Here is a 57,671-nt window from a genome sequence, read left to right on the forward strand (position 1 = left end):
TTGGGCCGGGAACTGGGTGAGATTCATTATGAACAGATCCGGATGAACCTGGAGCGGGACGAGACGGGTCGGCTTGCGGTGGAGCGACTTCAACTCCAGGGTCCGGATATCAAGTTGGCAGGCGAGGGATGGATTGAATCCTCGGGGTGGGCGGATTACGCCGATGCGCCGATGGCCCTGACCTTTCGGATGGGCGCCAAGGGAACCCTGGCCGACCTGCTCGGGATGGTCGGGTTGACGGAACTGGGCCGGATCGACGCCGAAGGCTACCGGCTGATGACGGGTTCCTTCAAGGTGAGGGGATCGCCGGCCCGGCCGGATGTCTCCGAACTGTGGGGAATCCTCAGGCAGGCAGCCACGGATACTTTCTTCGGTGGCGGGCGGTGATCGCGGCGCGGACCCGGCCAGGCGCGGCTGCGCCGAGGAAGGCAAACCGCACCGCCGGATTCGAGTCATCCGCTTCGCCCGGGCAGAAATCACGGAATCGAGCATTACAGTCTTAAGGTGAGCTGCGCACTTGCCATGCGGGGTCGAGGGAGTTTACTAGTGCGTTGTCAGCGCTGTCTGTGCCGGACCCTGGGCGCCGGTTGATAAATTCTTCGGGACAATTGTTTTTCAGGGCTAGATGGAGCATTCGGTAGTTGTTGATGCGGTCAGCAAGTCGCTGGGAGGACAGCAGGTCGTGCGGGGAGTCTCGCTATCGGTCAGGACCGGTGAGTTCTTCTCCCTGCTTGGACCCAGCGGTTGTGGCAAGTCGACCACACTCCGATTGATTGCGGGTTTCGAGAAACCCAATGAGGGCCGGATCCTGATCAACGGATCTTTGCCGAACGGAACTCCGGCCTTTGTCCGTGATGTGAACCTGGTCTTCCAAAACTACGCCCTGTTCCCTCATATGACGGTCTGGGAGAACGTGGCCTTCGGCCTGCAGATGATGAAGAAGCCCCGGTCGGTCATTGAGACGGACGTGGCCCGGATGCTCGAACGGGTCCGCCTGACCGGTTATGAGGCCCGCTATCCGGGTCAGCTTTCCGGAGGTCAGCAGCAGCGGGTGGCTCTGGCCCGGGCCCTGGTGACCGAGCCCTCGGTCGTCCTGCTCGACGAACCACTGGGAGCCCTCGACCTCAAGTTGCGCAAGGAGATGCAGTTCGAGCTCAAGCATCTTCAGCGCAGTCTTGGGCACACCTTCATCTACGTGACCCATGACCAGGAGGAGGCTCTTGCCATGTCGGACCGGATCGCGGTCATGCACGAAGGGCGGGTCCTGCAGGTCGGCACCCCGGAGGAGATCTACGAAACGCCGGCCACCCGCTTCGTGGCCGATTTCATCGGGGAGACCAATCTGCTTCCCGCCCGGGTGACCGGGCAGTCCGGAGAGAACATGCTGGTCGAATCGGGCGGCCTGCACTTTGAAGCGGGGCGGGGAACGCCGGGTCCGCCCGATGAGGATGTCTATTTGAGTATTCGGCCGGAGAAGATCCGCATGGGAGGAACGGATTCGGTCGCGCCCAACCGATTCCCGGGGACGGTGGAGCATTCGGCCTATTTCGGGTCGGCCCGACTGATCCATATCCGCCTGACTCCGGCCACCTTGGTCTGCCTGCGTCAGCCCAACGGCGAAGGGCCCGCTCCGCAACCGGGTGAACGTGTCCACGTCGATTTCCCGATCGAGGCATTGTCGGTCCTGCGAGCGGAGAGTTGAGAACGATGAGACGGCGCACGACCTGGCTGCTCCTTGGACCCTGTCTGGTCTGGCTGGCCGTCCTCTTCGTGGTTCCCCTTCTCATCATCGTGGTGGTGAGCTTTCTCGGGAAGGGATCGCCGATCGAGTGGCGTATGGACGGCTCGGCCTATGCCCGGCTTTTCAATCCGGTTTATTGGGGCATTCTGATGCGATCGATCGAGGTGGGACTCGTCACGACGGTTTCCTGCCTGATCCTCGGCTTTCCGCTCGCTTATTTCCTGGTCCGACAGCCGCCTCGGCGGCGGCAGTTTCTCTACGTCCTGGTATTGATCCCGATGGCGGCGAATTCGCTCGTGCTGATCTATGCCTGGATCACCCTCCTGCGTCCCACCGGGCTGCTCGAGCAGTTCCTTGTCTTTCTCGGTCTGCACGAGAGCGGGCCGCTCGGGATTCTCTACACCCCTGCCGCGGTGGCGATCGGGCTGCTCTACTGGTACCTGCCTTTCAGGGTCTATCCGCTCTACAACAGCCTGGAGCGGTTCGATTTCCGGCTCCTGGAGGCGTCGGCCGATCTCGGGGCCGGCGGGCTGCAGACGTTCTTCCGCGTGCTGCTTCCCCAGGTCGTGCCGGGGCTGGCCACCGGGTGTCTGCTGGTCTTTGTCCAGGCATTCTGTTCCTTTGTCGTTCCCGACCTGCTGGGCGGAGCGAAGACACTGATGGCGGGCAATCTGATCCAGCAGCGTTTCCTATCACTTCCCCAGGATTGGCCGCTGGGTTCGGCCCTCGCCTTGCTCATCATGGTCATTCTCGGATTGACCGTTTACGTGGGCCTTCGCAACCAGAGGGAGGGGGCATGACGGTCGCGTTTTCGGAATCGAAGCCCCAGGTGGAGACGACGACCCGGCCGGCAGGCCGGGGGCTCGGCCTCTACCTGAGGTTCAATGCCGTCGCCGTCTACGCATTCCTTTATCTCCCGATTGCCCTGCTGGTGCTCTACAGCTTCAGCGGCAGCCGCTACAGCTCGGTCTGGGGCGGGTTTTCCCTGAAATGGTACGGTCGCCTTTTCCAGAACGAGAATCTGCTTCAGGCCCTGCAGGTCACGCTGACTCTGGCAATATCCGCGACCCTGATTGCGACGGTCCTCGGGACGATGGCGGCCCTTGGGCTGAAGCGTCTGCAGCCACGGTGGCGAAGGATTCTGGAGACGTTTTTCTATCTCCCGATCGTGGTGCCGGACATCGTCCTGGCAATCGCGCTGCTCATGTTCTTTGTCCTGGTTGCGGGGCTGCAGCTCGGCTTGACCACCATGGTCCTGGCCCACGTCGTTTTCTGCTGCTGTTACGTCACGGCGGTGGTCAGCGCGCGCTTGCGGGGGTTTGACCATCGTCTGGAGGAAGCGGCCCGCGATCTCGGGGCGTCCTCCTGGCAGACCTTTCGGAAGATCAAGCTGCCGTTGATCTGGCCGGGCATCCTCGGGGGCGCCCTGCTGTCGCTGGCCCTGTCACTCGATGAATTTGTCATATCCTTTTTCGTGACGGGTCCCGGAGCCTCCACTCTCCCGATCGAGATCTTCTCGATGGTCAAACGCGGGGTCACTCCGGAGATCAATGCTCTCGCCACCCTGATGCTCCTGGCCTCGATCTTGCTGGCGACCCTCAGTCTTCTCGTTCAGAAACAGTCCGATCACCGTTGAATCAAAAAATCCTCCCATGAACCGAATCTGCATCGTCCCGCTGCTCGCACTCTCCGCCCTGATCCTCTCCGGTTGTGGCCGGAAAGGTGATGATTCCGCCAAGGTCATCAATCTCTTCATCTGGGAAGAGTACATGGACCCGGACGTTCTGGCCGAGTTTGAGGCGGAGACGGGTATCCGCGTGGTCGAGTCGAACTACGCCAGTAACGAGGATCTCCTGGCCAAGCTCCAGGTGGGCGGGGGCGGCTATGATGTCATCGTGCCGTCCGATTACATGATTCAGATCATGACCAAGGCCGGTCTTCTGGCTCCGCTCGACCGGGCGAAGTTGCCGAATCTGAGCCACCTGGCGGCGCGTTTCGCCGCTCCGGAATACGATCGGGCGCTGGCTCATTCAGTGCCCTATCTCTGGGGGACCACGGGTATTGCCTACAATGAGGTTGACGTTCCCAATCCGCCCACGAGCTGGAAGGAATTCATGGACCCGGCGGTCATCGGACCCCACAAGGGACGGATCAGCCTGCTCAATGATGCCCGGGAAACGCTGGCGGCCGCGCTCCTCTCGCTCGGTTATCCGGTCAACACCACGGATCCCGCGAAGATCGACGAAGCCCGCGACGTTCTGATGAAGATCAAGCCCCTTGTGGCCAAGTTCGACAGCGAATCGTTCGAGGATTCCCTGGCCGCCGGAGAAACCGTTCTGGCCCAGGCTTGGAGTGGAGACACCGCCATTGCCCAGGATGAGAATGACAACGTGAAGTACCTGATTCCGGCGGAGGGGTCGCTCATGTTTGTGGACGCCATGGCCATCCCGGCGAAGTCCAGGCATGTGGAGGAGGCCCATCAGCTGATCGATTTCCTGACCCGCCCCGAGATCGCGGCCCGCATCGCCGAATTCACCTATTACGCGACCCCCAACAAGGACGCTCTTCCGCTGATCAGTGAAGAGATCCGGGCGATGGCGCCGTTCACCGTGCCCGAGGAGGCCACTCTTTTTTACCTTCAGGATCTGGGGGACGACAACGAGCTCTTCAACAAGGCCTGGATGGAGATCAAGGCGGACTGAGTCGGGAACTATGGCGTTTCCCTCCCCTGCCTTCCCGGGGAGGGGTGGCGACACAGCCTTCTTGCCAGACAGCGTGGTTGCCGGCAGGATGGGAACGATCTGCCCATGATTGCCTCCATTGAATTCCGCTCGTTCCGCGTACTGGGTAAAACGTCCCTTCCTCTGGGTCGGTTCAACCTGATCCTGGGGCCGAACGGGAGCGGGAAGAGCACGGCGGTCAAGGCGCTCCTTGCCCTGCGCGGTCTGGTGGAGGACCGCTCAAGAGCAGGTGGGGGGGCGAACCCACCGCGGCCGGGGGAAGCCTGCGAGGCGCATCTGGCACTGTCCTTTTCCGATCCGTTTTCTGGATACACGGCCTCGGTTGATTGTGTCCAGGGCGAGCGGTGGCGGGCGTTGGAGTTCTTTCGGGATGGGGAGAGGGTCGAGGCGGTCCCGGAAGCGCTTCTGGCCGGTTTGTCCGGGGTCCGGAGCCTTGCCCTTGAGGCGGCGGCGCTTTCACGGCCCTGTCCGCCCGGTTCCGGCTGGGCCATGGGGGCGGACGGCGCCGGGTTTCCCGCTTTGCTCGGTCGCCTTTCCGAGGAGGATCCGATGCGATGGGCGCAGCTGGTGGAGGCCTTTTCGCAGCTTATGCCCGAGTTCGCGGCTTTGACGACGAGTCGGCCGGACCATGGCGACTGGAGCTTCACTGCGACGACGGCGGACGGTCTGGAATTGGCGGCGGGCGATCTTTCCCAGGGGACTCTGGTGGCGCTGGCCCTGCATGCCCTGGCCTTCCTGCCGGAACGGCCGAGTCTGCTTTGCCTGGAGGAACTGGAAAGGGGCATCCATCCGCGTCTGCTTCGGGAGGTGCGTGATTCCCTCTACCGGCTCTGTTATCCGGAAGACAGCGGAGACGAAGCGGAACCTGTGCAGATTGTGGCGACGACCCATTCGCCTTATCTGCTGGACCTTTTCGCAGATCATCCGGAGGAAGTCGTCCTGACCGTGAAGGAGGGTGGATCGGCCTCCTTCAAGCGATTGATCGACCTGCCGGACCTTGCGGAACTGCTGGAGACCGGAAACCTGGGCGATCTCTGGTACAGCGGTGTGATTGGGGGGGTTCCTTATTGATGGCCGGGGTGGTGGAAGACGGTCCCAATGGGGACGGAGGGTCGGCGACGCGGTGCCCTGAAACGATTGGTTCGGATCAATCGGCACGCTGGACCTGCCGCGTCACAGGATGAAGGTGGGTTTCCTCAGCGAGTCTCCGGCAGATGAGGCGGCCATCTGTATACTGGTCGAGGCGGTACTCGGGCGGCCGATCCGTCGGGTGCATCCTCCTCTCCGGGCGCGGGGATGGCCGAACGTGAAGCAGATCCTGCCGGCGGTTCTCCGTCACCTTCAATTCCGGACCGATGCCCGGGGTCTGGTCGTGGTGGTGGATTCCGATGACTCGCCCATTCATGACGACGATCACGAAGATCCATCCCGATTCTCGCCGGAATGTCGTCTCTGTCAGCTGGAACAGGTCATCCGGCAGACGACCCGGAGGTGGCATTTGCCCAGGGGGATGAAGCCGCTGCTGGTGGCAACCGGCCTGGCGGTTCCGGCGGTGGAGGGATGGTACCTTTGCGGGAGGGATCGGGAGGTTGGCGAGGCGGATTGGCGGGCGCATCTCGGGACCGGAAATGAACCCTATACGCGGAGGGACTTGAAGCACCGCACTTACGGGACAACCCGGCCGTCTTTGCGGAGAGAGACCGATCAGGCCGTCGAAGACGCGAAGCGGTTGGCGCATGAAATCGGACGACTGGAAGCGGATTTCCCGGTGGGTTTCGGCAACCTGGCGAGGGAAGTGGGTTTGTGGCGGGCGATGGTGGACGGGTGAGGTCGGCGATGATCGTCGTGGCGGTAGGAAGGGCAAACGTGATTCGCACCGGAGGTTTCATGGCCTGGTTCGCGATTCCTCCCGCCTTCCTGTCATTCCACCGGTAGGCTGACCGGTTTCCGACCCGAGGGGTTGCCAATCGGGGCCGATGCGATCAGGCTGGTTTCCTCAATCCGCTGAGCCTACTCGATGCCACCGAAAAAACATGATCGAAACCGAAGCCGGCGGCTGGACGGCGACAGGGAAGGGGATCCTTTCGAATTGCTTCGTCAGCGCCTTAAGACGGAGGCGCGGTCGTTTTGCGCCAGACCCGAGCTGGATGCCCACGTGGGAGCGGCTTGTGTGCGGGCGCTTGCGCAGAATGCCGGGCGGGTTGCCATCATCGATCATTCCTCGGGCCGCCGTGAGATCAAGGCGGGCCTGCTGCTGGCCGTGGCCTGGTCTCTGGCAAGGCGCTGGCGCCGCCGGCTGCCGGACTCGCGTATCGGGGTGGTGCTTCCTCCCGGGATCGGAGCGACCGCCGCGAATCTGGCCCTGGTCATTCTTGGTAAGGTGCCGGTCAATCTCAATTTCACGATTGGCCGGAGGGCTGCGGCGGCCTGTATCCAGCGGGCGGGTCTGAAGACAATCATCACGGTCGGCCGACTGAAGGAAAAGTATCCGGATTTTCCGTGGACGGCGGATTGCCGGGATGTGGTCGAAGAGATCAGGGCCTGCTCGAAGGCGGGGCTGGCGGCACGGTCGCTGATGATCCGGTTGATGCCGATCGGTGGCCTCTTGAAGTGTACGGGTGTGTCGGGCGAGGGCGGTGATCGGGAATTTGGATTGTTGTTCACGAGCGGCAGTTCCGGGGACCCCAAAGGGGTGGTGCTGACCCATCGGAACATCATGGCCAATGCGCTCCAGATTCAATCAACCGGGATCCTGCCGGGCGGATGTTCGGTCATGGCCTGCCTTCCGGTTTTTCACAGCTTCGGCTTCACCGTCACCATGTGGTATCCGCTTCTGTCGAACATCCTGATGGTGACTTATCCGTCACCGCTGGAGACCCGGAAGCTGGCCGGGATCATTGCCGCCGAACGGGTGGATGTGCTGGTGGGTTCCGCGACCTTTCTACGTCCGTTCCTGAAGCGGGCCGAGCCGGATCAGTTGGCCGGATTGAAGTTCGCGGTGGCGGGGGCGGAACGGGTGAGCGACGAACTCTACCATGCCTTTCTCGAGCGTTTCGGCATCCGTATCATGCAAGGCTACGGGTTGACCGAGACTTCGCCGGTGGCCAGCGTCAATCAGCCGGGGGATCCCGCACAATCGATTCCGGAGAATTCCAGGCTGGGGTCGGTTGGCACATTGATCCCGGGAATGGAAGCCCGGATCCGGTCAACGGACGGACAGCGCGTGTTGTCGCTGGGTGAGGCCGGGGTGATCTGCCTGCGCGGACCCAACGTTTTCAAAGGTTATCTTGACGACGAGCGAGCGACGGAAGCTGTCTTCGACGAGGGATGGTTTGTGACCGGGGATGTCGGTCGCTTTGACGCGGACGGTTTTCTCCACCTCGAGGGGCGCCTCTCACGATTCTCGAAGATCGGAGGCGAGATGGTCCCTCACGTGCTGGTCGAAGAGCATATCTTGCGGGTCTATGGTTGGGATTCCCTCGATCACCAGGTGGCGGTCGTGGTCGGTCTGCCGGATGATGCCAGGGGGGAGTCGCTGGTTCTGCTGACCTCGATGGAAATCGAGATGGGTGATCTTCGCCAGCGATTACTGACGGCGGGCCTGCCGAATCTCTGGGTTCCCCGGAGCGTTCGACAGGTCGAGTCGATCCCGATGTTGGCAACCGGCAAGTGTGACCTTCAGGTCTGCCTTGAGTTGGCGATTGCCCTAGGGTAGGCCGCCGGCTCCGGAGGGCAGGAGGGGAGCTTGGGATTACGGGGATATGCTTCGATAAATGGCGGTGCGGGAAGCGCTGTATCCGGCATCCAACTTCCCACGGGCGCGGTCCATGCCCGACATGATGGCACCCTTGTTCGAATTGAAATCGTGGTCTGATTTCTTCTGCGGAGGACGATTTCCTCCCGGTGGTCTGCCCGGATGGATCGGGGGGATTGGATGGGCCGGGCGACCGGGGTGGTAACCCGGCGAATGCGAGCCGCCGATGACGATGCCGGCGCCGTAGGCCAGCCCATATGGAAAGTCGCCATGACTGTTGCTGGTGCCGGTGCGGTTCCAGTTCCCGGCGTAAAGGAGGGCGGTTTCCCGGGCGGCCCGTTGATCCCTCTCGGCTTGTTCGACCTTGGCCTGGGCCAGTGCGGCGCCCAGTTCGAGGTCGACCGGAACCGTTGGATAGCGCAGCTGAAACTGTTTCCAGAATGCGACGCGTTCGGAGGCAGGCAGACTCTGAAAGCCCGGGCTGTCGACTTTTGACTGCCTGAGGGCCAGGCCTTCGGACTCGAGGAGGAGCCGACGTTCCTCGGCGACCCGGGCGAGGAGGTTCCGGCGTTCCTCCTCGTGAGCCCGTTTGGCGACAAGTTCGGACTCGCTCAGCAGGTTGGTGTCGGCGACCACGCCTTCACGCAGAACCACTTCGCCCCGATCGAAGAAGAGGATCCGGGTCTGTCCGATTTCGACGGATCCGTTCGGGACGCCCAGCTCCGCGCGAACGTCCTGGGCGGAATCACCCGGGAGGATTCCGGCCACGAGTGAAGTGAGGGGGAGGAGAAGTGGGAGGAGAACCACTGCCGATCTCATGGCGTGAATGTAGACTCCCGGCCCGGGAAACGCAACCCGATGAGGTCATCGGGGACACGGCGCGGGTTTTCCCTTACTGGATGTTTGACGGCGTGGCCTCCTGCCGCGAGGCCTTCTTCCGCATTCTTTCGTCACTGGTTGCCCGGCGGGACCTGATCGGCGTTGAATTCGTCCTACTTGGAATAGACCCGGGAACCCAGTTGCAACATGCGACGGGCGATCTGCTTTCGCAATTTCCGCGCACGGCGACGGTCCGGATCATCGGCGGATCGTCCTTCACCGGCGAATCGATCGAGGATGATGGAGAGATCGTGATGAATACCCAGGCCCTCACCGAGGCGGGCCAATTGCTTTCTTGACGAGCCAGTCTTCCCGAAATCGAGATCCTGGGTGAGCCGGGTGGCATACCAGTGGGTCTTGACCTGGGTCCGCCAGCGGTGGAGATGGGCGGTGGTCGGTGAGTGGGTGGCGATCGTCCAGGCTTTCTTCGATCGATTGGAAATCTTCCTGATTCCGCGGAGAAGGTCGTTCCGGACAGTTTTCATGGCCAGTGGGCCGCAGAAGGAGGCAACCTGCGTCAACAGAGGAACGATCAGAGCAACGTCCGTTGGCGGCAATTCTGTTTCATCGGGAGTCGCGGATTGGAAAGTCGTGAGTCGGAAACGGTGTGCGATCTCAGCGAGAGCCGCTTCCGACCGGGTGCCGGCCAGGGATCGGGAGTAGTCGCGGATCTTCCGGTCGGTCCCGGTCGCCGCGAGACCCAGGATCTCCCGGTAGAGCGAAAGAAGACCCCGAACCCGCTTGCAACGCTTGCGAAGTTGATGGATGGCCTGATCGCGGGAATGGGCGGCGCAGGCCGATTCCTCGGCCGCCCGCGCAGTCTCCTCGGCGAGGATCCGCTGGAAGGCCTCTCCAAGACCCTCACCTTTCCGTATGCGGTAGGGCATGATAGCGGGCCATCCTGACGGCAATCCCGGCCGGGATCACGCTCAAACGGTCCGGATCGGGACTGTCGGCTCAATCAATAGGGCAGGGGAAAGCGGCGGCAGAGGTCGAGGACTATCTTTCGGGCGGACTTGATGGCATCCTCGGAATCCGGCGAAGAGAGCACCCGGTCGATGGCATCGGCGATGAGGATCATTTCGGGCTCCTGCATGCCCCGGCTGGTCACGGCGGGAGTCCCGAGGCGGATCCCGCTGGCCTGGAACGGATTGCGCGTTTCGAAGGGGATGGTGTTCTTGTTGCAGGTGATATGAGCCCGATCGAGGACGGCCTGGGCGGTCTTGCCGGTCAATTCGGCATTCTTGTCGCGGAGATCGACCAGCATGAGGTGGTTGTCGGTGCCTCCGCTGACGATCCGGTAGCCGCGCTCGATCATGGCCGCGGCGAGTGTCCTGGCGTTGGCGACGATCTGCGCCTGGTAGGCCTTGAACCCCGGTTTGGCGGCTTCGAGGAAGCAAACCGCTTTTGCCGCGATGACGTGCATGAGGGGACCACCCTGGGCTCCCGGGAAGACGGCGGAATCGATGGCCTTGGCGTGGGCCTCCTTGCAGAGGATGAGGCCGCCCCGGGGACCCCGGAGGGTCTTGTGGGTCGTGGTGGTGACAAAGTCGGCGTGGGCGACCGGCGAGGGATGGATACCGGCGGCGACAAGGCCGGCAATATGGGCGATGTCGGCAAGAAGCAGGGCACCACAATCCCGGGCGATCCGTCCCATCCGTTCGAAATTGATGGTCCGCGAATAGGCAGACGCCCCGACGGTGATCATCTTCGGCTTCTCACGCGAGGCGACCTCGGCCAACTCGTCGTAATCGATCTCCTCGTTTTCCCGACTCACTCCGTAGTTAATAACTGAATACAACTTCCCGCTGAAGTTGGCCGGGTTCCCGTGGGTGAGGTGTCCGCCGTGGGAAAGGTTCATGGTCAGGATCCTGTCGCCGGGCTGGAGGGTGGCGAAATAGACGGCGGCATTGGCCTGGCTGCCGGAATGCGGCTGGACGTTGGCGTGATCGGCGCCGAAGAGGGCCTTGGCCCGGTCGATGGCGAGTTGCTCGACGATGTCGACGAATTCGCAACCGCCGTACCAACGGCGTCGCGGATACCCTTCGGCGTACTTGTTGGTCAGGACGCTGCCCTGGGCCTCCATGACCGCGGGCAGGGTGAAGTTTTCGGAAGCGATGAGCTCGATGTGGGTCTGCTGGCGCTCAAGCTCGGCCTGAATGGCGGCATTGATCTCCGGATCGATCCGGGCGAGACTGCGGCTGTCGAGACCGGGGGAGGTGGATGAGTCGGGAAGTGACATGGGGAATTCAGGTCTTGAGGGATCGGACAAAGTTGAGAAGTGAGGGAATGGCTTCGACCATGCTGTCGCGGCAGGATTCGTAGGTGCGCAGGTTTCCGCCGAACGGGTCGGGAATCTCGTGATCCCGGGTGTCGGTCATGAACTCGCGCATGAGATGGACTCGTTCGGGGATCTTGCGGTATTGGAGGCGAATGATGTCGTGGTGCGATTCCGTCATGCAGAAGACGGCGACGGCTTCGTTGAGCATGTCCTGGGTCAGGTGCCGACTCCGGTGATCGGCGAGGTTCAAGCCGACCTTCCGCATGGCCTCCACGGAATTGGGTGATGCGGGTTGACCGTCGAGGGCCGAGACGCCGGCGGAAGCCACGGCAATGGATCGAAACGGTTCCGGCTCGGCGGCGAGCGCGTGCCGAAAGAGTGCCTCAGCCATCGGGCTGCGGCAGATATTCGCCGTGCAGACGAAGATAATGGGTCTGGGCTGTTCCGGCATGAAGGGCTTCAACCTATTTTGAGGGAGGGGTCTGGCAAATTTAATCCTCGGGAATCCGGCCGAATGCGCGCATGCCTTCGATCACGTAAAATGCGCGGCGGAGCGACTGGTCGACCGGCGGGGGCGGCGGGTTGTCGGTTTCGTTCTCCGTTGGGGTGGTCCGGGCGGTGGGGCGAGGGACGGCAGCGGTATCGGGATGGGGGAATTCCCTGAGGAGGCGGGCCTCGTCATAACGTTCCTTTTCGATGGATTGTTCGAGTACGGTTTGAAGCGGTTTCTCCGGATCGAACCGATCGTAGGCTTCTTTTTCGGTTGCGGCCTCGGCGTCGACCGGGATGGACGGCTGGAGTCCGATCCCGACGAGACTTCCGAGGGAGGCGGGGCGGATCTCTCCGCTGATCGCATGCCAACCGGGAAATCCGGGCAGGGGACGGTAGGTGGCGGTGAGTCCGGCGGTTGTTCTGCCGATGCTGAGTATCCGGTGACGGGATTGGAGTTCCGCGAGGACTGCCTCGAGGGGACCACCTGTTTCCTCGTTGACCAGGACGATGACCAGGCTGGTGGAGGAATCGGCCGGTTCGGTCTGCACGGTCAGGCGGTCGGTCGCCTCCATCCCTGCGACGGTTGCATAGTCGCCGATCAGATCGAGCACCAGTCGATCGTTGCGGGCGAGGAGGGCGCCCAGGGCGATGGCGGTTTCCAGGTCCGCATGAACATAACGCAAGTCAATCAGGGCGACCGGTTCGTCGAGGGCCGCCTGGATTGATGGCAGGGCCGTCGACAGGCCGCGAACCCGGACATAATCCACGCCGCCGTCCTTCTCACGGAGGAGCGGATCTCCTTCGGTCGGGATCAATTCCGGTGGAGGGTGATCGAGCAGTCGATTTGGATAATGCTGGTGGAGTCCTTCGAGCAGAAGATCGCTTTCGTTGAGTTGCTCCAGCCCGGGAAACAGTTCGGCGGGGAACAGGTCCGGATCGCTCAGGACAGGCACGGCCGGCCCTTCATCGGACCGGATCGACGGGATCGCGGGTCCGAGCAGGAAGACGAGGGCCGCAATGAATCGCCGGATGGTGCGGGGACTGGTCGTCATGCCGTTTCGTCCCGTCGCAGCTGCCGGGCCCCGATATCACGACGGAAGACCTTGGAGGGGAACTTGACCTTGTCGCAAAGCCGGTAGGCCAGAGAGGCCGCCTCCGGAAGGTTGGGGGCAAGTGCGGTCACACCGAAGACGCGCCCGCCGTTGGTCAGAATGGATCCATTGGGTCCGGTGCGGGTGCCGGCGTGAAAAATCCGGGTGTGGGCCGGGAGGCTGTCCGGCAGCTCGACCGTTTCGCCCTTCGGGTAGGATCCCGGGTAGCCTCTGGAGGCGAGCACGACGCAGAGGGCATGTTCGGGCCTGACGGCAAGCTGGACCTCCCGGAGTCGACCGGCGGCGGCGGCGGCCATCAGCTCGACCGGGTCGGTTTTCAACCTGGGCAGAAGGACCTGGGTTTCCGGATCGCCGAAGCGGACATTGTATTCGAGCACCTTGGGACCATCCGGGGTGATCATGATTCCGATGAAGAGAACGCCTCGGAAATCGATGCCTTCGGCGGCGATCGCTTCGACGCTTGGCCGGATGATGGTCCGGTCGATGATTGCCATGGTTGCCTCGTCGACCAGCCCGGCCGGCGAATAGGCCCCCATGCCTCCGGTATTCGGTCCGGTATCGTTCTCGCCTATCCGCTTGTGGTCCTGGCTGGTCGGCAGGGTCAGGTGGTCGGTTCCGGAGATGACCACATGGATCGAGGTTTCCTCTCCGACCAGGCATTCCTCGATCAGGATGTTGCGCCCGCTCTCGCCAAAGGCGTCCGCTTCCAGCATGGAGCGAACGGCTTCCTCAGCCTCGACGAGGTCATGGGCGATGATGACGCCTTTGCCGGCCGCGAGGCCATCGGCTTTGACCACGATCGGAAAGGCGCTGGTTTCGAGGTAGGCGAGGGCCGGCTCAAGCTGGTTGAAGGCCGTGGCGGCCCCCGTAGGGATCCGGTATTTCAGGAGGAGTTCCTTGCAGGCGATCTTGCTCGCCTCGAGACGACCGCCGTCGGCGGTCGGCCCGAAGGCAGAAATCCCTCTCGCCTTGAGGGCGTCGACCAAGCCCAGGCTCAGCGGCACCTCGGGCCCGACGATGACGAAATTGACTGCCTGCTCGACCGCCAGGGCGACGAGAGCGTCAATCTGATCGGCTGCGATCTGAAAACAGCGGCAGTCGCGCTCCATACCTCCGTTTCCGGGCGCGGCGATGACGCTTTCAACCAGTGGGCTGGCCAGGCAGGACTGGACGATGGTGTGTTCACGACCACCGGAACCGACGACGAGGACTTTGAAAGATTTCTCTGGGAACATTGAGGAGACTTGGCGGAAGCTCGGACGTTTGCAGGAGTCAGGATACTGGTGCGGGTTGCCTTGGTCTGTGAACCGAAAAGAGCGAAAATCGTGATTCAGGCGTCCTCGAATCGGCCCCGTGCCCATGGGGCGGGTTCTGTCATGTCGAAATTTAGGGCTTTTACAAAGGGAAATCTTACTCTACCCGTGGTCGTTCCAAGCGTCAGATCGAATCGGCGTCTCCGGAATTACGCACCTATGAAAACCATTCAAAAAGCTTCACTGTTTCTCCTGGCCCTTACGTTTCCCATCTTCCTGTCGGCACAGGAATCATTCACCGCTGCCGAGAGTGCGCCGGAAGCAACGGAAGAGGCGGGCGATGCCTATTCTCCGAATCAGATTCTGGAAGCCTGGGGATGGTACCTCGGTCAGCAGATCGACCTGGTCGGCCTTAACCTGAATGAAGCCGAAGTGAATGCATTGGCCCGCGGCATGCAGGTCGCGGCCACGGGTGCGAAGCTGGAGGTCGATCTGGAGGAGATCGCTCCCTATGTTCAGGAATACCTCTCGGCCCGGGCCGAATCGATCCAGAACGCCAGGAGCTCGGCCGGAAAACGAGCTGCGGCCGCCTATTTTGCGGACCTGGACGCCGATCCCAATGTCATCGTTCTGGATTCCGGTCTGCGCTACGAAGTGATTGAGCAGGGCACGGGTGCCTTTCCCGTTCCGGAGGACATGGTGGTCGTGCACTACACGGGCAAATTGATTGATGGAACGGTTTTTGACAGTTCGATCCCAAGGGGTGAGCCGCTTACCTTCCAGCTCAACCAGGTCATTCCGGGTTGGACCCAGGGACTCCAGAAAATCTCGGAAGGCGGCAAAATCCGTCTCTTTGTTCCTTCGGACCTGGCCTACGGCGATGCCGGCCGGCCGGGGATCCCGCCCGCATCGGCGCTCATTTTCGATGTCGAACTGCTGGAGGTGAAAGCGGCCATTCCAGAGCCGGTCGACGCTCCGGCCCCGGGCATGCAGTGATCCGTTGTCGGCGAAGTCTGCCCGGTCCAGGCATCCAGACGGAGTCGGTTTGACCGCGGGGGTCGCCGGCAGATGGCTTCATTTCCCCAAGTTCCCCAGTCGATCCGATCATGCGCCTCTCCCTTGTCACCGAGACCTTTCCCCCGGAAGTCAACGGGGTGGCCATGACCCTGAACCGGCTGGTTCGGGGACTGGCGGGGCGGGGCCATGAGGTCAGTGTCATCCGACCGAGGCAGGGTTCGCTGGATCGGCCGGACGGTGCGACTCCTTTTCGGGATATCGTGGTTCCGGGTGTGCCGCTGCCGCGTTATGCGGGGCTCCGCATGGGGCTGCCGGTTTATTCCCGGCTGATGCGGCTCTGGATGGAAGCGCCTCCCGACGTGGTTCATATCGCGACGGAAGGACCCTTGGGGTGGGCCGCCTTGTCCGCTGCCGAACGGATGGGACTGCCCATTTCGTCCAGCTTTCACACCAATTTCCATCAGTACGGCCGGCATTACGGGTTTGGCTTCATCAAAGGAGTGGCCGTTGCCTATCTGCGGCATTTCCATAACCGGACCCACTGCACGATGGTGCCGACAAACCAGATGGCGGATACCCTCCGACTTGAGGAGTATCGCAATGTCACCGTGATGGCGAGAGGGGTGGACACGGTTCTTTTCGATCCGGCCCGCCGGAGCGACGAACTCCGGCGGTCCTGGGGACTTTCCGGTGACGATGTTGCGGTGGTCTATGTGGGGCGGCTGGCCAAGGAAAAGAATGTCGACCTGGCGGTTCGTGCCTTCGAGCAGATGAGGAAGACCGAGCCGCGAATCCGCTTCATCCTGATCGGAGACGGTCCGGAGGGGGCCGCCCTCAAAGCCCGATACCCGGATTTCCAATTCTGCGGCATGCGTCTGGGCGAGGACCTCGCGACCCACTATGCATCCGGGGATGTTTTTCTTTTTCCCAGCATCACGGAGACCTTTGGCAATGTCGTGACGGAGGCGTTGGCCTGCGGACTGCTTGTGCTCACTTACGACTATGCAGCGGGCCGGCAATTCATCCGGACGGGAGTCAACGGACTGCTGGCGCCGTTCGACGACCCGGAGGCCTATCTCGAGGAAGCGGGTCGCCTGATCGCTCTCAGGCCGGAATGGGACCGTCTGCGACGGGCCGCCAGGGAAAACGCATTGCGAATCACCTGGGAAGCGGTAATCGGCGACTTTGAACGGCTTCTCTTCGACGTGATGACCCGTCGGCGCCTGCAGTAGGCCGGGAGGTGGATCCGATGAAAGTCTGCTTCATCATCAATCCGGTTTCCGGCCATCGGCGAAGTCGCGATGGTCGAGGTGAACGGCTGGATCGGATTACCCGCCAAATGGGCGTAGAGGCCGGTCTGTGGATGACGGAACGACGGGGCCATGCCGGGGAATTGTCGCGCCGGGCGGTGATGGAAGGTTATGACCGGGTGGTTTCAGTGGGTGGAGACGGTACGATGAACGAGGTGGCCGCCGGCCTGGTTGGAACCGGAGTGCCTCTCGGGCTTATCCCCCTGGGAAGCGGCAACGGCCTCGCTCGGGACCTCGGGCTGCCGCTCGCTTTCGACCGGGCGGTCGTGGTGGCCCTGCAGGGACGGGTGCGGGTCATCGACAGCGGGTCGGTCAACGGAAAGCCGTTCTTCAATATCATGGGGATGGGATTTGATGCCGAATTGGGGCGACGATTCAATTCTTCCTCCCGCCGCGGATTTCTGACCTATCTGCGGCTTGGGACCACGGCCTTTTTCGGTTATGCGATGCAGACCTGCCGGGTGGAGGCGGAGTCGGCGGGGAGGCAGCATTTCCAGGCCTTTCTGCTGTCGGTCGCCAATTCGACCCAGTTCGGAAACGGAGCCCGGGTTGCGCCGCGGGCGCGACTGGACGACGGTCGCCTGGACCTAGTCGCCGTGACCACTGCCCATCCGGTGCTCGGTCTGGGGCTGGCGGCACGGCTTTTTGCCGGGACTTTCGATCGGAGCAGACACACGGTGACCCTGGTGGGCGAGCGGTTCCGGATAGTCCGCGAGAAGCCCGGGCCGGTGCATACCGATGGAGAAATCCATGAAATGGGCGCGGAGTTGCTCGTCGAAGTCCATCCGGGCTCTCTCCGGGTGGTGGTTTCTTGATGATCTCACGGTCGGCAAAAACCACCTTGTGACGCGCGGCAGGCGTTCGGGATCCTCCGGCTGGTGGCGACAGACTGGTTGTTGGCCTTTTTCAGGGATCACACGGAGGGACCTGCGGCAGGTCAGCTGCCGGGGAGGGGAGCTGATCGGAAGTCGGGCGGGTGGTGATGACCAGCACCCGGGAGCGGAGGAGGGGCGTCCGGCGAGTGGACCTCCTCGAACGCGAATCGATCGGGCGACAGAGTCATCATCCAGGACCGGACGATTTGTTCCTCGTGGCGTCCAGCGGGATCACCGGGGTTGAGGACGATGGTGATGCGCCCATTGGCCTTGAGCAGTCGGGGGGCGGTCTCGAGGGCCTTCAGGGTCGATTCAGGCCGGGTGCGGATGTTCCGATCGCCATGGGGCAGGGAACCCAGATTGAAAAGGATGGCGGCGACCTGCCCGGACCAGTCGGGCGGAACCAGTCCTGCAAGATCAGCGTGGTTGGCCCTGACGAGGTTGACGCGGCCGGCCAGCCCGGCCTTTCTGAGCCGCAGGCCCGTATCCTCGATGGCCCGGGGTTGGATATCGATGGCAAGGACGCGGCCGGCGGGACCGACACGTTCGGCGAGCCATATGGTATCGTGGCCCCGCCCGGCGGTGGCGTCGATCGCGAGGTCTCCCGGACATAGGACTTCGGCTATCCGGTCCTGGGCCGCCCGCGTGGCCCGAAACGGCTTGGCCTGAACGGCCTCGACGGGCTCGAATCGGTGAATGTCGAGTTCTTCAGGAAGGGATTCACCGGCCGTGAGGGCCTGATCGAGCTTCTCCGCGCACCAGGGGGCCATGAGGAGGGTTCGTGAGCCGAAGCCGTTGAAGATCCAGATGGCGGCGTTCTCGTGATGCCGACCGAGAAAAGGCATGGTATCTCCGGACGCGGGGCGCACCCCGGCGCGGTGTCCGACCACCTGAAACGGGCAGCGGAGAAACGCCTTCAGTTTGTTTTCAATCTCCCTCCGGCCGGCCGGGGTCGGCTTACCGTGGTCGACCGTCCAGTCGTGGGTGGCCCCCGCCAGCCAGTTTTGGTCGTCGCGCGGGATGAGAAAGAGTTCTCCCAGGTGGATGCACGGCCGGATGTCGCCCTCGATGCGGATCTCCAGGATCTCACCGTGATTGGGCTTGAGCGGGAGATGCTTCCAGAGGGGATTGTCCCGGGCGACATGTCCCTCCGCAAAGATCACGGCTCTGGCTTGGATCTCTCCACAGATGACACCGTCCCGACAAGACTCCAGGCGGTCCGGCTTGATGATCTGATTGCCGTATCGGCCTTCGCGACCCAAGATTTCGGCGACCGTCTTTAGGAATGCGGCGGGATCCATCCACCCGCATCCCCGCAATTCGTATCCACCGAATGGAGATGAAGTGAGACCGTCCGGTTCGGAAGCAAAGTCCCTCAGGTCGAGTCCGGCGGCCCGGGCGTTCGCACGTCGTTCCGCCCAGGTCTCGGCCATGGCGCGATCGACAAAGGACCGGCGGATCGCGAGGCGGTGGAGGCAGGGAGTGCCGGTGACCGCCTCGACCGACTCAAAAAAGCGGTCTCCGGCCTCGAGGAGGTCGGGCAGATGCCGCGGAACGGTCAGGCGCCGACCGGTCAAGGGGTGGTAGAGACCGGCTGCGGCCCGTGAGCAGACGGGACCCGGGGATCCATCGAAAAGGACGACCGATCGGCCGCGTTTTCGCAGCGTCCAGGCGAGGATGGAGCCGGCCAGGCCCCCTCCTGCAACGATGAAATCAACCTTCATCGGAACCGGAAGAGCCGCATGGTCAGGCCTCAGAGTGATTGCGGTTGGCCTGGATGAAGCGAATGACCCGGCTCAGATTGTCACGAATTTCCGGAGCGATGTCCGCCGCCCTGATCGCCGTGAACGGTTCGTTGAAGAGTCCGCCGATCTCGGTCCGGATTGCCTCAATGACCTTGGAATCGCCGACCATTTGGTTGATGGACCGGCGTTCGTCCGCGCCGATGGGTCGATCGAAGATTTCCTTCAGCCGCTGTCCATCCCGATCCGGAAGAGCCTCGAGCAGGCGAATCATCGGAAGCGTCTTGATCCGTCCGTTCAGATCGGCGGGTATCGGGGTCGAGGGGGCGGCGAGGGAGACCAGTTCGTGGAGGTCGTTTTCCAGTTGGAAGGCCAGGCCGAGAGGCCGGGTGATGGTCTTGATCAGGGGGCGGATCTCCGAACCGGCTCCGGTCAGAATGGCGGCCAGGGTCATCGGCCCCTCGAAGGTGTAGCGGGTGGTCTTGGCGCGGTAGACGGCCCGGATGGATGGGCCCATTGCGCCGGCGATGGGCTCGGCCGACAGTCGAATTTCGGCTGCGGCACCCCATCCGGTTTCGCGGGCGACGACCATGAGGAAGCGGAGGGCCTCGAGAACGTTGGAGGAGGGAAGATCGAGGGAGGTGATCTGCTCGACCGCCCGGGCATAGAGCAGATCGCCGAGAACCAGGGTGATGGAACGGGCCCGTTCAAGGGTGAGATCGGGAAGGGAGGCCACTCGTTTCCAGAGGGTCGGTCCTCCCCGGCGGCTTTCGCTGGCGTCGATCAGATCGTCGTGGACGAGAAGGAACTCGTGAAAGACCTGAAGGCCGGCCGCAAAGCGGAGGCTGCCATCGTCGATGTCCCGGTCCGGATCGAGTGCCTTGAGGGTGAGGAGGAAGAGGAGGGGGCGCAGGCGTTTGCCCGGCGATTTCAGGTAATCCCGGAGAATCACGCCGAAGGCGTCCATTTCAAGCGCGGGGTCCAGATCATCAGTCAGATCGAACACCGATTGCTGGATCTCCATCTCGAGCCTCGGCCTTATGGCGGCGAGAAAGGCTGCCGGGTCACTTGGGTTGTTCGAAGACAGGGTCATGGGATTGGCAAGGTGTAGAAAGACCCGTCCGGGCAGGTGGGTCAACGCAACCCTGAGCACTTTTCGGAAGGTTTGTTCACTTGTCAGGTCCGGTCGATTCGGGCGATGCTCCTTCCGCCGATGAATCCGACGTTCCAGAAAAGCCGTGAAACGCAGAAGAGGACCAACCTCTATCTGGTCGGATTCATGGGCACGGGCAAGAGCACGGTGGCCCGGATGGTGGCTCAGCGCCTGGGCATGGAATGGCTGGACAGCGATGCAGAGATTGAGCGGCAGGCAGGCCGGCCCATTTCGGATATTTTCGCTCGGGATGGCGAATCGGGTTTTCGGCAGCTGGAGCGGGCCTTCATCGAAGCGGGTCATCCCGAGCGCGGATGTGTGGTATCGTGCGGGGGTGGCCTGGTCCTGGGGGCCGGAATGATCGGTCAGCTGAAATCCCGGGGGGTCCTGGTCTGCCTTCAGGCTTCGGCCGGCACGATTCACGAGCGCACCCGTTCGAACCAGAACCGCCCGCTCCTGAACGTCGAGAACCCGGAAGAGCGTATTGCGGCCATGCTGAGAGAACGGGAGCCGTACTACCGGGCGAGCGGCACGCAGATCCTGACCGATCATCGGACGCTCCTCGAAGTCGTCGCTCATGTCTGTCGCGTCTACCAGAGGGAGGCTCGTGATTTCGAACGCGTCCAACGTCGCTGAGCGGGATTCCCTGAGAAGGGATCTGCTCGACCTCGGATTTGACACTGTGCGTTTTGCCGCGGCGGACTCGGTTCCGCCGACACAGCTCCGGGCCTGGCTGGAGTGGGGCTGGCAGGCGGACATGGACTGGATGACCCGGACGGTGGAGAAGCGACTGGACCCCGGACTGATCCTGGCGGACGTGGGCACCGTGGTCCTGTTCGGTGTGAATTACCTGCCGGGAGAACAGGGCGCCGCCGGTCAATCGCGCTGGGCACGTTATGCCCTGTATGAAGATTATCATGACAATATTCTCCGTGCGGTCCGGGCGGGCGGCGGGCGGATGGCGGCGCGGCTCGGGCTGGGAGCGGGCGACTGGCGCGCCTATGTCGACACGGGGCCGGTCATGGAACGCGGATGGGCGGCGAAGGCCGGCATGGGCTGGCTGGGGAAGAACGGGATGCTCATCTCCCGTTCCCACGGCAACTGGCTTCTCCTTGCGGCGATCCTCATCCGGGGCCGGATCGTACCGGATGAGCCGCTGCCGGGCGGCCGGGACATGGCGGACGGACCGCCCTCGCTCGGACGCTTCTGCGGATCCTGTGTCCGGTGCATCGAGGCATGTCCGACCGGGGCCATCCGCCAGCCGGGCCTGATTGACGCGCATCGCTGTCTATCCTGGCAGACGATCGAGAACCGCGGGCCGATTACGCGTGAATTCCGGGAGTCGATGGGTGGCCGGATTTTCGGCTGTGACATCTGCCTTGAAGTCTGTCCGTGGAACCGGTTTGCCCAAGCCGGCCGGGGGCTTCTGCTGGCGGCCCGCTTCGATCTGGCCGAACTTACCTTGATCGAGCTCCTGAGCCTGACACCGGAGCGGTTTGCCGTTGTCTTCCGCCGAACCCCGCTCAAGCGCCTCAGGCTGGAGCGTCTGCTTCGCAATGCCTGTGTGGTGGCCGGAAATCTTGATCGCGACGAGGGTTGGAACGGCAGGCTGGGAGGTTCCCGAGACCATCTCCTGAACGGTCTGGTCGGACTGGCCGGGAGTTCCACCGCCCTGGTGCGGGCCCACGCTGTCTGGGCGGTCTATCGGCTGGAGCCGGGCCGGGCGCGAGCCATGCTGGAAGGAGCCAGAGCGGCCGAAACCGATGAGACCGTGCTCGAGGAATACGCCGTTTGGGAGCGAACACCTCACGGGATTCCGACCCGGGAGCCCTGAAATCGGGTTTCTCCGCGACGAGATGACCGTGTGCCGGGGCCGGCCGTGCGGTGGCCCGGCCCTTCGATGGACTCAGATTGTTGAGCCTTTCGAAGCAGTGGACCGCCCTCCACCAGATACGAGGTCGAGGTTCGGGCTACTGCGCGACCGCCCATGCCTCAAGCTACTGTTCGCCTTCATCCGCAACACCACCCTAACCGCCGGTGAAGATCTCCCTCATTCGGGTGACGAAGACGGGGGGTGGACGGACGGGTTGGTTCTGATGATTGAGGAAGGCGTGTTCGGTAAAGCCAGTGGCGAGAAGCTCATCTCCCCGGAGAATCCGATAGTCGAGGCGGATTCGCAGGAAGGGTCTATACTTCATGTTGGTTTCGATGGTGAGGATGTCATCGTAGAGGGCGGGGCGGAGGTATCGGGCGTTCACCTCGAGCACGGGCAGCCGGTAACCGAGCTTCTCCAGTTCGGCATAGGGAAGGCCCTGTTCCCGCAGGAGGGTGGTTCGACCGATCTCAAACCAGGGCAGGTAATTCCCATGGTAGGCGATGCCCATCATGTCGGTTTCGGCGTATCGGACGCGCACTTCGGCTTGGCTGACAATCATGATCGGGTTGGCGGGTTGGAAGTCGGGATGGCGTCGGGTCGGTCGGCCGGAGGTTTTCGGAAGAGGACGACCCGATTGGTGTTGGTGCCCCGGGTGTTGTTGGTCACGCCCCAGACGTGGGCGGTTTTGGTGAAATCCTGAACATTGAGCAGGATCTCCTCGGCCCGGAGTCCGGCCTCCAGCCCGAGGGGGGTGATGTGTTCCTCCAGGAGAATGCTTCCGGCCCGGACCTCCCCGATTTCGAGGGCAAGGACGCCACCGGGTTGGAGCAGGCGGGCCGAATCGGCGACCGCCGAGGCCATGAATCGGCACCAGTCCGGCACTTTGGGGTGTTGATCGAATTGAACGGCTTTGCTGTCGATTCCGGCAAACCAGCAGCGCATCCAGTTGTCGGTCGCGTAGTCGACCACGTCGAGGAATGGTGGTGAGGTCAAGACCAGGGCAACCTGGCCGTCGGGGAGTTCCGGGGCGAAACAGGCGTCGCCGGTGGTGATGCGGGCCAGCGCTGAGATCTTGCGGAGATCCGCCCGGGTTTCCGGGGTCACGTCCTTGAGCAGGGACCGGGATTTTCTGAGGATGAGTGAGGGAACCTCGCGTCTCGGCGGTGTCTGGTTTTTTCGTGCGTTGATCCGCTGCTGGGATTTGACCGAGACGGCCTGATTGGGCGGCAGGGTGTAAACGGAGAAGAATCCGGGCGAGTGGCCGGTCAGACGGTTGAGGGCCACCATGCGGATCCAGGAGTCGATCGGATCGAGTGACCCCGTGCGCTCTCGATGAAGGTAGATCGCGCGCAGGGACTTGATCTCTCTCAGGGTATCGGGATGAAAGAAGACGAGGAGACTCTCGTCGATCGGGTCGGGTTCGGCGTCCCAGGTGTAGGTGCCGAGGCGTTCTTCAACGTCCTCAAGCGTCGGCGGATCAAGGCGGGGTTCGAGCAGCATCCGCGAGAGGGGATTGGCATCACGTCCCCAGGGCACCCGGCCGAGCAGCGCCGATTCGAGTGCCGTCGTGCCGCGTCCCATGAAGGGATCGTAGACAATGTCGCCCGGCTGGCTGAATCGCTCAATGAAGTAGCGCGCAAGAGGCGGCTTGAAGCAGGCCCGGTAGGATATCTCGTGGAGGGTGCTGGCCGCCCGTTGCCTGGCGGTCCAGAACTCTCCGCGGGATACCGGGGTCAGGGAAAGATCCAGTTGTTCGGGTCCCGGGCGGGTCATTGCTGAGACCCGCGGCGTTCGGCAGGCCGGAGGGATATCCGGCCGAGGTGGCGGCTAGAAGCGTGCGATATAGGTATTGCCCTGAACATCCTCAAAGATCAGCTCCTTGCCGGAGACTTCACTCAGCTTGAGATTCAGGTCGTAGTTAACGATCTCACCCGTCTTGTAAACCTTGTTGTTCATGAGAACCTTGGATTCGCCGTCAGAGATCCGGATCCCGCGGACGTTGAGCGTGTTGACATAGGCAAGCACATCCGGGTCCGGTCGATTGACCCGGATCGGCGGCGGGAGTGCCGGCAGGGGATCCGGCTTGGGTTCCGGTTTGGCTTCGACCACCGCGACCGGTTCGGGTTCGGGAATCGCGATGACCTCGGCGGCGTCCACCACAGGCGCGGGTGCTTGTGCCATTTCTGCGGGTTGCTTTTCCTTGATGATGATGTAGGCGCCGACACCCATCGCACCGATGAAACCGATGAAGACAACACCGGCCACGAGGAGGATGAGCACCAGCTTCTGGGCGGACATCGGGTTGCCGCGCCGCGCGATCGTCGCGTGGCCGCCTCCGTCCGGCTGGCTGATCGCGCCGGGAGTCCCTCCGGGAGGGCCTGAAAACCGGTTCTGGGCGATGCCAGGAGGAGGGCCTTGGACGCTTTGGGCTTTCTTCAGTGCATCGTTGATCAAGCTCATGATTGGGTCGGGTTGGCAGTGGGGATCGGTTCAGGGGTGGGCAAGGTCAGGTCAGACCAGGGCCAGGGCATTGTATTCCTTGACCGCGCGGCGCACGTCCCAGTAGTTGACGATATCGGCTTCGCGACAGAAGGCGGCGAGGAGGGCTTTGTCGCAGAGGTTGTTGATCAGGCGGGGGATTCCCTGGCTGGCCTTGTGGATCATGCGCGACGCCCAGGGCGAGAATTGGGGGCGTCCGAGCCCCCCGGCGAGGCTGATCCGGTGCCGGATATAGTGTTCCATCTGCCCGAAGGTGAGCGGCTTGAGCTCGTAATTGACCAGGATGCGTTGTCGAAGCTGGCGCAGCCTGGGTTCGTTCAGGGTGGTCTTGAACTCCGGTTGTCCGATCAGGACGATCTGGAGGAGTTTCTGTTTGTCGGTTTCGAGGTTCGAAAGGAGGCGGATCTGTTCGAGGAGCTCAAAGGTCAGGTTCTGGCACTCGTCGATGAGCAGGACGATGTCCTTGCCCGCATGAATGCGATCGAGCAGGGCGGCGTTGACGCGCGTGCTCAGATCGTTCTTGGAATCACCATCGGACGGCTCTCCGAGTTCGGTCAGGACCGTCTTGAGCAATTCGGTCTCAGTGATGCGGGGATTGAGGATCAACCCCGTTTCGTAGCGATCCGGATCGAGGCTGTTGAGAAAATGCCGGCAAAGGGTGGTCTTGCCGCAGCCGACTTCCCCGATGAGTACGATGAAGCCCTTGCGCTCGGAAATCCCATACTTGAGGTGTTGGATCGCCTCCTGATGGGTCGGGCTCAAATACAAATACTTGGGATCCGGAGTGATATTGAAAGGCAACTCCGAGAATCCGTAATAATCCGCATACATCTTGTGAGTAGTTTCGACAGAATCCCACGCAAGTTTAAGATTAGCACCGAAAGGGTTATTCGGATAAAAATTGCTTTTCTTTCGTACCGGCTTGGCCAATCCTCGGCGAAGTCTTGGCCATGACTTTCAGCCGCTTATTCCTCATCGCCTACGCCGTCGTGTTTCTATCACTCAGCGTTTTTGCTGGTGTCTTCTTCTATCGGACCTACGGGGAATTCCTGAACCTCAAGGAACAGGAAGCCACCAACCGTCGTCATCTGGCCGAGACGGAACTGCGCCTGCTGGAACAGCGGGATATTCTCGAGCGTCTCAAGCAGGATCCCGCCTTCGTTGAACGAATGATCCGGGACCGTCTCGGTTATGCCCGACCGGATGAAGTGGTTTTCCGGTTTGAGAATTGAGAGGTGGTTGGCCGCTGCGTTCGGGCCGGGTACCGCCGGCTGCGCGCGGCCCTGCCGGGAAGAATCGAAGGGGCCGCTTGATCCCCTCAGGGAACGAGGTTCCCGTAAAGTGAGTGCGAAATCGTATGAATCCGGAAGATATTATCATTCAGAGATTTAAAGATAAAGGCCAAGGTCATGTCTTCCGATTCTGGGAGACTTTGAATGGTGATGAGCGGCACCGGCTGCTGGAGCAGGCGGCAGAGATCGATCTCGATGAAATCACGCGGTTGACCGAGACCCTGATCCGAAATCCCGGAGTCAGCACGATCGATCTGAGTCATCTGGAGCCGGCTCCCCATATCCCACTCGAGAGATCCCCGGCCGACGAAGTGGCCTGGGCGGAGGCCAAACTGGCCGGAGAGGCTGCGCTGCGTGCCGGCAAGGTGGGTGCGTTCACGGTGGCAGGGGGGCAAGGGACCCGGCTCGGGTTTGATGGGCCCAAAGGGACCTTTCCGGCGACTCCGGTGCGGAAGGCGACCCTCTTCCAGGTCTTCGCAGAGAAGCTGCGGGCGGCCGGACGGCGTTACGGAAGGCCAATTCCCTGGTTCATCATGACCAGTCATGCCAACCACGAGGCGACCGAGGCTTTTTTTTTGGAGAACGGCCATTTCGGGCTGGGGCCGGACCAGGTTCACTTTTTCCGGCAGGGCCGGATGCCCGCGGTGGATCTGGAGGGACGGATACTGCTCGAGACAACCTCGACCATCGCGATGAGTCCCGACGGGCATGGCGGCTCGCTGCGGGCCCTCGTGCGAAGTGGGGCGCTCGATCGGATGGAGGCTGCCGGGATCGAGCTGGTGAGCTACTTTCAGGTGGATAATCCTCTGGTTCATTGCATCGACTCCTCTTTCATCGGTTTCCACCTCCTTCGCGGTTCCGAAATGTCGAGCCGGATGATCCCGAAGGCCTATCCGGACGAAAAGCTGGGGCATTTCTGCTTTGAGAACGGAAAGCTGGTGGTCATCGAGTACAGCGACATGCCCGATGCCTTGATCCACCGGGTGGATGAGGATGGGGAACTCACTTTTCGGGCCGGCAGCATCGCCATCCACATTGTCTCCACGGCTTTTGCCCGGCGTCTGGGTGAAGGTGGCGCCGGGGTGGTGTTGCCTTTCCACCGGGCTGAAAAGAAGATCCCGACGGTCGATGACGCAGGACGACCGGTCAGACCGACCAAGCCGAATGGCGTGAAATTCGAGCTCTTTGTCTTTGACGCCCTGCCGTTCGCCACGAATCCGATCGTGGTCGAGACCAGCCGGGCGGACGAATTCAGCCCGGTCAAGAACGCCGAAGGAGTGGATTCGCCCCGGACCTGCGCCGATGACCAGCGACGCCAGGTCGCGCGATGGCTGCGGGCGGCGGGAGTCAATATTGAGACGGACGATACCGGCCTGCCGGGGATCGCGATTGAAGTTTCCCCGTTGTTTGGTTACGATGAGGATACCTTTGTCGAATCGTGGCGGAAATTTGATCCCAAGCCCGAGATCCGCGACGGGCTCGTTCTGGAATAATGACGGAGAACACGAGCCGTCGATGGTGCGGTCCCCGCATGCGACCCGAGGCATTCTGAATCCCAATCCCGAATCTGACTTAAGACCAATTGAAATGAGCCAGGAACTGATTGCCGCATTCGAGAAGGCCGGAAATGAGGGGAAGCTCCTCAAGAGCACGGTCGACAACCTTAAGGCGTGGCTCGGGGCCGGATTTCTTCCGGCCTGGGCCTTGGCGGCTATCCGCGAGTTGAGCGAGGCCGGAGCGCATGAGGAACTCAACGACCGCTTTTTCCGTTACCTTGCCTTTGGGACGGGAGGCATGCGGGGACGCACGATCGGGGCGGTCTCGACCGAGGCGGAGCGTGGGCAACCTACACCGCAGGGCGGCCCCGAGCATGCCGCGGTCGGCAGCAATCTACTGAACGATTTCACCATCGTCCGGGCCACCATCGGACTTTTCCGCTATACCAGCGGATTCCTTGCCGGCGAGGGTCGGGTCGATCCACCGAAGCTGGTCATCGCGCATGATGTCCGGCATTTTTCGAAGTCATTCTGTCAATTGGCGGCATCAACCTGGTCGCGCCTGGGAGGCATTGCCTTCATCTACGACGGCCCCCGTTCCACCCCCCAACTCAGCTTTTCCGTCCGGCACCTCGGCGCCCACGCCGGCATCGTGATCACGGCGAGCCACAACCCTCCCCATGACAACGGCTTCAAGGCGTACTTTGAGGATGGGGCCCAGGTGGTCCCGCCCCACGACACCGGAATTATCGAGGAAGTGAACAAGGTGCAGTTGGGCGACCTGCCGGCCTTTCTCGAACGGGATCTTTCGCGGATTGTCGTGCTGGGCAGGGAAATCGACGACGCCTACCTTAAGACCATCCGCCATTCCCTGATCGATCCGGCCGCATTTACGGACAGCCACCTGAAAATTGTCTTCAGTCCGATTCACGGAACCGGCGGGGTCATGTCGATTCCCGCCCTCAGGGCCACGGGAATCGAAGTGCTGACCGTGGCGGAACAGGAGCAGCAGGATCCGCGCTTCCCGACGGTCAAATCGCCCAATCCAGAGAATGCCGAGGCCTTGAAGATGGCGGTCGACCTGGCGGTGCAGGAAGGGGCTGACCTCGTGATGGCGACCGATCCGGATTGTGACCGCATGGGAGTGGCCGTCCGCAACCGTGACGGCCGGATGGAGTTGATCACTGGGAATCAGATCGGGACGCTGCTGGCCGATTACCGGATCCGCAAGCTGAAGGAAAACGGGTGGATACCGGAGAAGGGCGGATCGTCGATCGCCCTGATCAAGACCTTCGTGACCACTCCCATGCAGGATGCCCTGGGGAAGGCGCATGGTATCAAGGTTATTAATACATTGACCGGCTTCAAGTGGATCGGGGAGAAGATCCGTGACTACGAGGAAGGGCTGAAGTTGAAGATGATGGCCGAGCAGGGCCTCGGTCTTGATTATGACCGGACCTCTTTCCGGAAGCGGGCCGAGCTGCTCCAGCAACACTCAACCTTCTACGCCTTCGGTTCTGAGGAAAGCTACGGCTATCTGCCGACCGACTTTGTGCGGGACAAGGACGGCAACGCCGCCTGCCTTGCCTTCGCCGAACTGGCCGCCGCCTTGAAGAAGGAGGGGGCGACCGTTCCGGAGGCCCTCGATGCGCTTTATCTCAAGCTCGGCTACTTCCTGGAAATGCTCGGGCAGATCTATTACGAAGGGGCCAGCGGGGTCGCCCGGATTCAGCGGATACTCTCGAGTTATCGATCGTCACCGCCCCGGGAGTTCGGAGGCGTCGACGTGACCAAGTTCACCGATTTCGGCCGTGAGACCGTGCACGATGCCGACGGCAAGAAGATCCCGGCGCAGGATCTTTATTTTCTCGAGCTGGCCAATGGCTATTCCTACGCCGTCCGCGGAAGCGGGACCGAGCCGAAAATCAAGTTTTACCTGTTCGCGCGGGAGGAGGTCGGCGATGCCGGCGGACTGAAGGCGGTCAAGGATGTGACCCGTGAGAAACTGACCAAGCTGCGCGAGGCGATCGAGAAGGACGCGGACCGGAGGAGCAAGGATCAGGAAGCCTGAATTCGGCAGGTTGAAGCCGGCTACTCATTCACTCGGCTGGACGGAGGCCTCGTCCTGTGGGCGTCTAGACGCAGGGAATTCCATCCAGAAGATGGACCCACCGCCCGCTCGGTCGTCAACGCCCACCGATCCGGAGTGGGCGCGGCAGATGTCCGCCACAATGCTCAGGCCCAGGCCGACACTCTCCGTGCCGGCATCCGGATTGCGCGAAAACGGGCGGAAGATCATTGCTTTCCGCTTTGCGGACAGACCGGCCCCGGAATCCTCGACGGACACCCGCAGGCGATTGCCGGGCCTGGTTGCGATGGACACGTGGATTCGGCCGTTTTCCGGTGAGAAGCGAACGGCGTTGTCGAGAAGGTTGGCGAGGGCTTCTCTGATCAAATCCGGTACACAGCGCAGGGCAGACGTCTTGTCATCAGCATCGAGGCTGATCCGGATGTTTCGCAGTTCGCCCGCAGCATTCGCTTCATCCACGGCCTCCTTTGCGACCGCAAGCAGACAGACATCCCGACTGTTTTCTTCGAGGTTGCCGGGTTCGGCACGGGCCAGCAAGAGGATATGCTCAATCGTTCGGTTGAGCCGCTGCGCGTCTTCCAGCATGCTGCCCATGACACTCTGATACTCGGCGATTGTCCGGGGTTGTCGAAGACAGACCTCGCCGCTGGTCCGGATCGAAGCCAGCGGGTTCCGCAGCTGGTGGGACGCGTTGAAGCTGAAGCGGTTCAGGCGATCCAGGAGATCCTGATAGCGATCGAATCCAGTGTTAAGCGTATGTGCCAGGCGGCCGACTTCATCCCGCGAATCGGGCACTTCGATGCGTTCCTCAAGATGTCCGGCGCTAATTCGCTCGGCTTGGATCACCATCCGGCGCCAGGGGACGAGAAGCCTGCGCGAAATGATCCAGGCGGAACCGAGGGCGAGCGGAAAGAGCAGGATCATCGCTCCGAACAGCACAAGGGACTCCTCGACCTCTTCCGTGCGCAGTTCGGGATGTTCGTGCTGCTCATTCAGGTTGAAGGCAAGGACGACCACGCCGATGGCGAGGAAGATGATCACAGTCTGGGCTCCCAACCAGAGAAAGAATCGGAAACGGATGGATCGCTTCATGCCTCCCTCCTCAAGGCGATGCCCACGCCCCGGATGGTCTGGATGACGAAAGAGGACCCGCATTCGTCGAGTTTCTTGCGCAGACGGGAAAGGTGCACATCAATCACGTTGTCCATGGAGGTCATGCGTGACTTTACGTTGAAAACGTCTCGCTGGATCATTTCTCGTGTGACCACGTTTCCATTCACGCTGACGAGAAGAGCCAGCAAGTCGAACTCTCTCGGCGTAAGGTCCAGTGCCTTGCCGTTCGAGGTTGCGGAGCGGTTCTGGAGATTGAGTTCGAGGTCGCCAACGGCCCGGTTCAGGAGTGCTCGGCCGGAACGACGCAGTTGTGTTCGAATGCGCGCCAACAACTCCTCGAACGAGTAGGGCTTTACGAGATAATCGTCTGCTCCCTTCTCAAGACCGCGGACTCGATCGGCAATCTGATCGCGGGCCGTCGTTATGATGACGGGAAGATCGGGGTAATCCTTTCGCAGTTCCTGCAGCAGGTCCATACCGCTGACGTCGGGAAGACCGAGATCGAGAATTATCAGTGAAGGGCTCGAATCCTTCCAGTACATACGGGCCTCAGCGCCCGAGGACACCCGGCTGACGCTGAAGCCCGCCTCCCGCAGACCTTCGGTCAGGTGCTTCGCGATGCTGGCGTCATCTTCGACCACCAAAATGGCGGGCTGCGATTCCAGAACTCTCGGATCATCTTTCACAGGCAATCACCGCCCATACGACTCATTGAGGTATCCATGGTCAAACCTTACGAATACTTCAGATTCTTTCAGTTGCGAACAGTTCCGAGTGGTCGTTGTCTGTGAACCGTGTCGTGTTCCAAGATTCTTTTCCATGTGTCAAGTTAGTCCACCTCGACGGTACGTGCTTCCTTCCCTGGCGGTTTTTCACTTTCTGGTTGCCGCGGCGGGACTATGGGCGGGGCCCACTTATCAGGCAGCGGCGGATATCCGATTCCGGGGGACCTCGACGCTGCACGATTTCGAGGGATCGATGCCACCGCCGGTCTTTTCGGTTCGGTTGTCGGACAGAACGACCGGTCAGTCTGACCTGGCCGTGAGCGCAGAAATCAGTGTTCTGGCGGCTGAACTGACCACGCACCATGAGAAGCGGGACATGAACATGCACAGGATGCTGGATCTGGTCCATTTTCCGGTGATCAAGGTTTCCGTGGCGGATGCGCGCATACCGGAAAGCGGCAATGGCGAGATTTCGCTGCTTCTTCGGATTAGGGACCGGACGGAGACGATCCTTGCCAGGATTTCGGATTGGCACGAAGACAGCGGAGGGGTCTCCTTCCTGCTGGACTTCCCCGTATCGCTGAAGACATTCGGACTCCGGCCCCCGTCGCTGCTGGGCGTGATCCGGGTCGGTGATGAAGTAGTGGTCACTTGTGACGTCCATCCTCCAATCGAGAACCAAGTGGCCGGATTGGTTGGGAAATCAGGTTGAATCGATCATGAGTGTGACCATCCATCATATTGAAACGCTTCTGCCGCCCTATGCCTATCGGCAGGAATTCGCCCGTGACCGCATGATGCGTTGGCTGCCGGATAGGAGGACGCAGCGTTTGATTCGGGGCATCTACAACCGGTCCGGCATCGAAACCCGCTACAGTGTCCTGCCCGATTTTGTACCCGGGGCGCAGCCGGTCCTGTTCAATGAGGACGCCGAAGGTCGCATGGTGGAACCGACAACGGAACCGCGCAACCGACAGTATGCCAAATGGTCGCGGATTCTCGGCGTTGATGTGGCCAGAAACGCGATCAACAATGCCGCCGGTTTTAGGCCGAAGGAGATAACCCATGTGATCACGGTATCCTGTACGGGCTTCTGTAATCCCGGACTTGATCTTGAGATAATCAGGGAGTTGGAACTGGCCGATACGGTGGAACGCTACCAGATCGGCTTCATGGGCTGTTATGCCGCGTTTCCCGCACTCCGAATGGCGCGGCAGTTCTGCCTGGCGTGTCCGGATGCAGTGGTCCTGATTGTCTGCCTGGAATTGTGCAGTCTGCACCTGCAGCTGCGTGAAGAGCCGGACAGTCTGCTTGCGAACGCACTTTTTGCCGATGGGGCTGCCGCGGCCGTGGTCAGTGCGCGCGTTCCCTTTCCGGGCCGGCCTTCGCTTGAAATCCATGCTTTTTCCTCGGCGCTTGCCCCGGACAGCGAGGGGGATATGACCTGGTCGATCGGGGACCGGGGGTTCGACATCCGACTTTCGAGCTATGTGCCCGATATCATTGCCGCCAGCATTTCGGGGATGGTGGATCGCATCATGGCTTCAGGCCGATGGGACAGACGGAGTGTCGGAACCTGGGCGGTGCATCCGGGTGGTCGGTCCATCGTCGACAAGGTGCAACAGGAGCTGGACCTGGCGGTTGGCCAACTTGAGGATTCCCGGGCTGTTCTGCGCGACTTCGGCAATATGAGCAGCGCGACGATACTCTTTGTCCTGCGTCGCATCCTGATGCGTCCTGAGATGGATGGGGAGAGGCGACACCCGGTTCTTGCCATGGCGTTTGGTCCCGGTTTGACCCTTGAGGCGGCCATGATGGAACGTTTGCCGGGGGAGGCGGTGCCGGCGCTTTCCGGCGGGAGAGCCAATGCGGAAACGGATCCGAGTTAGCCTCTGGTGGCTCCTTCTGGGAGCCGCCTTGGCGCACGGTGCGGACGATGCCGGCTTCAACAAAACGGAGATCTTGGCACGGGCCTATGTTCCCAATCGGCTGGTTCCCCAAGGTGAGGTTCGCCTTGTCCGACGGAACGGGGATCCGATCGTTCAGACCGTTCTGCACACAGGTTTCGGGAAGGTCGTGTTGAGCCGCATCACTGAGAATGAACGGGGGAATTGGGGTGATCAGCAGGATGCCGCCAACTATATCGGTGCATTGCAGGATGCCTTTTCCGAGTATGAGAACCGGCGATTGAAGCAGGGCAGGCAGACGGCCCTGGTCATCGAATTCATCGACGGTCCGGACTCGGCCCGGGTCGAGTTCCGCTTTTCTCCGGTCTCTCGTGAGAGATCCGGATTCGACATCCATCCTTCACCTGCGTGGAGAATCGTGCCGGTTTCCCGGGACTACCTGCGCAGAAATCAGGAATTCATCCTTGTCGATGCATTCAAGGACGGTGCCGCCAAGCCACTGGATCTTCTTCACCGCTTCCGTTCCGACCAGGGAGGGGCGCCCTCGTGAGTGACAAGGCCAGCCTTCCTGAGAACCGGACCCGCTATCTTCCGGCCCAGCGTTTGACCGCATTGATCGGCGGGATTGCGTGCCATCTTCTTTTCGCCGCCGCCATCATTGCCATGGCCCTGGCGCTCTTCAACGGGATGCGGATCGGGATGGGGTCCTTTCGCGGTTGGCCGGCGGCAATGGCCGACTTGGGCCTGATGGCTTCGTTCCCTCTGGTTCATTCCTGGCTGCTCACGCCGGGCGGTCGCCGGATGATGAATCGACTGGTTCCCTTCGGTATCGGCGAGGAAATGTCTTCGACGGTTTTCGCCGCGATTGCCTCGGTGCAGTTGCTGGCGGTGTTTCTGCTCTGGTCGCCGACCGGGATGGTTTGGTGGGAATCGGCCGGTTGGGCGAGATTCGCCATCGGCACCGGCGCAGCCGGGTCCTGGCTGCTTCTCGCCAAGGCGATGTCCGACAGCCAACTCAGTCTTCAAACCGGATTTCTCGGCTGGAGTTCCGTATTCAATAATCGGATCCCGGTATACCGGCCATTCGCGCAAGAGGGTCTCTACCGCCATGTGCGCCAACCCATCTATATCTCCTTCGCCCTCATCCTCTGGTTCGCCGCGGACTGGACTCCTGATCAATTGGTTATGGCACTTGGCTGGACCGGTTACTGTCTGGTTGGCGCCATACTCAAGGAAAGGCGCTACCTGCGTTATTTCGGAGAGTCGTTCCGGCATTACCGGGCAAGGGTTCCTTTCCTGAATCCGTTGAGAAAGCCGGTGGCGCCGGCCCGGCCGGAGACATCCGGTGTGAACCATACCGTGCGGGGTGCCGACGTCGTGATCTCGGGAGCTGGTCCGGTTGGGCTTTATCTGGCAAACCTGCTTGGTCGTCGGGGTTACCGGGTCCTCGTGATCGAGCGACGCAGGCGGATGACAGCCGGTTCTCTGGCGATCGGAATCACGCCTCCCACCCTTTGTCTTTTCCGGTCATTGGGGCTGGATGATTTGTTCATGGCCCATGGCGTCCGCATCGACACCGCGCGGGTGTTTGAGAACCGGGAGGAATTGGGCGAGTTGGATTTCTCGGGCATTCCGGCCGAGCACCGCTTCATCCTTTCGTTGCCGCAGTCGCGCACAGTGGCATTGCTCAGAGATAATCTGCGCGCGTTTCCGGGTGTCCAACTGCTGGAAGGCGTTGAGGTGGTCGGCCATCAGCAGACGGACGATTTCGTTTCCGTTGAGCTCAGGGACACGGAAAGCGGTGTTCTCTTCAAGGCAAGCGCCGATTTTCTGGTCGGAACTGACGGGCACCGGAGCAGGACGCGGGTGCACGCGGGATTCAGGTGGCGAGAGCGCAGTTACCGCCCCTGTTTCCTGATGGCTGACTTCGACGATGATACGACCTGGGGTCGGGAAGCACGGCTCTTTTTCGGTCCAAGCGGATCGGTGGAGTCCTTTCCTCTGCCCGACGGACTGAGGCGTTGGATTGTGCAGACGGACCATATCCCTGGTGACCGGAAGGTGATCGGGAGCAGGGTCGCTGACATCGTTCGGAAGCGCGTCGGGGTGGGGCTCCCGTTGTCAGGAGCACGTTTTCAGAGCAGTTTTCGACCCCGGCGTGGGCTGGCTCGCGAGTTTTTCAAGGGGCGGGTGATTCTTTGTGGGGATGCCGCTCACGTGATGAGTCCAATCGGGGGACAGGGGATGAACACGGGGATGGCGGATGCGGCCCATCTAGATCGTGTCCTCGGTGATTCACTTGAGAACCGGGAGGTCGATTACGAAGGCTTCGCAGCCTACCACCGGGCCCGTCGACGCGCGTTCCGGGTGGCAGCTGATCGCGCCGCCCGCGGCATGTGGCTCGGAACCCGCGTCGGAATCCTGGCATCGGTCATGCGGCGCCTGCTCATTTCACGCATCCTCCTGGGTTCGTCCTTCCGGGAGCGCCTCGCCCCCGATTTTGCCATGCTGACGATTCCGGGATTTCCACCTGTTGCCGACGGGCAGAATAGTGTCGGAAGGGAGGGACGGTGAGCCGGCGATTTGGACTGCGACCGCGCGACTACCTGGGGCATCATGCCGCGAAGCAGGCGCTCAACCTTGAGCTCTTTTCGGTGGTCGCTCCGAAGTATGATTTTGTCACGAAGGCCCTGTCACTTGGGCGGGACGGCAAATGGAAACGACAGCTGGTGGCATTTCTGCCGGATTGGCCGGCTCCGCTCTGTCTTGATCTGGCTTGCGGGACGGGTGACATCACCCGTCTCCTGGCTGCCCGCTATCCCGGAGGAAAGGTGGTCGGGCTCGATCTGACGCCGGCAATGATCGATATCGCACGTCATCTCACCCTTGACCGGACCGTGGATTACCTTGAAGGGTCGATGCAAAACCTGCCCTTTGAGAATGACTCGGTTGATATTGTGACCGGGGGCTACGCCCTTCGCAATGCCCCCGATCTTGAACGGCTGCTTGATGAAATGCACCGTGTCCTGCGACCTGGCGGGAAACTTGCATTTCTCGACTTCTCGAAAGCGCCGACGCAACCGGGACGGGTCCTGGGTCACATGGCGCTGAAGTTCTGGGGCGGTTTCTGGGGCTGGCTTCTTCACGGCAATCCGAATGTCTACGGTTACATTGCCGACAGTCTCAGGCACTATCCTGACCGCCGGTCCCTGCGCGCCACCTTCGACTCACATGGTTTCACGCTTCGTGGACAGCGCCGTTATTATCTGGGCCTGCTGGAGAACCTTGTCTTTGAGAAGCGGAGCGACTCAAGGCCGTGATCCGGTCTTCTCCGTTCGGATCTATATCAGCATCAAGGCCGGGGTCTCGAGGATCTTCTTCAATGCGGCAAGGTAGCGGGCCCCGGTGGCGCCGTCGACCACGCGATGATCGCAGCTGAGTCCGATCCGCATCCGCTGACCGGGAACAATCTGGTCGTTCTTGTCGACGACCGGCTTCCGGGTGATGGCACCGATCGAGAGGATGGCGGCATTGGGTGGATTGATGATCGCATAGAAGCTCTCCACTCCGAACATGCCGAGAGTTGAGACGGTGAAGGTGCTTCCGGTAAACTCGTCCGGCCGCAGTTTCTTGTCGCGGGCCCGGATCGCCAGATCCTTGGCCTCGGCCGCGATCTGTCGAAGGGTCTTGCTGTGGGCATTCTCGATCTTGGGAGTGACGAGACCATCCGGCACCGCGATGGCGAGTGCCAGGTGAACGGCGCCGTGCTGGCGGATCCGGTCACCAAGCCATGAGGCGTTGATTTGAGGAACCTGGCGCAGCGCCTCGGCCGCTCCCTTGAGAATGAAGTCGGTCACGCTGAACTTGATGCCGCCCTGCTCAGGCGGGAGATCGGCGAGGTTGGCATTGAGGGCGGCGCGCAGGTCCGCGAGCGGTGCGGCATCAATCTCAATGTCGACGTAGAAATGGGGGGCGGTTGTTTTCGACTCGACCAGGCGGGAGGCGATGATCCCGCGCATATTGGTCACGGGGATGTCGGACTCTTCGGCGATGGGAGCTCCGGCAGGGGCGATGGGGCGGGCTGTCTGGCCGCCCTTTGAAGTTCCGGATGCTTTTTCCGGGGCAGGAGCCGGTCCTTGTTCGGCCGCTTCAAGGATGTCCGCCTTGACGATGCGGCCACCGGGTCCGGTTCCGGTGATCCCCTCGAGATTGACACCCTTTTCTTCGGCCAGACGTTTGGCGAGCGGGGATATCCGGGTCCGTCCACTGCTGTCCACGGATTCGACGGCGACCGGTCCGCCGGTCGGGGCCGGGCGCTGTTTGATCGTCCCGGGAGCGGGTGCCGGGAGGTCGGTGGGGGCGAGGGGTTTGGACTCGCCACGGCTTTCTCCGGATTCGGATTTCGTCCCCGGCTTCTTTCCCACGCTCTCCGCCGGCGCGCTGGGCGTATCCACTTTTTCACCCTTTTCGCCGATGGCGGCAATGGCGGTGCCGATGGCGACCTGTTCGCCGGCCCCGACAAACTGCCTGATGAGGAATCCATCATCGAAGACCTCAAGCTCCATGGTGGCTTTGTCGGTTTCGATCTCGGCGATCATGTCGCCGCTGGAAACCGCGTCGCCTTCAGCCTTGAGCCAGTTGACCAGGGTGCCCACGGTCATGGTGTCGCTCAGTTTCGGCATCTCAATAATGGTAGCCATAGAGTGGAATCAGATTCGGTGATGGATGATCGAGGTTTTCGGGAATCCGGCGCCGTCAGCAGAGTTCGAGGGCCGCCTTCAGGACACGCTGCACATCCGGGATCTGCAGTTTTTCCAAGGGCATGCTGTAGATCTGGGGGGCGTCGAGGGCGGAAACCCTCTTGACCGGAGCGTCGAGATAATCGAAGGCCTTGGCCTGGATGGTATAGGCGAGCTGGGCGCCGACACCGCAGAACGGCTTGTTCTCCTCTACGAGGACGACGCGATTGGTCTTTCTCACGGATTCAAGAACGGCTTCTTCGTCGAGTGGTCGGATCGAGCGCAGGTCGATGACTTCAGCGTCGATACCATGCTCTTCGGCGAGGACTTCGGCTGCCTTGAGCGCGGTCAGGGCGGCCCGACCGTGTCCGACCAGGGTGATATCCCGTCCGGTCCGCTTGATGTCGGCCACTCCGAGAGGGATGACGTATTCCTCTTCCGGCACTTCCCATTGTTCGCCGTAGAGGAGGGTGTTTTCCATGACGTAGACCGGATCCGGATCCCGGATGGCGGCCTTCATCAGGCCCTTGGCATCATAGGCGGTGGCCGGGCAGACCACCTTGAGTCCGGGGAAATTGGCCAATTGGTTCTCCGGGGTGTGCGAGTGAGTGGCCCCGACGCTGGTTCCGCCGTTGGCCGGGCCGCGGATCACGATGGGGCAATTGATCAGACCGCCCGACATGTAGCGGACCGAGGAGGCATTGTTCACGATCTGGTCATAGGCCACGTAGGAGAAGCTCCAGAACATGAGCTCCATGACCGGCCGCAATCCGAGGAAGGATGCACCGACCCCGAGTCCGATGAAGGCGGCTTCACTGATTGGGGTATCGATGACCCGTTTGGGACCGAATCTTGCGAGCAGACCTTCGGTGACTTTGTAGGCACCGTCATATTCGGCGACTTCCTCGCCGAGAATGAAGACCTTTTCGTCGCGGGTCAGTTCCTCGGCCAGAGCGTCGTTGACTGCCTGTCTGTAAGTGATGAGCGGCATGGGAGCGGGAAATCAGTCGTTGAAGAAAAGGCGACCCTTGGAGGTGCGTTTGTCCGGGTGATCAGTCTCGTAGTAGACATCACTGAAAATGTCTTCTTCCGGAGGGAAGGGGCTGTCGTCGGCAAAGCGGGCGCTGATTTCCGCTTCCTCGCGGGCTTCCTTGTCGATCTGCTTGGCGGCGTCTTCGTCGAAGATGCCCTCATCGATCAGGGTGGCCCGGAAAAGGTTCAGCGGATCGCTGGTCTGTTTGTAGCGTTCGACCTCGTCCTTGTCGCGATACTTCTCATTATCGGACATCGAATGGCCACGGTAGCGGTAGGTGGACATTTCGAGCAGGGTGGGGCGTGATTCCTCGTGGGCCCGGCGCATGGCCTCGGCCGTTTTGGCCCGGACGTCGTAGACCGAGTGGCCATTGACCGTGTCCCAGGTCATGTCGAACCCGTTGGCCCGCTTGGCGAGGGGCAAACCCTTGGACGACCGGTTCAGCGAAGTTCCCATGGAGTAGCCGTTGTTCTCGATGACGAAGATCACCGGCAGATCCCAGAGCGATGCGAGGTTGAGGGTCTCGAGGAAGACACCCTGGTTGACGGCGCCGTCGCCCATGAAAGCCATGCAGCAGCCCTTTTTGCCCTCGTATTTCAGGGCGAAGGCGAGGCCGGCGCCGAGTGGGGTTTGCCCCCCGACGATGCCATGTCCGCCCCAATAATTCTTGTCCGGGGCAAAAAAGTGCATTGAGCCGCCCTTGCCCTTGGAGCAACCGGTGCGTTTGCCCTGAAGTTCGGCCATGCATGCATTCATGCTCATGCCGACGGCGAGGGCGTGACCGTGGTCTCGATAGGCGGTGATGACGTGATCGTCGGGGCCCATCAGCGAAGTCGTCCCGACCGCGATGGCTTCCTGGCCGATATAAAGGTGAAGGAACCCGCCGATCTTGCCCTGCTGATAAACCCGCAGGGTGCGTTCTTCGAAGCGCCGGATCCGCATCATCTTGCGGAAGAGTTCGATCTTCGCCTCCTTGGACAATTCGCTGTTGACCGGGTCTTTGGCGGCCGCTGCATCTGCTTTGGCAGCAACGGATTCCATCGGTTTGGCGGCGGCGGTGGATTTCTTGGTCACGTTGGATTCAGGTGTTGGTGGTGGATGGCGAAAAAGTACGCGATCCCCCCATTAATCAAGGAGATACTCGGGTTTGACAAGCGAAACCCCATGGGTCGGTGTCTTGCTCCGAAGGACCAGCCTAATGCCGAAAAACCTGTGAGTCAGGTAGTTGTGGGAGGCCGATCGCCTCGTCAATATGGACTTCCAGCGGTTGGCCCGGCGTGCAGTCGGCCCGAAGGGCGATAAAACCGCCTCGAAACCGATCATAGACAGGCCAAAGGGCAAGGCGATCGGTTTTCGGGAGCTGCAGGCGGTCAACCTCCGCGCGCGGGTGGAAGGCGAATCGGCCCTCGTCGATCGGAGGCGGGAGGGCCGGGAGGACCCGCCGACAGTCGAAAAGAAACATCAACCAGTGGCTTCCGCCTTCGTAGGCCTTCTCGGCGATCATCGAAAAAAGGTGCAGGTCGTCGATCGACAAATCCAGACCGACTTCCTCACGGGTTTCCCGGATGGCGCATTCGTGGGGTGATTCCCCGGTCGACATCTCGAGTTTTCCACCGATCGGGCTCCATTGCCCGCGATTGGGCGCCCGGCTCCGTTCGAGGAGAAGCAGATGTCCGTCCTGGTTGCGAATGAAGACAAGGACACTGATTTTGTACGTTCTCATGGTGAAGGGCCTGCCATCGGGTGGAATCGGGCACCTGTAAATTTTGTTTACAGGTGTGGTCCGGCAACGATTAACTGACCGCACTGCATGGGAAGAGGAAATCTTTTTCGAACGCTGGCGCTTACTTTGGTTGTTCTGGCCCCGGGCGGCCTTTTCGGTCAGTCGGAATCCGGAACGCCGATTGAGGTCCGCAATGTCCGCTATGGCTACGTCCGGCCGATGGGTGGGTCAGACAACTGGCTGGAGGTCACGGTCGAGTTGAATGTCCGGGGGACTCCCGTGGGCAATCCCCAGTTTGTCGACAGTGTGCGGGTTGCTCTGAGTCTGAGCCTGCGCAACCCGCTCGAAGGCGATTCCGACTTTGTTTTCTTCAGGAGTGATGCCGAAGCCTCGACTTTGGAATCGGGTGCCGCCCGTTTCCGCTTCTATCTGCCGCCGGCCGTGGTCCGGCGCTATCAGATCAGCGGTGAACCCTTCGCCTTTGCGGTGGACGTCTGGATCGACGGCCGACCCATTGCGCAGACCGCAGCCGCCGTTTCCAGTGTTCTCGCCAATGCGGATGCCCTGCGGAGCTTTCGCGATCGCGTCGCGCAGGATGGTGTCCGCAACGACGGCATCCTTCTGCCGCAGTTCAAGACACCATTCCTCATCGAATATGCCCGGGATACGCCTGCCTTTGTGTGGCGTGGGCGCTGACTGGATGATAACGGGCGAACCGATCACCGGGTGATTTTTCGATCCCACCGATGAAGTCATCTCGGTTCTCAACGATCGACTGCGGCGCCAGTCGGGTCTGTCTGACTGAGTTCTCTCTGTCGGAGACCGGTCGTCCGATTCTGGAAGCATTCGAGGTCGAATCGATCACGGAATCGAGTACCGACGATCTGGAATGGGTGGCCGCGGTCGAGGACATCCTTCGGCGTCTGCGGGAGCGCCATCATCTCCGCGGGGAAGTCCGCGCCACCCTGCCCGGTCATCTCAGCCTCGTCAAATTCATCAAGGTGCCGAATGTCGACGAAGCGCAGCGGCGCAAGATTGTCGAATTCGAGGCCCACCAGAACATCCCGTATCCCCTGAGCGAAGTCGTCTGGGACTACCAGTTTGTCTCAACGGACGGCGCCGATCTCGATGTCGTCCTGACCGCAGTCAAGATCGAGACGGTTGAGGATCTCTGTGAACGCAGCCGGGTCCTCGGGGTATCCCTTGCCCAGTTGGAGCCTTCATGGTCCGCCTTGATCAACGCCCTTCGTTTCAATCATCCGGATGCGCCGCCCAACCTGCTCTTCATCGCGGTCGGAGCCCGGTCGACCAATCTGTTGTTTCTCCAGCAGGACCGTTATTTTGTCCGCAGTATTCCGGTCGCGGGCAATTCGGTCACCCAGGGCATTGCCGATGCCACCGGCAAGAGCTTCCAGGAAGCGGAAGCCTACAAGACCCGGGCACTGCCTGGAGGGCAGGGCGAGGTGGGGCAGGTCATCGCCTCGGCCGCCGACCGCTTCGGGTCCCGACTTGCACTTGAAGTCACCCGCTCTCTGGCCACCTTTCGCCGACAGACCTCGACTGAAGCTCCGGAACGGATCTACCTGGCCGGCGGTGGGGCGGGTCTGATCGGGCTTAGGGATGTCCTGCACGAGAGGCTCAAACTCCCGGTCGAGGTTTTTGATCCCCTGCGGAAGGTGATTCTCGGTCCGGGAGTCGACCGGGATATCGCCCGGGCGCACGCCCACCAGATGAGTGAAGCGGTTGGCGCGGCACTCGGGTTTTGCGATTTCCCGACCCTCAAGGTCGATCTGCTTCCCCCCAGCGTGGTTCGTCGCCGCCGGTTTCGCAGGCAGCAACCCTATTATGTCGGTGCGCTTCTGCTGGCCGCCGGGGCGCTCGCCCTGCCGATTCTGAGCGATTTTGCCATGGGCAAGGCCTACCGCGAGCGAATTGCCGCCTATGACGTGCAGCTCAAGCCGCTTGAGCGCTTCAGCAGCCAGATCCGGACCAACCTTGCCGCCATTCAGAAAGTGCGGGACCAGATGAATGCGATCAAGGGGCTGGTTGAGACGAAATCGAACTGGATCAATTTCCTCGCGGACCTGCAGTCCCGCCTGGTGGAGGTCGAGGATGTCTGGTTGGAGCAGCTCCAGGTCACCCGGGCGAGCGGACAGGGAGCCCAGCGAAGCATTTCGAGCAATCTGTTCGGATCCCTTTCCGGGACGGAGGCGAAACCGGCCAAAGAAGGGCAGTCCCTCCGCCTGAACGTGACCGGACGCCTTCTCGACCAGAACAACCCCTTGTCCAAGGTCAGCCGTGATTCCTACAATCGGGTGACCAATCTCCTGGCCAGCTTTTCCGGTTCGCAGTTTATCGTCGGAGTGGAGAATGAACGCTTCGACAACACCCAGGAGGGTATTCTCCGCTTCGACTTCACCCTCGTGGTCGACCCCGACCATCCTCTTTGAGACCGAACTGATGAACCGCATCCGTCAGTATCCGGTTTTCTCCGCCATCGTGATTGTCCTGCTCCTGCTCGTGACGGCGGAACTGGTGGCGCTCATCATTGGTCGGCAGTCGCTGGCGTCCCTTGCCAGCGACTTTGACCTGCGCCAGAGGCAATACCGCAACCTGCTGGAGAACCGGGTCGGTCCGACCAGCGCGAACGCCCGGCTGGTGGCGGCGGACCTCGAGCAGAATTCAAAGGTTCTTGTCCAGATGTTGGATACACTGAATGTCAGTGGTTCCGGCGATCTCCTGCTTTTCCAGGGGGTGCCCCCATCCCGGACCGATGCCTACTTCAATCTGGCTACATTCGTCGAGCGGACCCGTCAGTTGGCCGCGACGGCGGGGGTGGCCATCGATCCGGAAGAGCGGTTCGGATTCGAAGCCTACGCCAATGAGGGGCCGGATGCGGATTTCATCGAGGCGGTTTTCAAGCAGAGGCGCATCGCGGAGGTCATTCTCGAAGCACTCTTCAGTGCGAAACCCGAGCGATTGACCGAGGTGCTGCGGGACGATTGGGAGCGTGCCCCCGATGAGCCGGGAGGGGTCCGCCCGATCACCCGGCCGGGTGCAAACAAGGTGGTCCGGACTTTCGTCATTGACTCCCAGGTCACGGCTCGGGTGCCAAAGGTCGTGCAGACTTATGCGTTTCGGGTTTCGTTTATCGGACAGACCGGTGCGCTCCGGTCGTTCATGAACCAGATGGCTTCGTCCGACCTTCCCATCGTGGTCCGGAGCGTGGAGGTGATGTCGCAGGCCGCGCCCAAGGACCGCCGGACCCGCGCCCGGAGAGACGACCCGATGGCACGGATCGCGAACCAGGCGTCAGCTCTGGATCTGCCGGCTCTGCAGGCCGCCCGGGTTCCGATCGTGGATCAGAACCTCTCGTCTTTTTCCGTTACCCTGGAGTTTCTCGAGATTCGGATCACACCGCCCAAGCCGGCGGGGGGAGGTGTCCCGTGATGCCAACCTTCAGGGCCTTGTTTCGGTGGACCGATCGAATCCTTCTCGGGGTCGCCCTGATCCTCTTTGCCCTGACGGCCTACTGGTCCCTCCGTCAGTTCGCCCGTATCGATGAGATCAGCGCCGGAGAGTCTCTCGTCGGGGCTCCCCTGAATGCCTATGAACCGGATCCGGCCACGCCGCTGCGTATCGTCACGCAGACCTGGGAAAAGGCGCCGTCGCAGTCGAGCGGTCCGGAGTGGGTTTACGACGTCTTCACGCCACCTTTCATCTATTACAACCCGGTGACGCTGCAATTCACGGTTTCTCCGCCCGAATTCGAGCGACCGGTCGAGTTCAAGCAGGACAGCTTCGAACTGGAATTGCTGGAGGTAAGGCCCCAGCCCTTCCGTCTCCAGCTGGTGGGCTATGTCGGCCGGGATGGAGACTACCTGGCCACCTTTGAAAGCGTCACCACGGGGCAGACCATGACCGGGCGGCCGGGCACGCGGTTTGATTCCATCGGCGTTACCGTTCGTTCCTTCGAACTCCGCCGCGAGGCGATTCCGTCGGGCTCCGGGTCGCCGGTGTTCGACACGGTGGCGGTGGCGGTGGTCTATGACGAAGAAACCGGGGAGGACCGGGTTCTGACCGACAAGGCCAAGGCGATGCTGCCGGGGCCTGAGGCGGTTTTTCGGATTTCGGCCAATCCCATAATCGAGTACCTGTTGAAGGAGGGGGCAGAGATCTCCAGTGGTTCCCAGACCTATCGGATCGACGCCCTCGTCATCAGTCCGGCGCAGGCGACGGTGACTCTGATCGAGGCAGACGGGAACGAACCGACCACCCGGACGATCAGCCCTGTTCCGCGCTACATCAACTCCCCTCAGATTGAACGTCGGTGAAGCAATTCGGATAACTGACCTTTACCTCGGCACGATTTTTCTGCATAACCCCAATCCTGGCCTCCAACCTATTCCTGATCATGACTATGCGCCTAACCCTCCGGTTCTCGGTCTTCCTGGCCGGTTTCCTCACCCTCGCGATGGCATTGGTCCTCATTCCAGACCTCAAAGCCCAATCCGTCACCGAGACCAAGATTCAGTTGATGGCGGATGCCCTCCGGGCCCGCGATTCCGGTGATTATGTGACAGCCCGCGACAAGCTCATTGAGCTGAAAGGGATCGCCGGCGACGAGGCGACCGTGGATCGGATGCTTTCCCAGGTGAATGAAGAACTGGCCAAGCAGGCCGCCCCCCGACCGGCCGGGGTGACCACGACGACCAGCGGGTCTTCTGTTTCCTCGTCCGCTCCACCCCCACCGGATCCCAGGCAGATCGCTGCCGCGGAAGCGGATCGGCAGGCCGAATCGATGGCACGGGCCCGTGAGCTTCAGAGCACCGCCCGTGGCCAGGCCAACCGCGGCCAGATCGATGCCGCCATCGGTTCCTACGACATGGCGGTACAGCAATTGACGCCGAATCCGGTCACCATTTCGCTGATCAATGAAATCCGGGCCGAACGCGATGAACTGGCCCGGATGAATGAGCCGCCGGTTTCTGCTTCGACCAGATCAACGCCGCCGCCGAGCGCGCCGTCGAAAGGCTACGATGAGAACAGGAGTCGCAAAGCCATGCTTCCCCTGGGGCAGGTCAGTCCGGATTTTGTCGCCGAAAATGCGGAAATCGAGCGGATGATTTTGACCGGTCGCAGTCGCTATGTCGCGGGAGATCTGGTCGGGGCTGAAGAGACGTTCAAGGAAGTGGAGACGATTGATCCCGGGAACGTCGAAGCGAAGAATTTCCTCAAGCGGATTGCCGAGCAACGCCAGCGCACCGGCTGGCTGGACAAGGCCAAGACCCGCGAGCAACTCCTCGCCGAGGTCACCCAGTCCTGGCAGCGACCCGGTGTCTACGAGGAGCGGGAGCGCGAAGGCCCGGCCGAAGACGAGCAGGCGCCCCTCCTGCGCAAGCTCGAGCGGATCGTCATCCCGAACGTCAGCTACAGTGGAGTCGGCCTGAGCAGTGTGATCAACGGCCTCAGCCAGATCTCCGAGGAGTATGATACGGCGGGGGCAAGTTCCAAAGGGGTCAACATCGTCCTGCTCGACCCCAATCAGACCAATCCGATCGTCAACCTCACCCTGCGCAATCTGTCGCTCAAGCGGGTGCTCGACTTCATTGTCGATTCGGTCGGTTTCCAGTATGAAGTCCAGGCGGATGCCGTTGTCGTTCGCCCCGGTGGCGAGTTGTCCAATCTGGATACTGAGTTCTTCCCGGTTTCACGTTCGACCGTCATACGGATGGTCGCGGGGAGCGGCGATTCAGGTCCGGGATCGAGGTCGTCGGCGAACGATCCCTTCAGTTCGAGCGGAAGCTCCGAAGCGAGCCCGAGCGGCGAGTCGCGTGCGATCCGGGGATTCCTTCAACAGGCGGGGGTCAACTTCGAATCTGTTCCCGGCAGCAGCCTGGTCTACGACGGATCCGCCATGATCGTCACCCATACCAGCCGGAACCTGCAGCGCATCCGCAATATCCTCAATCGATACAGTGAAGTTCGCCAGGTGGAGATTGAAGCGAAATTCATGGAGGTGGCGGAAGGTGATCTCGAGGAATCCGGAATCGACTGGCTGATCCAGAACTCGGACGGCACCCAGGTTTACCAGAGCGATTTCCGGACGCTTTCCAGTACGTTTGAGACCGGTGGCTCGACCAACGAAATCCGGATCAACAATGACAGCTATGAAACCGGGCCGCCCAACCTTCCCGGTGATGTCGATCTGGGAACCGGCTCGTCTCCCCTGGCGATTGTGAGCGGTATCATCGGAGACTTCAATATCGAGGCCAGTATCCGCGCCCTCTCCCGGAAGACCGGTACCGACCTGCTCAGTTCGCCCAAGGTGACGGTGCTGTCGGGAAATCTTGCCACCATCACGGTCGCCCAGGAATTCCGCTATCCGGAACGTTATACCGATATTGAGAGCCAGGTGGGCCAGGCCAGTGGTGTGACCACGGGCGGTTCCGCGGGCGTCACCATCACGGCAGGCACTCCCCAGGACTTCAAGACGCGCAATGTCGGAGTTGAGCTGGCCGTCACGCCGACCGTGGAAGAGGATGACTACAGCATCAGTCTGGATCTGAATCCGCGGGTCACCGAATTCGATGGGTTTGTCGAATACGGCGGCTCCAGCATCGCCATTTCGTCCGGAACGACCGTGACGGTCCCGCCAGGTTTTTATCAGCCCATCTTCTCGGTTCGGGAAGTCACGACCAAGGTCACCATCTGGGACGGGGCCACCGTTGTCATGGGCGGTCTGACCCGCGAGGAGACCAAGTCGATCAATGACAAGATCCCACTCCTCGGTGATCTTCCGATGCTGGGCCGGCTCTTCCGATCGGAGGGCGAGTCAACGACCAAGCGCAATCTCCTCATCTTCGTCACCGCCAACCTGGTCAGCCCGGGAGGTTCGCCGAAGAAGCAGGAACTCAAGAGTGTCCTTCCCAACTCGCTCTTCCAGAATCCGACGATCGTGACTCCCTCCGGGTCGGTTGACCGGGCCCGCAACTGAGCGACGGTCATCTCTGAGGCGGTAAACGACAAGAGCCCGCCGATCAGGCGGGCTCTTGCGTATTCCTCAAAAGGTTCTGCGGATCCCGATCACGCCGTCACGCATTGAGTCGGGAGATCCCTTCGAGGAGAAATCGGATACGTCGGCGCCGTTCTTCGCGGGAGAGTTCAGGTTTGTGACAGACCCGGCGAATGACGCACCAGTTGAGATCGCGCCGGCCTTCCGGAGTCTGATCGACTCTTTTCAGCCAACTGACCGCGGATTCTTTGCCGAGCGCAACCACTCTGGCGGATTACATCGGTCCCCCGATGCCCGTAGGTGATTGCCTTGGGCTCTTCTTACCGGGAATTTACCGATCGGGCCTCTCAGTCCAGAGCGTGATATTTGAATTTCTGACCGCCGATCGAGGCCTCGTACATGAGACCACCCTTGGCAATGGTGAAAATGATCACGCCCATGCTGTACGCGTGCTGGGCATGGGCACTGTCGCTTCCGGCCGAGGCTCCGGCGGTGGTGCCTCCGGTCCCGGCGGACGCCTCGATGCCGGCGGTCAGGGCCACGGCCGAGACCTGGGCGCCGAACTCGTAATTCCCACTGATGAATTCCGTGAAGGCGGCCTCGTCCTCAAAGAAAATCATCTGGGAGAAGGCCTGACCTCCCAGTTGGAACCCGATGGTGACCTGGGTCATCGAGGTGTCGCCGAGGTGCTTGCCGTTCCGGAAAACCTGTCCCTTGCCGTAGGAGCCTCCGACTCCGATGCCCCCTTTCCCGATGGAGGGGAAGACCGCGTAGGCGTAGGCGCTCTCGAAGAAAGGCGCGGTCGCCTTGGCTTCCTTGAAGAGCTCAATCGTCGATTGGGCGGCCAGATCCTCCTTCTTGCCGGCAGAAGCGGTGGACACCGCAAGAACCGAGGTGAGGGCGAGGAGCAAGTTATTCTTGAGCGACATTCCGGTAACTACGGCCTAAAACGGTTTCTTTTCAAGCGCACACCCGTCTCATGCGTTCCGTTGGACTTTCTCTTTACACCGAACCGGTCCGCGAGTCCTCCTCCATCGCCGGCAACGGGCGATGAGGTCACGCAACTGGGTGCGGCTCAACGCGTCCCTGCTGTTGAGGCCCGGACCGGGGTAGATGTATTCAATCGGCACCCAGTAGGTGTCCATCCGGTCGGCTACTCCCTCCAACCGTCGCCAGACAAGATCGGCGAGATCCAGGTCATTGCGCACCAGGGCATCGTGATAGCGCACCATCTCGGTCATCAGTTCCATGGTGTCGCATCCGTAGCGTAGCAGCCTTCGATCCTCTCCGAGCGACAGGGCATAGGGCGAGCCCCTCTTCATGCCGGTATAGTCCACCGGATTGACTGCCACCCGGAAGGAAAGGTCGGGATTCTCCGCATCGCGTTCCTGCTCCCTCTGGACGAGCGCTTCGATCATCTGGAGGGCCTGCGACAGTTCGCCCAGTGAGCGTTCACCATCGCAGATCGCGCCAGCCGCATCTCCCAGGTCATTGGCCACCTTGAGGGGCTTCCCGGGGGGCGCCCCATCCCAATGCATGAGGGCCTCCAGAACGCTGGAGTGCCAGTTCCTCCATTCGCCGATCCGGCTGTAGCCCGATTCGATCAGGCCGTAGGCATCGGCCATGTCCTTCCCGTGCGGTCCGTATCGGCCGTTCAGATACGAACGGACAAGCGGACCGGCCTCGACGGACGTGTTCCAGTTGGCCCGTGCATAGTGGTATTGGGTCAGCGTCCGCACCGCCCAGTTGACCATGGGAAAATGCATGTAGGTCATGCCCGTGATGCCCCGGTCGTGGTAGGCCTTCAGGTCGTTCTCGATCCTCTTCGTGAAGAGGGCGGGCAGGTCTTCATACTTGGAAACATTGTAGTATTCACCGACGATGACCGGAAGGCGTTCGGATCGGTTCAGCCAGCTGTCCAGGGCAGCGTCGTAGGGCCGGTTGGTGTCGGAAGAGGGGTCGTTGAGATCGGCGGCATAGCTGCGGTCAATCGGGTAGAAGATGATGGCGTCACCTGCATCGATCAGGTTTTGCGGGATGGCTCCACTTGGCCCCCCCAGAGTACTGGTGCCTTCGTAAGCGCAGCCGGCCATGCGGACCGGATAACGCAGCCGTCCGGATGCGCGGGCCTTGTCGATCTCCTGCCTGAGCCGGGAAAGGAGAAAGACGTATTGGTCGGAGTCATTGCCCAGGGATCGGCACTTTTCGCAGGTGCAGCAGCTTCCCCAGGTGTCGAACCCCCAAACCGCGACCAGGTCCGCCTCGGACCACTCGGTCTCGATCTTGTGGACCAGTTCCTCGGCCAGGAAATCAAGCAGGTCCGGCTGGGAGACGCAGAACTGGGTTCGGAGGGCGTTTGCCTTGGTCAGCTCGCCCTTGGCGGGCCTGCCGTACCAGTTGCGATGTGCTTCCCACACCGTCCGTCCGTCCTCCAGCACGCGATCGGGATCGAGGATGGGCTCGAAGATGTGACCCCCGTTCTTGTAGAGCATCCCGAGCTTGCGGCCGAGGGCACCGGTGGTCGGACGGTGACCGGCCAGGTTCAGCCGGTTCCGGGCCATCCAGTGAAGCAGCTCGACCGATTCCATTGATCTGGCCGCGAAGTCGAATCCACGACAGAGGGTGAAGGCGGGTGAATGGGTTTCCGGGCGGGCGGGCAGGGTCAGCTCTGCGCCTGTTTCGGGCGGGATCTCGCCGCCCGGTCCGGGCGACAACCACTTCCATCCCTGGCTTTCCAGAAAGTGGTAGACGCCGTAGAGGACGCCGGTGCGGTCTTCACCTGCGATGGTCAATCCCCGGATTTCGGGCTCGAAACGATAGCTGCCGACGGGCCGGCCATCCGGGGAAATCCGAAGGTGAATGCTGAGATCTTCCTCGCCTCCTCTGCTGTTCCCTCCGATCGCGGTCGAAGCGAAGGCCACTTCAGCCCCGGCAATTGTCCGATCGAGAAACTGCTTCAGTTCGAGGGCGGCGAACGCCACCGTGGTCCGGTCTGCGCCCACCTGGTCCAGTCTGAAATCAATCTGGTCTTCCTGGTGGGCCCGGATCGGAGTCTGGTCCAGTTCAGGGTCGGGGACTCGAATGGTGATCTTCATTCTGTGATCTCAATTTCGTAGAGCATGCAGTCCCCCTGGTAGCCCCTCTGGCCTCCGGTTGACCAGCGCAGGAGGTGGAGTTTGATCGTGCCGTCTTCCCGGTCCTCGCGGGCATAGAAGTTGGACAGGGTCAGGAAAGGGCCGTCGTCGGGGTGGCGATCGTCGATGATTGCGACTGTCTCTTCGATCAGGCGTCCGGATTCCATGGATACCTCGCCGATCACGATGGGGTGGCGGGGCAGATTGCCCTGGGGGTTCTTCTGGCAGAGGTTGCCGATCCAGTAGAGTCGACCCGAAGAATGGGCGATCAACTGGGAACAGGAACTCGGGGAATGAAAGGCAATTCCGGATTCATAGGTCCAGGGTTCGGCCGTGGTCCAGGTCGACCCGTTGTCGGATGAAAGGGCAAACCAGCGGTAGCCAGGGAGCTTGGGTCGCTGGTCGTTTGAGCCGCGCATGACCATGAGGATGCGGCCGTCGGCGAGTCGGGCAAGGGTCGGCTCGATGAGACCCCGTGTGGTCCGCCCGGGATCGGCAATGACCATGCCGGTGAGTTCCCAGTCAAGGTGGAGATCGTCGCGCCAGGTGCCCCGGATGACCGCGCAATCGGTATCGGTAAAGCCGGGTCCCCGCGGGCGATAAACGCCATCCGGCCCGGTCGGGGAAATCTGCACCGGTTGAAGAAGGGACCCGTCGGGCAGGGTGATCGGCAGGCAGGTGGAATCGCCGAGCATGAAACAGTTATGACCGCGCCGGACGTTGGGTAGGGGGTGATCCGCGCTGAACCCGGGGCCGCTCTGAACCAGGGGCTCGTCAAAGAGGTCGCTCCGGCCGCCATCGAGCGAGACGGCGTAATGCACAGTGTTGAAGCGCATGAATTCGAGGACTTCGTCGTTGGGCAGAACGGCTTCGTTGCGCAGCTTGATGAACCGGCCGGTCGCCGGATCCAGATAGCCACCGCGCTGGTGGCGCCGGAGCATGCCGGCTTGGGTCTGCCGGCCGGCCGGCACGAGGGTGGGCTCCGACCAGGTCCTCCCGTTGTCATTCGAAAAACGGTAGTACTCGTGTGAAAGGATGTCCGATCGGGATGAGAGGGTGTGGACGCTCATCAGATCGGTTCCGGTGGCGCGGGTGTAGTAGGATCCGCCCATGACACAGGTTCCTTCCTCCGGAGAGGGAACAAAGACCGAAGTTGATCGAATCCGGGGTTTCACTCCTTCAGGATATCATGGGCCTTCAATTCATCAGGATCAGCCGGATTGAATCGAGGCGAAGCCGGGCCTTGGTGATCGCTTTGAGTGTCTCGTTCAGCTGGCTCCGGGCCAGGGTGATTTCCTCGGGCCGAACGTGATCGTTGATCTTCCTCAGATCGATCAATCGCTGGAGTTCCGTCCCGAGGGCCTCGACGGCGATCTTGCCGGCCTCCACCTTTCGGTGCTCGGCTTCCTTTTCAGCGGCTCGCGTGGTTGCCCCGAGCAGGGATTTCATCACTTCAAGATTGAGCCCCCCGGAATCAAGCAGTTGACGGAGGGCCGGTTCGGTTCCGGACTCTGTGGTTTCGGGGAGCCTGAACCCGGTGCTCAGGTCATTGCCCCGGATATCCACCACGACACGCACGGGGGTCGGGGGAAGAAACCGTTCAACGTGCCACTGGACTCTCGAAACGGACTCATGCTGGTAGATCGCCTCGAGCAAGATGTTTGGCTCGGTCGATTTCGCCGTGCAGAAACAGACCGTACCGGTGGGCGAGTTGAGGAGGAGATCGAGCGTATCCTGGAGAATGCGGTGATCCGACGTGAGGAAGGTGATGTCCTCGCGTTGGATGGCCCGCGTCCGATCGAAGGTGGCCAGCGTGCCTTCCCGGGGCAGTGAGGGGAAAGCCTCGACGTAGGCGTGACTCGGGTCGAGAAAAACGTCGCCGTCCTCATGCTCGACGATGCGGACACCGAAATGCTCCATCAGTTCGAAGAGGAGATCGCGGAGCCGCGGGTCGCGGTCGGCCTGGCGGACCTGCCCGATGACCGCCTCGGCGATCTCCGGATTGAACGAATTGAGTTCGAGCAGGCGGTCGCGTCCCTCCTGCATACGTTTGGTCAGGGCTTTCCGGAACCGGATCGTCTCTGTGATCAGACGTTCCCCCGCAACCTGACCCCTCGGCCGCTGATGCGCCTTCGCATCAAGGGCAAAACCGATGACCCGATCGCGAAAGGCGGCTTCGTATTCGGTCCCGCTGTGGATGAGGGTCTCAAAGGCGTCGAGGCCCTGATGATACCAGTCCTGAATGTACTCCTGCGCACTCCCCTTGAGGTAGGGGAAGTGAATGCGGATGGTGCGGGTCTGGCCGATGCGGTCGAGTCGGCCGATGCGCTGTTCGAGAAGCCCGGGATTCATCGGCAGATCGAAGAGGACGAGGTGATGGGCAAACTGGAAATTGCGTCCCTCGCTGCCGATCTCCGAGCTGATCAACAGCCGGGCGCCATCGGGTTCGGCGAACCAGGCGGCCTGGCGGTCCCGGCTGACCAGCGGCTGTTCCTCATGGAAGAGGGCAATCTTCAGATTCGTAACCTCCTTGATTGCGCTCTCGAGGGCCATCGCCTTGCGTCGGGAGTGGCAGATCAGCAGCACCTTGTCTTCCTTGAGTTCCTTGAGGAGGCCGACCAGCCAGTCAATGCGGGGGTCGTCGGAGAAGGAATAGCGGATGTCGGATTCGTGCCCGGTGGCCTCGGCTTCGAATTCGCGGTTCATCCGCTTGATCAGAGTCGGTGAAGGGTTGTCGATCGGGGCGGGCGAATAGGCACGCTTGGGGAATCCCGTCATGGCGGTTCGGGTATTGCGAAAGACAACCCGGCCGGTGCCATGCTCGTCGAGAAGCGAACGCAGCAGGGCGTTCTTCGCCTCGGCCTTGCCGTTCTTCATTTCGTCCAGAAGCCGGCCGAGGCGCTTTTCGTCGCCTTTGAAAATGCGTTTGAGATCCTTCTGGTCGGCGGCCGTCAGTTTTTCCGCTTCGAGGATACGGCCCACTATCTTGGCGACCGGGGCGTAGTTCTTGGCTTCATTCAGGTAGGTCTCCAGATCCCCGTAACGGTCCGGATCCAGCAAACGAAGGCGGGCAAAGTGGCCGGTCATTCCGAGCTGGGTCGGAGTGGCGGTGAGAAGAAGCAAACCGAGGGCCTTGGATGCCAGTTGATCTACAAGGTCGTATTCCGGGCTCGATCTTTCAGGGGTCCAGTCCAGATGGTGGGCTTCGTCGACCACGACCATGTCCCAGTCACCCTCGAGGATCTGTGCCCGCCGGATCTCGTTTCCGGCCGGAAAGGCAATGCTGCACAGTGCCAGTTGTTCATCGAGGAAAGGATTGCTGTCGGGAAGGCTGTGCTCGAGCGAATGACACCGCTCCTCGTCGAAGATGCTGAACCAGAGATTGAACCGCCTGAGCAGTTCCACAAACCATTGATGGACGAGCGGCTCCGGCACGAGAATGAGGATCCGTCGGATCATGCCGGTCGCGAGGAGTCTCTGGAGGATGAGGCAGGCTTCGATGGTCTTGCCCAGTCCGACTTCATCGGCCAGGAGGACACGGGGGATTTGCCGGGAAGCGACTTCGTTCAGGATATAGAATTGGTGGGGGATCAGGTCGATGCGGCCGCCGAGGTAACCGCGGACGGGGGATTGACGGAAGGCCGCCTGGCCCTCGAGGCAGCGGGTCCGCAGATCAAAGACCTCCAGCGGATCCATCTGGCCCTGCATCAGGCGCTCAAGGGGGCCGTTGGCGAGATTCTGATCGGAAATGGCATCTTCCCGGACTCTCATCCCATTGCCGAGGTAGACCAGGAGTCCGTCGACTTCCTCGATGGACTCGATCACGAGCAACGCACCTTCGGTCGTCCGGATGGTTTCGCCGGCCCGGAACCGGACCCGCTTGAGAATCGGCGTGCCGGGAGCGTAGAGCCGCTTTTCCCCGGAGCCCGGAAAATCGATGCCAATCTGGTGACGCCCGATGCTGACAACGATGCCGAGGCCGAGTTCGGGCTCGGTCTCGCTGACGCAGCGCTGGCCGACAAGATTCAAAGACATGCCTGATTGAACCCTTCTCTGGTCCCCTCCGTCAATGCCGGGGACGAGGAGGGAAGGTGGTTTGCGGATTCCGGCGCCGGGTGACCCGGCGCGAGCGAGATTGTCGGGCCGCGGTCGCCGGTTCGATTTGGTTACTCATTGACCACTGCGTGCGTCCCCAGCAATTCCCGTCCTGGTCATCCTTCGTCCTCGACCTTGGGCCAGTACTTTTCTAGGAGTCGGTTTGCTTCGCGTTGCACCTTCTTGTTGGGATCGTCTCGGGAAACCACGGTCAGCCAGTCCTTGAGGTCCGGATCGGGGAGATACCCGGAGAGGGAATCGATCGCTTCTGCCCTGACCTTTGCGTTGTCGCTGGTGGACGACGCAATCATCAGGGTGTCGAGGAACTCCGGGGTGCGGACGTTATCGAGCCGTCGGATGATTTCCACCCGGGCCTTCTCATTATCGGTTTGGTTGAAGATCTTCACCATCTGGCGGACATCGTCGTCGGTCAGCTGGTCGGACGTCCGGAGGATCCTCAGGGCTGCGAGTTGCTCGCGCAGATCGGCATTGGGATCGAAAAGCAGCGATCGGGACCGATCGATGTGGTCCGCTGTCGGAGGCATCATCCCGCGGAGGGTCATGGTCCAGCGCACATCTTCCATGGTTTCTCCGATCTCGGCGACCCGCGCCGCGGTGGTGGAATTGACGGAGGTTTCGACCGGTGGCGGCGGATGGGGCGTTTCAGCCACGAAACCCGGAAGGGGATCTTCCTCGCGGACTGCGGCCAATTTGCCTGTCAGGTCTTCGATCCGCTGCTCGAGCGCATCGAGTTCCCGCTGGAGTTCGGCTTCCCTGGGTGAGATGGGGGAGGGTTCACCCAGGCGAAGGGACAGGGTCAGGGCGGTTGCCGCTACGAAAAACGTGATGATGAGCAGGGTCCTGAAGGTGAACTGCTTCATGGATATTGCGGAAATCTAGCCGGTCCCGAGGAATTCTCAAGGGTATTGGGCTGCGGCCGACCGCGATCTGAAAAGCTCCGGAGGATGATTTCTGCGGCCTGATGTGCCGGTTTTCCGTGAGGAGAATGAAGAAAACGGTCCCTTGAACTTGGCGTCCGGCATCTGTATGGCTCTTCGTTCATGGCATCCCTCTACGAAAAACTCCGTGCGGACATCATCCTGGCCGTCAAGGCCCGCGACTCGGGTCAGGCCCTGATTCTGCGCTCAGCTGACGCCGCCGTTCAGCGGGCTTCCCTCGATCAGAATGTGCCGATCGACGACGAGCTGGTGATCGCGACGCTGCGCAAGGCGGTCAAGAACCTGGCGGCGGCCAACCTCGATTTCGAAAAGGGCAATCGTGAAGACCTCATTTCGGCCAATCTCCATGAGATCGAAGTGCTTGAGACCTATCTGCCGCAGTTGATCACAGGCGATCGCCTTCAGGCCATCATTGATCGTGTCCTGGCAGAGACGGGGGCGACTTCCCGAAAGGAGATGGGGCGGGTCATCGGTGCAATCAAGAAACACCCGGACGCCGCCCTTATCGATTTTGGAGAGGTCAGCAAGGCACTGCAGGGCAGACTGGCCTGATCCCTGGCGCGGCCCGTTCAGTTCTAGCGGGATTTCCCGCGGGCCTCGCCCTCGGGCGGTTCGTAGCGGTCGAGGCGCAGGCGGGCGGTCCCGAACCCGAGGTTGACGTCGGCGCGAATCGGGAGGCGATGGGGGTCATTGGTGATCCAGAGGGTGACGCCTCCTCCCCGGGCGAAGATTCCGGTGGGCTTGTCCATTCTGGGCTTCAGAATGAAACAGGAGACCCGTCCCAACGCCGTCTTGATCTCTTCGATTCCGGTGACGTCGACATGAACGAAGTAGAATTTCCCTCCTCCCTGGACGAAGATGGGAAAGGTGCTCCCGGGCTGCAGCGGGAGACCGCGCATCTGGAAGACCGCCGACATATAGTCGAGAACCGGGGACATCGGCAGGGGCTGGACGTAGGAGGCCTCGGTCTTGATCTCATCGTTGTGGCGGACCACCCCGTTTTCGTAATCGATTTGGGTCAGGGATTTGTTGTCGTCCTTGCCGGAGCGTCCCACCAGGCGGGACGAGAGGAGGGTCCAGGCCCTTGGATCGAGCAGGGTGTCGGTCCGGGTGTCCGCCGGATAGATGGCGCGAATGATGCCTTTGGTTGACGCGAGGCTGACGATGTGAAAGACGCCTTGATTTTCCTCAACGCCTTCGCCGGTGGTGACTATGATTTTCGCAATGTCCGAGAAGATGCCCCAGCCGCCGTGGAACTCGAGACGCTCGCCGGGCACGAAGCCGGCGCCGCGCTCTTCGGGCGGCAGGAAGGCCGGCATGGGGACACCGTCATCCACCCCTCCGATTTCGAGCTCGGCGCGGGTCACAGGACCGAAAAGGACGGCGAGAAACGGGATCAGGAGTATGAGCCTGCGCAGAGACATGGTGGGGAATGAGACACCCGGGAAATGAGTTGGTTCGCTCGAGGATCAACGTAGCGGGATTCTTCGCAAGTCCCAACTGAAAGCAGGCATTTGAGCTCAAGCCGGGTTTGGCATGGGGCGAATGACTTTCGGGGCGCGATGGGGAGATTCCCCCATCGCCTTAGGGGCAATTACTCAGTCCACCCGTACGTGTATATTCGGT

General features: G+C 61.5%; 51 protein-coding genes (1 of these 51 only partly in view). 27 read left to right on the plus strand and 24 right to left on the minus strand.

Annotated elements, in window-relative coordinates; all coding sequences use genetic code 11:
- The 8 genes from R3F07_17410 to R3F07_17445 form a co-directional block, all read left to right on the plus strand.
- A protein-coding gene (locus R3F07_17410) for a hypothetical protein (protein ID MEZ5278163.1) crosses the window boundary here: on the plus strand, positions 1-387 show its 3' portion. Its footprint begins 1,644 nt before the window's first position; 387 of the gene's 2,031 nt are visible here — the last part of the coding sequence; the start codon falls outside the window, past its left edge; it ends in the stop codon at positions 385-387.
- Between the two features lie 238 nt (positions 388-625).
- A complete protein-coding gene (locus tag R3F07_17415) occupies positions 626-1,702 on the plus strand; it encodes an ABC transporter ATP-binding protein (protein ID MEZ5278164.1) in 1,077 nt (358 codons plus the stop codon).
- A gap of 5 nt (positions 1,703-1,707) precedes the next feature.
- The gene (locus R3F07_17420; GenBank protein MEZ5278165.1) at positions 1,708-2,541 is read left to right on the plus strand and encodes an ABC transporter permease; all 834 of its coding nucleotides are present in this window, start codon (positions 1,708-1,710) and stop codon (positions 2,539-2,541) included.
- Positions 2,538-3,377 (plus strand): ABC transporter permease, encoded by an 840-nt coding sequence (locus R3F07_17425; protein MEZ5278166.1) that lies wholly within the window; start codon positions 2,538-2,540, stop codon positions 3,375-3,377. The genes R3F07_17420 and R3F07_17425 overlap by 4 nt, the downstream gene beginning before the upstream one ends.
- A 16-nt stretch (positions 3,378-3,393) precedes the next feature.
- The gene (locus R3F07_17430) at positions 3,394-4,443 is read left to right on the plus strand and encodes a spermidine/putrescine ABC transporter substrate-binding protein (protein MEZ5278167.1); all 1,050 of its coding nucleotides are present in this window, start codon (positions 3,394-3,396) and stop codon (positions 4,441-4,443) included.
- Positions 4,444-4,548: 105 nt separating this feature from the next.
- The gene (locus tag R3F07_17435) at positions 4,549-5,553 is read left to right on the plus strand and encodes an AAA family ATPase (protein ID MEZ5278168.1); all 1,005 of its coding nucleotides are present in this window, start codon (positions 4,549-4,551) and stop codon (positions 5,551-5,553) included.
- A 109-nt stretch (positions 5,554-5,662) separates the two neighbouring features.
- The gene (locus R3F07_17440) at positions 5,663-6,310 is read left to right on the plus strand and encodes a hypothetical protein (protein ID MEZ5278169.1); all 648 of its coding nucleotides are present in this window, start codon (positions 5,663-5,665) and stop codon (positions 6,308-6,310) included.
- A 189-nt stretch (positions 6,311-6,499) separates the two neighbouring features.
- On the plus strand, positions 6,500-8,197 hold the full coding sequence (locus R3F07_17445; GenBank protein ID MEZ5278170.1) for an AMP-binding protein: 1,698 nt from the start codon (positions 6,500-6,502) through the stop codon (positions 8,195-8,197).
- 36 nt (positions 8,198-8,233) lie between these two features.
- Here the strand turns inward: R3F07_17445 and R3F07_17450 are convergent, their stop codons facing one another.
- From R3F07_17450 to purD, 6 genes are all read right to left on the minus strand, one after another.
- Entirely contained in the window at positions 8,234-9,055 is an 822-nt protein-coding gene (locus R3F07_17450; GenBank protein MEZ5278171.1) for a hypothetical protein, read from the minus strand.
- A gap of 173 nt (positions 9,056-9,228) precedes the next feature.
- Positions 9,229-10,002, minus strand: a complete 774-nt coding sequence (locus tag R3F07_17455) for a CHAD domain-containing protein (protein ID MEZ5278172.1) — start codon at positions 10,000-10,002, stop codon at positions 9,229-9,231.
- A gap of 74 nt (positions 10,003-10,076) precedes the next feature.
- Positions 10,077-11,357: a serine hydroxymethyltransferase gene (gene glyA / locus R3F07_17460; GenBank protein MEZ5278173.1), complete on the minus strand. Its 1,281-nt coding sequence runs from the start codon at positions 11,355-11,357 to the stop codon at positions 10,077-10,079.
- Between the two features lie 7 nt (positions 11,358-11,364).
- Positions 11,365-11,847, minus strand: coding sequence for a low molecular weight protein arginine phosphatase (locus R3F07_17465; GenBank protein MEZ5278174.1), 483 nt, complete (start codon positions 11,845-11,847; stop codon positions 11,365-11,367).
- A 40-nt stretch (positions 11,848-11,887) separates the two neighbouring features.
- Complete coding sequence (locus R3F07_17470; GenBank protein MEZ5278175.1) at positions 11,888-12,940, minus strand: hypothetical protein; 1,053 nt, start codon at positions 12,938-12,940, stop codon at positions 11,888-11,890.
- Positions 12,937-14,235, minus strand: coding sequence for a phosphoribosylamine--glycine ligase (gene purD / locus R3F07_17475; protein ID MEZ5278176.1), 1,299 nt, complete (start codon positions 14,233-14,235; stop codon positions 12,937-12,939). The genes R3F07_17470 and purD overlap by 4 nt, the downstream gene beginning before the upstream one ends.
- Before the next feature lie 237 nt (positions 14,236-14,472).
- On the opposite strand from purD, the gene R3F07_17480 reads away from it, so the two are divergent.
- From R3F07_17480 to R3F07_17490, 3 genes are all read left to right on the plus strand, one after another.
- Positions 14,473-15,249 (plus strand): FKBP-type peptidyl-prolyl cis-trans isomerase, encoded by a 777-nt coding sequence (locus R3F07_17480; protein ID MEZ5278177.1) that lies wholly within the window; start codon positions 14,473-14,475, stop codon positions 15,247-15,249.
- 110 nt (positions 15,250-15,359) lie between these two features.
- A complete protein-coding gene (locus R3F07_17485) occupies positions 15,360-16,502 on the plus strand; it encodes a glycosyltransferase family 1 protein (protein ID MEZ5278178.1) in 1,143 nt (380 codons plus the stop codon).
- A gap of 17 nt (positions 16,503-16,519) precedes the next feature.
- Complete coding sequence (locus R3F07_17490) at positions 16,520-17,395, plus strand: diacylglycerol kinase family lipid kinase (protein MEZ5278179.1); 876 nt, start codon at positions 16,520-16,522, stop codon at positions 17,393-17,395.
- 122 nt (positions 17,396-17,517) lie between these two features.
- Here R3F07_17490 and R3F07_17495 read toward each other — a convergent pair whose 3' ends face one another.
- On the minus strand, positions 17,518-19,179 hold the full coding sequence (locus R3F07_17495) for an FAD-dependent oxidoreductase (protein ID MEZ5278180.1): 1,662 nt from the start codon (positions 19,177-19,179) through the stop codon (positions 17,518-17,520).
- A 22-nt stretch (positions 19,180-19,201) separates the two neighbouring features.
- Entirely contained in the window at positions 19,202-20,290 is a 1,089-nt protein-coding gene (locus R3F07_17500) for a polyprenyl synthetase family protein (protein MEZ5278181.1), read from the minus strand.
- Between the two features lie 120 nt (positions 20,291-20,410).
- On the opposite strand from R3F07_17500, the gene R3F07_17505 reads away from it, so the two are divergent.
- Together R3F07_17505 and queG are read left to right on the plus strand one after the other, a co-directional pair.
- Positions 20,411-20,986 carry a shikimate kinase gene (locus R3F07_17505; GenBank protein MEZ5278182.1) on the plus strand — a complete coding sequence of 192 codons (576 nt, stop codon included), beginning with the start codon at positions 20,411-20,413 and terminating at the stop codon, positions 20,984-20,986.
- On the plus strand, positions 20,958-22,184 hold the full coding sequence (gene queG / locus R3F07_17510; protein ID MEZ5278183.1) for a tRNA epoxyqueuosine(34) reductase QueG: 1,227 nt from the start codon (positions 20,958-20,960) through the stop codon (positions 22,182-22,184). The genes R3F07_17505 and queG overlap by 29 nt, the downstream gene beginning before the upstream one ends.
- Positions 22,185-22,377: 193 nt before the next feature.
- Here queG and R3F07_17515 read toward each other — a convergent pair whose 3' ends face one another.
- From R3F07_17515 to R3F07_17530, 4 genes are read right to left on the minus strand one after another with little or no spacing between them, the layout of a single operon-like run.
- On the minus strand, positions 22,378-22,785 hold the full coding sequence (locus R3F07_17515; GenBank protein ID MEZ5278184.1) for a thioesterase family protein: 408 nt from the start codon (positions 22,783-22,785) through the stop codon (positions 22,378-22,380).
- The gene (locus tag R3F07_17520) at positions 22,782-23,999 is read right to left on the minus strand and encodes a DNA methyltransferase (protein ID MEZ5278185.1); all 1,218 of its coding nucleotides are present in this window, start codon (positions 23,997-23,999) and stop codon (positions 22,782-22,784) included. The genes R3F07_17515 and R3F07_17520 overlap by 4 nt, the downstream gene beginning before the upstream one ends.
- Positions 24,000-24,053: 54 nt before the next feature.
- The gene (locus R3F07_17525) at positions 24,054-24,686 is read right to left on the minus strand and encodes a hypothetical protein (GenBank protein ID MEZ5278186.1); all 633 of its coding nucleotides are present in this window, start codon (positions 24,684-24,686) and stop codon (positions 24,054-24,056) included.
- 51 nt (positions 24,687-24,737) lie between these two features.
- Positions 24,738-25,556: an AAA family ATPase gene (locus R3F07_17530; GenBank protein MEZ5278187.1), complete on the minus strand. Its 819-nt coding sequence runs from the start codon at positions 25,554-25,556 to the stop codon at positions 24,738-24,740.
- A gap of 119 nt (positions 25,557-25,675) precedes the next feature.
- On the opposite strand from R3F07_17530, the gene R3F07_17535 reads away from it, so the two are divergent.
- From R3F07_17535 to R3F07_17545, 3 genes are all read left to right on the plus strand, one after another.
- Positions 25,676-25,957 (plus strand): septum formation initiator family protein, encoded by a 282-nt coding sequence (locus tag R3F07_17535; protein ID MEZ5278188.1) that lies wholly within the window; start codon positions 25,676-25,678, stop codon positions 25,955-25,957.
- 200 nt (positions 25,958-26,157) lie between these two features.
- Positions 26,158-27,510 (plus strand): UDPGP type 1 family protein, encoded by a 1,353-nt coding sequence (locus tag R3F07_17540; GenBank protein MEZ5278189.1) that lies wholly within the window; start codon positions 26,158-26,160, stop codon positions 27,508-27,510.
- A gap of 94 nt (positions 27,511-27,604) precedes the next feature.
- A complete protein-coding gene (locus R3F07_17545; protein ID MEZ5278190.1) occupies positions 27,605-29,584 on the plus strand; it encodes a phospho-sugar mutase in 1,980 nt (659 codons plus the stop codon).
- A 24-nt stretch (positions 29,585-29,608) separates the two neighbouring features.
- Here the strand turns inward: R3F07_17545 and R3F07_17550 are convergent, their stop codons facing one another.
- Together R3F07_17550 and R3F07_17555 are read right to left on the minus strand one after the other, a co-directional pair.
- Positions 29,609-30,694, minus strand: coding sequence for a HAMP domain-containing sensor histidine kinase (locus R3F07_17550; GenBank protein MEZ5278191.1), 1,086 nt, complete (start codon positions 30,692-30,694; stop codon positions 29,609-29,611).
- Entirely contained in the window at positions 30,691-31,356 is a 666-nt protein-coding gene (locus R3F07_17555; GenBank protein MEZ5278192.1) for a response regulator transcription factor, read from the minus strand. Before R3F07_17555 ends, R3F07_17550 begins: the two co-directional genes overlap by 4 nt.
- A 208-nt stretch (positions 31,357-31,564) precedes the next feature.
- Here R3F07_17555 and R3F07_17560 point away from each other — a divergent pair, with 208 nt between their 5' ends.
- The 5 genes from R3F07_17560 (at position 31,565) to R3F07_17580 (ending at position 36,667) form a co-directional block, all read left to right on the plus strand.
- Positions 31,565-32,152 carry a YceI family protein gene (locus R3F07_17560; protein MEZ5278193.1) on the plus strand — a complete coding sequence of 196 codons (588 nt, stop codon included), beginning with the start codon at positions 31,565-31,567 and terminating at the stop codon, positions 32,150-32,152.
- 7 nt (positions 32,153-32,159) lie between these two features.
- Positions 32,160-33,329, plus strand: a complete 1,170-nt coding sequence (locus tag R3F07_17565; protein MEZ5278194.1) for a type III polyketide synthase — start codon at positions 32,160-32,162, stop codon at positions 33,327-33,329.
- A gap of 190 nt (positions 33,330-33,519) precedes the next feature.
- Positions 33,520-33,897, plus strand: coding sequence for a hypothetical protein (locus tag R3F07_17570; protein MEZ5278195.1), 378 nt, complete (start codon positions 33,520-33,522; stop codon positions 33,895-33,897).
- Positions 33,894-35,921, plus strand: coding sequence for an FAD-dependent monooxygenase (locus R3F07_17575; GenBank protein MEZ5278196.1), 2,028 nt, complete (start codon positions 33,894-33,896; stop codon positions 35,919-35,921). Before R3F07_17570 ends, R3F07_17575 begins: the two co-directional genes overlap by 4 nt.
- The gene (locus tag R3F07_17580) at positions 35,918-36,667 is read left to right on the plus strand and encodes a class I SAM-dependent methyltransferase (GenBank protein ID MEZ5278197.1); all 750 of its coding nucleotides are present in this window, start codon (positions 35,918-35,920) and stop codon (positions 36,665-36,667) included. Before R3F07_17575 ends, R3F07_17580 begins: the two co-directional genes overlap by 4 nt.
- 21 nt (positions 36,668-36,688) lie before the next feature.
- On the opposite strand, the gene R3F07_17585 is transcribed toward R3F07_17580, so the two are convergent.
- The 4 genes from R3F07_17585 to R3F07_17600 form a co-directional block, all read right to left on the minus strand.
- Positions 36,689-38,047, minus strand: coding sequence for a dihydrolipoamide acetyltransferase family protein (locus R3F07_17585; GenBank protein ID MEZ5278198.1), 1,359 nt, complete (start codon positions 38,045-38,047; stop codon positions 36,689-36,691).
- A gap of 55 nt (positions 38,048-38,102) precedes the next feature.
- On the minus strand, positions 38,103-39,077 hold the full coding sequence (locus tag R3F07_17590; GenBank protein ID MEZ5278199.1) for an alpha-ketoacid dehydrogenase subunit beta: 975 nt from the start codon (positions 39,075-39,077) through the stop codon (positions 38,103-38,105).
- A gap of 12 nt (positions 39,078-39,089) precedes the next feature.
- A complete protein-coding gene (gene pdhA / locus R3F07_17595) occupies positions 39,090-40,193 on the minus strand; it encodes a pyruvate dehydrogenase (acetyl-transferring) E1 component subunit alpha (GenBank protein ID MEZ5278200.1) in 1,104 nt (367 codons plus the stop codon).
- A gap of 121 nt (positions 40,194-40,314) precedes the next feature.
- Positions 40,315-40,842 (minus strand): NUDIX hydrolase, encoded by a 528-nt coding sequence (locus R3F07_17600; protein ID MEZ5278201.1) that lies wholly within the window; start codon positions 40,840-40,842, stop codon positions 40,315-40,317.
- Positions 40,843-40,929: 87 nt separating this feature from the next.
- Here R3F07_17600 and R3F07_17605 point away from each other — a divergent pair, with 87 nt between their 5' ends.
- The 5 genes from R3F07_17605 (at position 40,930) to R3F07_17625 (ending at position 47,839) form a co-directional block, all read left to right on the plus strand.
- Positions 40,930-41,538, plus strand: a complete 609-nt coding sequence (locus R3F07_17605) for a hypothetical protein (GenBank protein ID MEZ5278202.1) — start codon at positions 40,930-40,932, stop codon at positions 41,536-41,538.
- Between the two features lie 50 nt (positions 41,539-41,588).
- Entirely contained in the window at positions 41,589-43,292 is a 1,704-nt protein-coding gene (gene pilM / locus R3F07_17610; protein ID MEZ5278203.1) for a pilus assembly protein PilM, read from the plus strand.
- A gap of 10 nt (positions 43,293-43,302) precedes the next feature.
- The gene (locus R3F07_17615; GenBank protein MEZ5278204.1) at positions 43,303-44,292 is read left to right on the plus strand and encodes an Amuc_1100 family pilus-like protein; all 990 of its coding nucleotides are present in this window, start codon (positions 43,303-43,305) and stop codon (positions 44,290-44,292) included.
- Positions 44,292-45,176, plus strand: a complete 885-nt coding sequence (locus tag R3F07_17620) for a hypothetical protein (GenBank protein MEZ5278205.1) — start codon at positions 44,292-44,294, stop codon at positions 45,174-45,176. The genes R3F07_17615 and R3F07_17620 overlap by 1 nt, the downstream gene beginning before the upstream one ends.
- 80 nt (positions 45,177-45,256) lie before the next feature.
- A complete protein-coding gene (locus R3F07_17625; GenBank protein MEZ5278206.1) occupies positions 45,257-47,839 on the plus strand; it encodes a type II secretory pathway, component PulD in 2,583 nt (860 codons plus the stop codon).
- 365 nt (positions 47,840-48,204) lie between these two features.
- Here R3F07_17625 and R3F07_17630 read toward each other — a convergent pair whose 3' ends face one another.
- The 5 genes from R3F07_17630 to R3F07_17650 form a co-directional block, all read right to left on the minus strand.
- Positions 48,205-48,786: a hypothetical protein gene (locus R3F07_17630; GenBank protein MEZ5278207.1), complete on the minus strand. Its 582-nt coding sequence runs from the start codon at positions 48,784-48,786 to the stop codon at positions 48,205-48,207.
- Positions 48,787-48,834: 48 nt separating this feature from the next.
- A complete protein-coding gene (locus R3F07_17635; protein MEZ5278208.1) occupies positions 48,835-50,952 on the minus strand; it encodes a DUF4838 domain-containing protein in 2,118 nt (705 codons plus the stop codon).
- Positions 50,949-52,166: a sialidase family protein gene (locus R3F07_17640; protein ID MEZ5278209.1), complete on the minus strand. Its 1,218-nt coding sequence runs from the start codon at positions 52,164-52,166 to the stop codon at positions 50,949-50,951. The genes R3F07_17635 and R3F07_17640 overlap by 4 nt, the downstream gene beginning before the upstream one ends.
- Before the next feature lie 22 nt (positions 52,167-52,188).
- A complete protein-coding gene (rapA, locus tag R3F07_17645; GenBank protein MEZ5278210.1) occupies positions 52,189-55,026 on the minus strand; it encodes an RNA polymerase-associated protein RapA in 2,838 nt (945 codons plus the stop codon).
- 176 nt (positions 55,027-55,202) lie between these two features.
- Positions 55,203-55,967: a HEAT repeat domain-containing protein gene (locus tag R3F07_17650; protein MEZ5278211.1), complete on the minus strand. Its 765-nt coding sequence runs from the start codon at positions 55,965-55,967 to the stop codon at positions 55,203-55,205.
- A 180-nt stretch (positions 55,968-56,147) separates the two neighbouring features.
- Here R3F07_17650 and R3F07_17655 point away from each other — a divergent pair, with 180 nt between their 5' ends.
- Complete coding sequence (locus tag R3F07_17655) at positions 56,148-56,597, plus strand: GatB/YqeY domain-containing protein (GenBank protein ID MEZ5278212.1); 450 nt, start codon at positions 56,148-56,150, stop codon at positions 56,595-56,597.
- Positions 56,598-56,620: 23 nt separating this feature from the next.
- Here R3F07_17655 and R3F07_17660 read toward each other — a convergent pair whose 3' ends face one another.
- Complete coding sequence (locus tag R3F07_17660; protein MEZ5278213.1) at positions 56,621-57,469, minus strand: DUF3108 domain-containing protein; 849 nt, start codon at positions 57,467-57,469, stop codon at positions 56,621-56,623.
- Between the last annotated feature and the right edge of the window lie 202 nt (positions 57,470-57,671).

The organism is Opitutaceae bacterium, from assembly GCA_041395105.1.
In the GTDB taxonomy this organism is placed as follows: domain Bacteria; phylum Verrucomicrobiota; class Verrucomicrobiia; order Opitutales; family Opitutaceae; genus B12-G4.

What these genes read in the sequence shown, in the direction of transcription:
- R3F07_17600 (MEZ5278201.1), bottom strand. Translation starts at nt 40,842, where the DNA reads ATGAGAACGTACAAAATCAGTGTCCTTGTCTTCATTCGCAACCAGGAC.
- R3F07_17450 (MEZ5278171.1), bottom strand. Translation starts at nt 9,055, where the DNA reads ATGAGATCGGCAGTGGTTCTCCTCCCACTTCTCCTCCCCCTCACTTCA.
- R3F07_17660 (MEZ5278213.1), bottom strand. Translation starts at nt 57,469, where the DNA reads ATGTCTCTGCGCAGGCTCATACTCCTGATCCCGTTTCTCGCCGTCCTT.
- R3F07_17445 (MEZ5278170.1), top strand. Translation starts at nt 6,500, where the DNA reads ATGCCACCGAAAAAACATGATCGAAACCGAAGCCGGCGGCTGGACGGC.
- R3F07_17565 (MEZ5278194.1), top strand. Translation starts at nt 32,160, where the DNA reads ATGAGTGTGACCATCCATCATATTGAAACGCTTCTGCCGCCCTATGCC.
- R3F07_17550 (MEZ5278191.1), bottom strand. Translation starts at nt 30,694, where the DNA reads ATGAAGCGATCCATCCGTTTCCGATTCTTTCTCTGGTTGGGAGCCCAG.
- R3F07_17490 (MEZ5278179.1), top strand. Translation starts at nt 16,520, where the DNA reads ATGAAAGTCTGCTTCATCATCAATCCGGTTTCCGGCCATCGGCGAAGT.
- R3F07_17615 (MEZ5278204.1), top strand. Translation starts at nt 43,303, where the DNA reads ATGAACCGCATCCGTCAGTATCCGGTTTTCTCCGCCATCGTGATTGTC.
- R3F07_17605 (MEZ5278202.1), top strand. Translation starts at nt 40,930, where the DNA reads ATGGGAAGAGGAAATCTTTTTCGAACGCTGGCGCTTACTTTGGTTGTT.
- rapA (MEZ5278210.1), bottom strand. Translation starts at nt 55,026, where the DNA reads ATGTCTTTGAATCTTGTCGGCCAGCGCTGCGTCAGCGAGACCGAGCCC.
- R3F07_17625 (MEZ5278206.1), top strand. Translation starts at nt 45,257, where the DNA reads ATGACTATGCGCCTAACCCTCCGGTTCTCGGTCTTCCTGGCCGGTTTC.
- R3F07_17655 (MEZ5278212.1), top strand. Translation starts at nt 56,148, where the DNA reads ATGGCATCCCTCTACGAAAAACTCCGTGCGGACATCATCCTGGCCGTC.
- R3F07_17515 (MEZ5278184.1), bottom strand. Translation starts at nt 22,785, where the DNA reads ATGATTGTCAGCCAAGCCGAAGTGCGCGTCCGATACGCCGAAACCGAC.
- R3F07_17420 (MEZ5278165.1), top strand. Translation starts at nt 1,708, where the DNA reads ATGAGACGGCGCACGACCTGGCTGCTCCTTGGACCCTGTCTGGTCTGG.
- R3F07_17495 (MEZ5278180.1), bottom strand. Translation starts at nt 19,179, where the DNA reads ATGAAGGTTGATTTCATCGTTGCAGGAGGGGGCCTGGCCGGCTCCATC.
- R3F07_17430 (MEZ5278167.1), top strand. Translation starts at nt 3,394, where the DNA reads ATGAACCGAATCTGCATCGTCCCGCTGCTCGCACTCTCCGCCCTGATC.
- R3F07_17435 (MEZ5278168.1), top strand. Translation starts at nt 4,549, where the DNA reads ATGATTGCCTCCATTGAATTCCGCTCGTTCCGCGTACTGGGTAAAACG.
- glyA (MEZ5278173.1), bottom strand. Translation starts at nt 11,357, where the DNA reads ATGTCACTTCCCGACTCATCCACCTCCCCCGGTCTCGACAGCCGCAGT.
- R3F07_17505 (MEZ5278182.1), top strand. Translation starts at nt 20,411, where the DNA reads ATGAATCCGACGTTCCAGAAAAGCCGTGAAACGCAGAAGAGGACCAAC.
- R3F07_17585 (MEZ5278198.1), bottom strand. Translation starts at nt 38,047, where the DNA reads ATGGCTACCATTATTGAGATGCCGAAACTGAGCGACACCATGACCGTG.
- R3F07_17500 (MEZ5278181.1), bottom strand. Translation starts at nt 20,290, where the DNA reads ATGACCCTGTCTTCGAACAACCCAAGTGACCCGGCAGCCTTTCTCGCC.
- R3F07_17520 (MEZ5278185.1), bottom strand. Translation starts at nt 23,999, where the DNA reads ATGACCCGCCCGGGACCCGAACAACTGGATCTTTCCCTGACCCCGGTA.
- R3F07_17650 (MEZ5278211.1), bottom strand. Translation starts at nt 55,967, where the DNA reads ATGAAGCAGTTCACCTTCAGGACCCTGCTCATCATCACGTTTTTCGTA.
- purD (MEZ5278176.1), bottom strand. Translation starts at nt 14,235, where the DNA reads ATGTTCCCAGAGAAATCTTTCAAAGTCCTCGTCGTCGGTTCCGGTGGT.
- R3F07_17480 (MEZ5278177.1), top strand. Translation starts at nt 14,473, where the DNA reads ATGAAAACCATTCAAAAAGCTTCACTGTTTCTCCTGGCCCTTACGTTT.
- R3F07_17530 (MEZ5278187.1), bottom strand. Translation starts at nt 25,556, where the DNA reads ATGTATGCGGATTATTACGGATTCTCGGAGTTGCCTTTCAATATCACT.
- R3F07_17440 (MEZ5278169.1), top strand. Translation starts at nt 5,663, where the DNA reads ATGAAGGTGGGTTTCCTCAGCGAGTCTCCGGCAGATGAGGCGGCCATC.
- R3F07_17415 (MEZ5278164.1), top strand. Translation starts at nt 626, where the DNA reads ATGGAGCATTCGGTAGTTGTTGATGCGGTCAGCAAGTCGCTGGGAGGA.
- R3F07_17425 (MEZ5278166.1), top strand. Translation starts at nt 2,538, where the DNA reads ATGACGGTCGCGTTTTCGGAATCGAAGCCCCAGGTGGAGACGACGACC.
- R3F07_17545 (MEZ5278190.1), top strand. Translation starts at nt 27,605, where the DNA reads ATGAGCCAGGAACTGATTGCCGCATTCGAGAAGGCCGGAAATGAGGGG.
- R3F07_17465 (MEZ5278174.1), bottom strand. Translation starts at nt 11,847, where the DNA reads ATGCCGGAACAGCCCAGACCCATTATCTTCGTCTGCACGGCGAATATC.
- R3F07_17485 (MEZ5278178.1), top strand. Translation starts at nt 15,360, where the DNA reads ATGCGCCTCTCCCTTGTCACCGAGACCTTTCCCCCGGAAGTCAACGGG.
- R3F07_17630 (MEZ5278207.1), bottom strand. Translation starts at nt 48,786, where the DNA reads ATGTCGCTCAAGAATAACTTGCTCCTCGCCCTCACCTCGGTTCTTGCG.
- R3F07_17620 (MEZ5278205.1), top strand. Translation starts at nt 44,292, where the DNA reads ATGCCAACCTTCAGGGCCTTGTTTCGGTGGACCGATCGAATCCTTCTC.
- pilM (MEZ5278203.1), top strand. Translation starts at nt 41,589, where the DNA reads ATGAAGTCATCTCGGTTCTCAACGATCGACTGCGGCGCCAGTCGGGTC.
- R3F07_17635 (MEZ5278208.1), bottom strand. Translation starts at nt 50,952, where the DNA reads ATGAAGATCACCATTCGAGTCCCCGACCCTGAACTGGACCAGACTCCG.
- R3F07_17535 (MEZ5278188.1), top strand. Translation starts at nt 25,676, where the DNA reads ATGACTTTCAGCCGCTTATTCCTCATCGCCTACGCCGTCGTGTTTCTA.
- R3F07_17470 (MEZ5278175.1), bottom strand. Translation starts at nt 12,940, where the DNA reads ATGACGACCAGTCCCCGCACCATCCGGCGATTCATTGCGGCCCTCGTC.
- R3F07_17455 (MEZ5278172.1), bottom strand. Translation starts at nt 10,002, where the DNA reads ATGCCCTACCGCATACGGAAAGGTGAGGGTCTTGGAGAGGCCTTCCAG.
- R3F07_17590 (MEZ5278199.1), bottom strand. Translation starts at nt 39,077, where the DNA reads ATGCCGCTCATCACTTACAGACAGGCAGTCAACGACGCTCTGGCCGAG.
- R3F07_17525 (MEZ5278186.1), bottom strand. Translation starts at nt 24,686, where the DNA reads ATGAGCTTGATCAACGATGCACTGAAGAAAGCCCAAAGCGTCCAAGGC.